This is a genomic window from Enhygromyxa salina (assembly GCF_000737335.2).
GTDB classification, from domain to species: Bacteria; Myxococcota_A; Polyangia; order Nannocystales; family Nannocystaceae; genus Plesiocystis; species Plesiocystis salina_C.
Genome location: NZ_JMCC02000010.1, coordinates 115,344 through 171,922 on the forward strand (window position 1 = coordinate 115,344; position 56,579 = coordinate 171,922).

The window sequence follows — 56,579 nt, forward strand, 5'->3', positions numbered from 1 at the left end:
GAACGAGCGCGGTGATCTCGGCTTGCGTGAGCATGCGAGGGGCCGCGTCAGCCTATCGAACTTCACGGCGGCGTACAGCCGTGGTGCTGGCGATCACCGCGGTGGCGGCAACGAATAGGTGACGGTCGCGTGAGCGTAGAGCAGCTCCGGGTCGGCCCCGTGCAGTCCCACCTGCGCGACCGCGATGCGCTTGCCGAGCTTGAGCAAGGTCGCGCTCGCCCGCAGCATCCCCGGCTGCGGCTTGCGCATGAAGTGGATGTTCAGGTTGGTGGTGACCGCGAGCGCGACCGGGCCGAGGTGGGCGAGCACCAACAGGTAGGTCGCCGTGTCGGCCAGGGTCATCATCGTTGGCCCCGAGACCGTGCCGCCGGGTCGCAGGTGGGCGTCATCGGTCGAGAGCTGCAGGGTCAAGCGACCCTCGTCGAGCGCGGTGATCGTGAACCCGGCCGTGGCGGCCTGGGGAAACGACGCCGCGAGGAAGCGCGCGAGCGCCTCGGTGTCCATGCGTAGCATTGGCGCTGCGATCGACCGGGTCTAGAATCCGACTTTGAGCGCTTCGGAGCAAGCCGAGGCCTTGATCAGCGCCCCGCTCTGCTTGTCCCACTCGGCCTTGCTGGCCTCGATCAGCTTCTTCGTCGCGCCGTCCGCGCGGCGAGCAAGGCGCCCGAGGTCACGCAGCTCGGAAGGAATTAGCCGGGGACCGGCATGTCCCAGATGGTCCGGGCATACTCGCGAATCGTACGATCCGAAGAGAACCCGCCCATGCCGGCAATGTTGAGGATCGCGTGGCGGGCCCACTCGTCGGGCTGTTGGTACAGCGCGTCAACCCGCTCTTGCGCGGCCAGGTAGTCCGCGAAGTCGGCCAGCAACATGTACGCGTCCCGGTTGAGCAATGTGTTGACCAACCCACGGTAGCGATCGGTCTCGTTGGGCGAGAAGGCGCCCTCGGTGATCGCGTCGAGCACCGCCTTGAGCTTGGGCTCGGTCTCGTAGTGGGTGCGCGGCTCGTAGCCCTGGGTCCGCAGCGCGCTGACTTGCTCGGCGTCGAGCCCAAAGATGAAGAAGTGCTCGCGGCCAACCGCCTGGGCCATCTCGATCGTGGCGCCGTCCCAGGTCCCGATCGTCAGCGCGCCGTTGAGCGCGAACTTCATGTTGCCCGTGCCCGACGCCTCGGTCCCGGCGGTCGAGATCTGCTGCGAGAGATCGGCGGCCGGGAACAGCACCTCGCCAAGCGACACGCCATAGTTGGGCAAGAACACCACGCGCAGGCGGCCGTCGACCCGTGGATCGCTGTTGACGACCCGCGCGACGTCGTGGATCAGACGAATGATGGTCTTGGCGATCGCGTAGGCCGACGCGGCCTTGCCCGCGAACACGACCGTGCGGGGGACCCAGTCGGCCTCGGGCGCGGCACAGATCGCCTGAAACCGGGCGATCACGTGGAGCACGTTGAGCAGCTGCCGCTTGTACTCGTGGATCCGCTTGATGTGGACGTCGAACAAGCTGTTGGGGTCGATCGGCAGGCCCAGCTCGCGGCGGACCAGCTCGGCCAGGCGCTTCTTGTTGTGGAGCTTGGCGTCGAGCACCTCGGCCCGCATGCGTTCGTCGTCGGCGAGCGGGGCCAGCTCGGACAGGCGCTCGAGGTGCGTGCGCCAGTCGGGGGTGGTGCCCAAGCGTTGATCCAGCAGCCCGGCCAGCGAAGGGTTGGCCTGGGCCAGCCAGCGGCGCGGGGTGACGCCATTGGTGACGTTGCAGAACCGCCGGGGGAGGATCGTCGCGAAGTCGGCGAAGATCGTCTCGACCATGAGCTCCGAGTGCAGCTGCGAGACCCCGTTGACCCGGTGCGAGGCGATGATCGACAGCGGCGCCATGCGGACCCGACGCTCGCCGCGTTCGTCGATCACCGAGACCCGAGCGACGAACGCGTCGTCCTTGGGGTGGCTGCGGCGCACGGTGTTCAAGAACCACGCGTTGAGCTGAAAGATGAGCTCGAGGTGACGCGGCAGCAGCTCTTCGAGCATGCTCAGCGGCCAGGTCTCGAGCGCCTCGGGCATCAGCGTGTGGTTGGTGTAGCTGAGCGCCTGCCGGCACTGGGCGAGGGCCGCGTCCCAGCTCATGCCGTGCTCGTCGATCAGCAGGCGCAGCAGCTCGGGCACGGCCAGCGCGGGGTGGGTGTCGTTGAGGTGGATCGCTGCTTTGTCACCGAGCGAAGTGAGCCGGCCGTGATCGGCGAGGTGCCGGGCGATCAGATCCTGCAGCGACGCGCTGACCAATACGTACTCCTGCCGCAGTCGCAGCTGGCGACCGGCGGTCGTGGAGTCGTCGGGGTACAGCACCCAATTGATGCGCTCGGCCGCCTGCTTGGCGGCACCCGCTGCGGCATGGTCCCCACGCGAGAACGCGGCGTAGTCAATCGGCTCGCTCGGCGCCGCCTGCCACTGCCGCAACACCGCGACGCGGCGGGTTCCGTGGCCCGGCACGATGAAGTCGTAGGCGGTCGCGTGCAGCTGCTCGCTTGGCACCCACCGCCGGCCGGGGCCATCGCTGACCACCCGCCCACCAAACCCAACGCGATAGCGCAGCTCGGGCCGGTGCAGCTCCCAGGGGTTGCCGTCGCGCAGCCAGTCGTCGGGCTCTTCGGTCTGGCACCCATCGTGGATGCGCTGGGCGAACATCCCGTATTCGTAGCGCAGGCCGTAGCCAAACGCGGGCAGGCCCAGGGTCGCCATCGAGTCGAGGAAACAGGCAGCGAGCCGGCCGAGGCCACCGTTGCCGAGCGCCGCGTCGGGCTCGCGCTCGAGCACCGCGCCGGGATCTCGGCCAGCGGCACAGGCCGCCTCGCTAAACGCCGTCTCGAGTCCAAGGGCCGCGAGCGCGTTGCTCAGCGCGCGACCCATCAAGAACTCCATCGAGAGGTAGTGCACGCGCTTGGCCTTGGCCTGGCGATCCGAGCGCAGGCACTGGTTCATGCGCTCGGCGAGCTCGGCCCGACACGCGTGGGCTGCCGTTCGCATCCACGTATCGAGCGAGCTGAGATTGGGCGTGCGTCCACTCTCGCGCTCGATTCGAGCGAGCAGGGCGGCGCTGGCAGCACGCTTGTCCGCTTCGGTGAGCCCCAGAATGCCTGGGTCGGTCAGTGATTCGTTCAACGCGGCGTCCCCTTCATCGGGGCGAAGCTACACGAAACTTGGCAGGCGCGGAGTGACAGGGGTCGTTGGGAAACGACAGTGGGCGCAATTGCCACGAGGTCACAATGTGCATTCGCGTGTTTGACGCGATTCGCTGTGCGCAGCGAGCGACGCCACCCGAGGATCGCCCAGCAATTCGTACTAGTCCGTGGTTCTGGTCTAGATCGGGTGACCCATGTACAGTGCCCGCTTGACTAGATCACATGCGACGCAACCAACTACATTTTCTCACTGGCCTTCTTTGCTTGCCCCTCGTCGTCTCGACTGGGTGCCCCTCTGACGACGTGACCGACGTGGGTGTCGAGGGCGACACCTCGACCGGCGACGGCGATGGTGATCCGAGCGGCGATGGCGACGGCGATCCAACCGGCGACGGCGACGGTGATCCTGGCGACGGTGACGGTGACGGTGACGGCGATGGCGACGGCGACGGCGACGGCGACGGCGACGGCGACGGCGACGGCGACGGCGACGGCGATGTCTGCGGCGACGCGATCATCGGCGCGAGCGAAGACTGCGAAGGCGACGATCTCAACGGGACGACCTGCGTCGACCTTGGCTACGTTGGCGGCGAGTTGGTCTGCGGCGGCGACTGCAGCTTCGACGAGAGCGGCTGCTACGACGCGGTCTGCGGCGACGGCATGAAGGCCGGCGGCGAAGCTTGCGACATGGCCGACTTTGGCGACGACACCTGCGCGTCGCTTGGCTACGACGGCGGCGAGCTCGCTTGTGGCGACGACTGCGTCACCGACGAGAGCGGCTGCTACTACGCCGAGTGCGGCAACGACATGGTCGAGGGCCCGGAACAGTGCGACGGCGCGGACCTTGGCGGGCTGACCTGTGCCGACGTTGGCTTCGCCGGCGGCGAGCTTGGCTGCGACGTCGACGCTTGCACGTTCAACGTCGACAGCTGCACCAGCTGCGGCAACGACATGATCGACGATCCCGAGGTCTGCGACGGCGCGGATCTTGGCGGCGAGACCTGCGAGACCCAAGGCTTCGATGGCGGCGAGCTTGGCTGCGCCGACGGCTGTGGGGAGTACGACACCTCGAACTGCCAGATGGATCAAGACGCTTGGGGCGACGACTTCGAGGGTGGCGGGCAGATGAAGCCCGAGTGGGTCCTGACTGGCAACGTGAACTGGTTCGCGAGCATGACGATGCCGCACGCTGGGGCCTACACCGGCGAGAACGGCGACATCGGCAACAGCCAGCAGTCGCACATGGCGGTCACGCTGAACTTCCAAAACGCCGGCAGCGTGACCTTCTGGCGCCGCGTGAGCACCGAGACCAACTGGGACTACTTGCGCTTCTTCATCGACGATGTGGAGCAAGGTGAGTGGTCGGGCGTGATCCCTTGGACCGAGCAGACCTACCCGGTCGCGGCCGGTCAGCACACGCTGCGCTGGAGCTACATCAAGGATGGCAGCGTGAGCTCGAACGACGACACCGTGTGGATTGACGACATCACCACCGTCGGTGGCGTGCTCCCGTAGCCCGCAGCTGAGCCCCGGTTTCACACTGGTGGCATTTGGCTCGGCCCCGCCTCACGAAGGTCGTGACGCGGGGCCGAGCTGTTTTCAGCTCGGGCCTGCGTAGACTCATTGGCTTTGGATCGCGGACAGCAGGGCGCGCGCGCGGGTCTCGACGCTGGCCGGGGGGACCCGGATCACGTCATAGCCAGCGCTGCGATACAGACGCTCGAGCCGGTGGTTGATCGCAATGGCTTCGGTGGTTCGCTGCGCAGCGCTCTTGGCCCAGCGTGGCCGCTGCAGCTGCGGCATGACCTCGAACAGAAACACCGCGGCGTAGCGGGTGATCGGCGTCCACGCGGGGCGGGGCGCGTCGTCGGCCGCGTGGGTGGTTCGCAGCAGCATCTCGATCGGATCGAGGTAGCCCCGCTCGAGCAGGTGGCCCGGCCCGGCGGCGCGCTCGATGTCTCGCTGGTGGTCGAGGACCCGCTCGGCAAACTGCCACGGGCGGCACATGGGACACAGGTGGGCGGGATCCTCGATCGCCGTGAAGCCTGCGTTGGGTGGGTGCCCGGCCGTGCGCGACCCCAGCGAAGCGAGCGCGCGCAGGTGGGCCTCGGCGTGAATACTGATTCGATGGTTCGTGCGCAGCCACTCGAGGGTCGTCGTCTTGCCGCAATCGTACGCGCCGGTCGCAATGTAGACCGCGGGGAGCTCGGCCTCACTCATGGCTGCATCCACCACAGGCTCCCGGGGCCGCGTTGAATCGGGCGGTCGAGCGTCGCGGCCGCGTGCTCGACGGCCGCGACCACGCCCGGGTGATCGTCGCTGAAGTCGTGGCCCGCCAGGATCCCGCCGCTGCGGATCCGCGGCAGCCAAGCTGTGATGTCGGCGGCGACGGCCGGCTGATCGTGGGAGCCGTCGAGGAACACGAGATCGACCGACTCACGCGCAAACGTGTTCGCGGCCGCGACCGAGGGCAGTCGCAGGCACGTGGCGTCCAGCCCGAGCGCAGCGAGGTGGCTGCGGAACTCGGCCTCGATGTCGCGCGCGGCGAGCCGCTCGCGGTAGGCGAGATCAAAGCGGTCGCTGGACCCCGCCCAGGTGTCGACGCAGGTCAGGGTTGGGCGGGCTCCGGGCTGTGGGTCTGAGCCGTCGCGGAGCTCGGCCCCGCGCGCCCGGCAGGCCCCCGCGATGTACGAGGTGCTGCGGCCCAGCCAGCAGCCGACCTCTACGATCTGCCCCCGGCTCGGAGCCATCAACGCGCGCTCGACCAACCCGCGATAGGCGATGCCCTCGTCCGGCCGAAACCACCCGTCGGGCAGCGCGAGCTTGGTGATTGGGATCACCGCGAGCAGGGCCGCGAGCTTGGCGTCTGACTGGCGAAACCGAAACTCCGTGGGTCGCAGCTGCTCGAACGCGTGGGCGGCGTAGATCAGCAGCAGCGGCTCATCGATGATCGTGAACTTCTTCAGCGAGCTCGAGCGGCCAGGGTCCGCCTCCGCGGCTTCGTTCTGCGCTGGGGTCGTTGCGAGGATCACGTCCACATGGGCGAGGCGAGGGTCGTGACGCCAGCGGCGATCCCCCGGGTACCCGCCGCGATCGGTCCCATGCGCCAGGATCCGCGCGAGCTTGTTCGCTTCGCTGGCCCGCAGCAGCAGCGGACCGGTGAAGCCCAAGCTGTGGCGGCCAAGCTCGCTGCGCAGATCCGCGAGCATCAGCAGGTTGTCACCAAGATAGGGCAGGGGCGGCCTGACCACGCTGACCAGGCTCACGCGGGTACCCGCGCCGGGGGCCCGAGCACGCCATCCCAGGGCTGCCAGGTCGAGGCGAGCTTGGCGTTGGGATGAAAGATCAGCTCGTGGATCACCCCTGGCATGGTCTGCTTGGTGCGCTCGAGCTGGGCCAGATCCGCCTCTTCAAACACCACGTCGACGCCCCGATACCGCCAGACCTCCACGTAATAGTAGTAGCCCACGATCTGCCGGCGAAACTCGAACTCGGGGTCCTCGCTGATCTGATCGAGCAGCGGCTCGAGCTGGGTGCGCATGCGATCGCTGAACGCGACCACGAAGTTCTGCGCGACCGACTCGCGGTCGACATGCATGAGCTGGCGAAAGATCACGTTGTCGACCCCAAGCGCGGCCGCGAAGTCCAGGTAGTCGCGGATCCCCGCGAGCGAGTCGATCGCCCGCTCGACCAACACACACGACAGCCGCGTGCGGCACCCACCGGCGCTGGCGATGGCCACGACCTCGCGCAGCTGCGCGAGCTGCAAGCCCTCGCGGAACACCATGAGCCGGGCGTTGTGGTCGTGATCGGGGTGCGCGCGGCTGATGTTGAGGTGTTCGACGCCCGCGTTGACGATGTGCTGGATCAGCGGCGCGCCGTCGTGGGGATCGAGCAGGCCCGAGCCGTTGGTTGTCAGCGAGCGCCGCTTGGACGGGTAGCGGCTGCACAGCGCCAGGATCTTGGGCAGGCGGGGATCCTTGCTGGGCTCGCCACCGGTGATCGAGATCGTGGGCGCGAGCGGACGCAGGGCCTTTAGCGTGGCCTCGAGCGCGGCGAAGTAGGCTGCGTCGTCGGCCTCGACCGTGCGCTGCAACGCGAGCTCCCGCCCGCGCGAGGCCGGCCGCAGCTCCTCTACGCAGAACCGACAGCGAGCGTTGCAGACCTGCGCGCTGTAGACCGAAAAATTGGCGTTGGCGTAGACCGACAACGGCTGGCCCCACAGCTCGAGCGGGATCGCAGCGCCCGCGCTGCTGTTGGCGTGCAGATCAAACGCGGCGCTCTTGCGCCGCCGCCACTGCGAGACGAAGGGTCGCGGCGCTCGCTCGTTCATGGCAGCACCCGCATGGCTTCGGACCTACCGACGAGGTCGGGCCCATGGGTGCGGCCGTCGGGGTTGACCAGGGTGAAGTTGGTCCCGACCACGAACGGCGTGTCCCAGCCTGCTCGCTCGCTGGCGAAGCCATAGGCCTGCAGGTGAAACACGTTGGCGAGCTCGAGCAGGCCCGCCTTGGCCACGGCCTCGCGGACCCACGCGTCTTGGCCGGGGGCGTCGGGGCGCAGGCGGACGTTGAGGACCAGCTCGCGGTCGCGGCCAAGCGCGGCGAGCTCGTCGCGCAGCAGGGCCGCGAGCGCGAGCAGGCCGGGATCCTGGGCGAGCAGGTGGTGGTTGATCGAGAGCTTGATCGTTAGCGGCGCGCCAAGCTCGAGCAACCACGCGCGCAGAGTTTTCGGCTCGCGCGGCAGCACCACGCCGTTGGTGACGAGCACCAACCGCACGCAGCGGGGGTGGGTCTGCGCGAGCCGGACCAGCTCGGGAAACTGGGGGTGGATCGTTGGCTCTCCGCCCTCGAGCTGGACCTCGAACGGGCCCTGGGCAGGAAAGCTGGCGGCGTAGTCCTGGGTCGAGAGCCAGGTCTGGCCGCGGGGCGACGAGCAGGTGCTGCACCACGGACACGCGCGGTTGCAGTGGTTGGTGGTCGCAACGTAGAGCCGGTGCGGTCGCGCTGTCGTGGGCCGATCGCGTGGCAGCGCGCCCGTCAGCGTTAGATTTTGTGACCGCAGATCAATCATGCCCACGAAGATCCTAAGGTGACTCGGCCCTGGAAGTCACGCGTGGATCAGGCACCATTCCAGGGTGAGTGGGTTTCGAACAGGACGCGCGGGGCGGATCGCACGACTGGGTGGTCTGGTCGCGCGCCTTGGTGGTGGTGCAGCGAGCGCTCTGGGCACGCGAATCTCGAGCGGCCGAGACGCGGCGCTCGAGGCCTTGCATCGGCGCACGGCGGCGCAGCTGTTCGAGACGATGGCCGAGATGAAGGGCCTGCCCATGAAGGTGGGGCAGATCCTGTCCTTCATGGATGGGGTGGTGCCGCCGGAGTACCAGGGCATCTACGCCGAGCTGCTCTCGCGCCTGCAAGTCAACGCCAAGCCAATGGCCTGGGAGCCCATGCGCGAGCTGCTCGAGGCCGAGCTTGGCCGGCCGGTCACCGAGCTGTTCGCCAGCATTGAGACCGAGCCGATCGCGGCCGCCTCGATCGGGCAGGTCTACAGCGCGACCTTGGCCGATGGCCGGGCGGTCGCGGTCAAGATCCAATACCCCGACATTGGCAAAGCGGTGATCAGCGATCTTCGCAACGCCGGATCAATCGCCAAGACCATGCAGGCGGTTATGCCCAACGTCCAGATCGGCGTGATGATCGAGGATTTCCTCGGGCGGATCGGCGAAGAGTGTGACTATCGGCGCGAGGCCAACAACATGACGGCCTTCGCGGCGCGCTGGGCAAGCGACCCGCGCGTGCTGATCCCCGCTGTGCACCCGCAGCTGAGCGCCGAGCGGGTGTTGGTGACCGAGCTGATGACGGGCCAGCGCCTGGATCAGGTCGCAACCACAGCTGACGCGGCCCGGCGATCCGCGATCGGTGAGGTGTTGTTTTCTTTCGTGTTTCGCTCATTGTTGCGCCACGGCATGTTCAACGCCGATCCCCACCCGGGCAATTTTCTGTTCCCCGGTGACGATCGCGTGGTGTTCCTCGATTTTGGCTGTGTGCAGTATTTTGACGAGGACTCGCGTCGGGCGTTTCGCAGGGTCATTGACGCGATCCTCGCTGGCAGCGAAGGGCCGCAGCTGTGGGCGGTGCTCGCCGAGGCGCTCGAGTTCCCCGACGACACCTCGGCGCCGCTGCGCGAGATCATCGAGACCTATGTCCGCTACTGCTTCGAGCCCGTGCTCGCGCCGCAGCCCTACCGCTACACCCGCGAGTACACGACGCGGCTGTCCCAGATCACGCTAGAAGCCAAGCTGACCGTGGCCAAGAACCTGCTGCGGATCGGCTGGCGCGAGCCCAAGCGGCATGGCCTGGTCTTGCTCAGCCGGATCCTGTTTGGCATGAACTCGCTGCTTGCCAGCCTCGAGGCCGAGGCCGACTGGCGCACGCTGCTGCAACAGGCTTGATCGATCACGCGTCGGTGTCGCTGCTGGCGTCGGGCTTGGGCTCGCCGTCTTCAAAGCTCAACGCCGCGCGCAGGGCTTCGAGCTTGGCGATCGCGGCCTTGTGCGCCGTCTTGCTCTCGAAGCCCCAGCGCTTGTTGCCGTGGACGATCGTGTACGGATAGCCCCCGATCGCGCAAAACAGCAGCTCGTAGATGTTCTTGATGTGCTGATCTTGGATGAACAGCCCGCCCGGTGTGCTGGGCGAGACCCGGGTCCCCACGATGCCGCGCTCGACCATGGTCTTGTTGACGACCCAGTCCTCGCCGATCTTGCCCTTGGTCCCCACGTCGGGGAAGTCCTGCCACAAGAAGTCCACGGCCATGAGCTCGCCGTTGAGCGGGGCCGGGCAGTAGGACTTGGGCGTGCCATCTTCATCACGCTGGACCAGGTACGCGAGCCCAGCCTTGCCAAACCGAGCGGTGACCTCGACCTTCCAGGCTTCGACGCGGCTGTCTGGGTTGACGCCCGTGCGCTTGCTGCTGAGCCCAAGCACCACGCCGTTCCAGACCGCGGCCTCCATGTCTGTGTCGGCGCAGATGTTCTGGCCCGAGCGCAGCGCGACCTCGAGCAGCGACTGGAACATCGCCGGATCGTCGAACTTGGTCTCGCGCGAGAGCGTGCAGCCAAGCGGCTTGGCGAGCGGGAACGTAACGGTTTTTTCTGGCTGCGCAACGGCGACCCAGCCCTGGTCTTGCTTCTCGTAGCGGTCGAGCTCAGCCACGAATTGGTGGTGCTCGCGGTCGAGGTACACCCGGTACAGCTCGCGGGCCGCCGGATCCTGCACGTGGGTGCCCATGAAATAGCGAGCTTGCGTGGGGTTGGGCCCAAGATCGATCGTGGTCGTGTCGCGCTTGCGGACCGGGTAGCCCGTGCTTGGGTCGATGCTGTCGATCTCGAGCTCGACCTCGAGGGTGGCCCCGCTCACGTCAATCAGGTTGTAGTCGCCCTCGATGACCTTCAAGAAGCGCGGGTTGTCCTCGAGCTCGAGCTTGGCGATGTTGGGGATCTGCTTGAAGAACACGGTGTCGAGGTCGACGGGCTGACCGTCGATCGTCATGCCGATCACCGTGAAGCCGTCTTGCCGGCCGCTCAACGGCCAGCGAACATGCCGGCCCTGTCCAAGCCCGGTCAGCTGGAGGCGATCGGGGCGGCTGTCGTTGCGGGCCCCGCCAAACCGGGTGATCCCGCGCTTGATCACACCCGAGCCGTCGAAGCGCTGATAGAGCGAGCCAAGCTCGAGCACGCTGGCGATCGCTTCAACGAGCAGCTTCTTGGTCCACGTGGTCGTGGCCTGGGTGTCGCTGCGGTACTCGGTGACCGTGTTGGCGTCGTCGAGGGTGACGCCAAGCTGCTCCATGATCGCCTTGATGTCGCAGTGCCCGGCCCAGCTGACCCACTCGATCTTGCCGTTGGACACGAAGCCGTTGCGGTCCCAGTCGAGCCGCGCGTGCTTGCGCAGTCGCGGGTCATGATTTGCGCGGGTGAAGGTGATGTCTTGGGTGGCGAGCGGGACCCTGCGCAGCTGGTCGTCGCCGACCTCGATCCGGGTGCCGTCTTCGAGGTGGATGCCCAATTCGGATCGGTAGACCCAGGCGCCGGCGTGGGGGTGAGCTGCGTCGTCGCCCGCTCCGAGGCCCGGATCGACGCGCAGCAGCTCGTAGGCGGGGACCAGGCTCTGCGCGGTCGCGGGTGTCTCGGACACGATCTTGCGCGTGTCTCGATCGATCATCAGGCCGCCCAGCGTGCGCTCGATGTCGGTCTCGGCGATGCCCGAAAACGCATACTTGTGACGCATTAAATGATCGAGGTGATTTTGGGCCTGATCACGCTGGAGCATGATCGCGTTGGCCTGGCCTGGGGGGAGCACGGCCAGGGCCTCGCTGCCTTCGGGCGGCAGGCTGGCGAGGATCGCCTCGAGGTAGTGCACAAACGGCGCGTCGTGCTGGTAGCTGTGATAGGTGCCGGTGTCGACGTCGTCGAATTGTAGCTTGGTCGCGTAGGCCAGATCCTCGAGCTCTTTGATCGCGTAGTCGCCGGCGGGGCCGAGCCCGGCCGACGCTGCGAAGCTGCGGACCTCTGCAAAGAAGCCCGCGATTCGCTGGGTACGCACGCTGTTGCGGGCGTATTTGCGGCTGTTGGGGTGGGCCAGGGTCAGATCGAGATCCGCGGCGGCCAGCAGCTCTGCGTGGGCGTTGAGGGCGGCCGTGATCGCGGCGCGCAGGGCTTGCGCGTGGGTGGGCGCGGGGTCTGGATTGAACAGCTGCGTGGGCGGGGCGGGGTCGTCCCACGCCGGCATCTCGAACTGCATGCGCGGGTGCGGGCGCCCGCCGTCTTCGCTGGCGAATAGCGACACCTGCGTGCGGCCACCGGGTTTGAGCGGCGCCGCTCGGACATGCTTGATCCGCACGCCGCCAAAGTCGTCGGCGTCTGCAGCCGCATTGAAGCTCATCCAGGCATCGTCTCGTCGAATCTTCACGCGGGCTCCTCCCGATATGTGGGAAGGCATCATACATCGCCAAGGCTGGCCGAGCGACATTCTGTCCGCTCGTCCTAGCAATGGGCCCTTGGCGCCGGCGCCCGAATGGAGCAACTGGAGCGGTGATCTCGTTCATCCACGCAGCAGCGCAGGCGACGACGTCGACGTCGACGTCTCGCCAAGCTCCGCGCTCAGTTTTGATTGACCTTCTTGGCCTTGAGCGTGATCGAGTCTTTGCCCTTCACGCTGATCTTGGTGCCCGCGAGCACGATCTCGCCGTTCTTGCTGAGCGTGATCGAGGCTTTGCCGACCTTGATCGTCAGATCGGACTCGAGCTCGATCAGCCCCTTCTTCTTGCCGGCGATCGTGAGCTCGCCCTTGGCCGTGACCGCGAGATCTTTGCCGGCCGAGATGCTGAGGTTGGCGCCTGCGCTGGCACCGAGATCCTTGCGGGCGCTGTGTTGGATCGAGGCCGCGTCGACAGACTTGGACCCGACAACGCTCTCGCCGCTGCTTGCACCCACGGCGACGGTCTTGATGCCGCCGACCTCCTCGAGCATCGCGGCGCCGACCGAGGTGTTCATGGCCCCGCCCACGACCGTAGCCAACATGCCGCCCACGGTCACGGTCTTGGCCACCAGCACGCTCTGGCTCGCGCTCGCGCCGATCGTCTCGCTGTGGCTGCCGCCGATCGTCACGCTCTGGTCCGCGCCAATGCCCACGACTTGGTTCTCACCCACGGTGAGCGTCATGTTGGCGCCGATGACCTCGAGCTGATCCTCGCCAACGGTGACGTTCTTGTTGGCCCCGATCGACTCGGTCTCGTTGGCCTGCACGGACTTGCGGCGGTTGTTGCCGACCCGCAGCGACTCGTTGTGGCCGACGGTCTGGGCCTTGTCGTGCTTGATCTCCGTGTTCCAGTCTTTTTGCCCGTGGAGGTAGATTTCTTCGGAGCCGGCGGCGTCCTCGAAGCGCAGCTCGTTGCTGCCGCCGCCGCCCGGCGAGCTGTTGGTTCGCCAGCCGCTCTGGGTGGACTTGCCGGGCAGCGCAAACGGGGGCTCGTTGGCGCCGTTGTAGACGCAGCCGGTGACCAGCGGTTGGTCGGGGTTGCCCTCGAGGAACTCGACGACGACCTCCATGCCCACGCGTGGGATGAACTGCGCGCCCCAGCCTGGGCCGGCCCAGCTCTGCGCGCAGCGGAGCCGGCACGAGGTCCCGCCTGATCCGCCGCCCTGATCGGGGTTCTTGGTCCAGTGAAACTGGACTTGGATCCGGCCGCTGGCGTCCACGTCGATCTCGCCGCCACCGACGACGGTCGCCGTCTGTGGCCCGCGAACCTCGGGCTTGGGCGTGAGCTCGAGCGGGCGAATCACGACGGTCGCGGGGACACACGTCAAGTTGTTGCGATAGACCTGCGCGCCGCCCCGGTCGCCGCCGTACTGATGAACGATGCTGGTCACCAGCCACTCGCTTGGCGCGCCTTCGTGGCCAACGCCGTCGAGCATGAACCGGTGGCCGACCCGCGCGAGCGAGGCGTTGCTCTCACACGTTGCCAGCGAGCCCGACATGCGCAGGCTCTGCTGAAGATCTTGGGTGCGCTGGCTGAGCTCGCCGCTGCCGAACCGACGCTGGCCGTGATCGACGATCTGCCGGATCCGACCCCGGGCGTCGGCCTGGCCGTGGGCCTCGGCCAAGCCGGCGGAGGGGCTGCCCGCGTCGAATTCACTGAGCGAGACCGAGGTCACCGTCAGCTGCTGGGCCCACTCGAAGGCCTGCAGCGACTCGAGGTCGGCCTCGTCGGGGTTGTGGGCGATGAGCGGGAGCGTGGCCGTGCCGTCGACGTTGGCGTGCTTGGGGTAGTCCTCGTTGTCGTCGCACAGCGTGAGGACCTCGTGGCCGCGCTCGCCGTCGTGGGCGAAGAACCATGTGATGCCCTCTTCTTCGAGCAGCCGACACACGAAGTCGTGGTCGCTCTCGCGGTACTGTACGCAATAGCCCCGCGGCGAGAGCCCGCGCTGCAGGTGGCCAAATTCCACGCTGCGGTCGTACTCGTCGAGGGTGTTGGCGAGCACTTCGCGGACGATGTCTTGGACCGACATGTCTTGCCAGATCCGCGAGTTGATCCGCGACTTGGCCAGCGCGAACGCGGGGACCACGGTGACCCGCGCGTGGACGTGGTGCTCGTGGTGGCCAAGGTAGTCGACGCGCGCGACGACGCCATGAACGAAGCGTGGCGGGTGCTCGCCACGATGCATCGAGAGCTCGCAGGTGGTCCCAAGCAGATCACTGGTGTCCGCGTGGGTGTCCTGTGTCTCGACGTCGAGGGTCGCGGTGTAGTGATCGTTGAGCGACTCGGTGAGCGAGAAGCTGGCGACCTCCCAGCTCTGGTCGGGGTCGTTGTCGAAGCTGACGCTGATCTGCAGGTTGGCGAGTCTGGACATGGGCTCGCGTCGAGCCTACAGCATCTCGAGCGATCTGCGAGAGAACATCGCCGATCTTCGCGGCTCGAGCCGCTGTTTAGCGTTGAGGCCGTCGGGCGACTCGGCTCATGGCGTGGACGATGCCGCTCTGTAGCGTGCTGAAGCTGACGAAGCTGTCGACGTCGGTGCCGATCTCGATGAGCGAGCGGACCACGTCCGGCCGGATCCCTGTCAGCAGCACCTCCGCCCCGACCAGGCCGGCCGCCCGCGTCGCGCGGGTGATGCCGACGACCGCCTCGAGGTCGATCGATCGGACGCCAGTGATGTCGAGGATCGCCACCTTCGCGTGCCTGGCGACGATGCCCTGCAGCAGCACCTCGGTCATTTGAGTAGCGCGGTGCGCATCCACGGGCCCGACGAGCGGCATCACGAGGATCTGATCCGTGATTGGGATGAGCGGCGTGGACAGCTCCTCGACCAGAATCGCCTGGCGCTGGACAGCCTCACGCAGGCGCCAGCGCTCCTCGTCGAGTCGTCGGCTCTCGGTCGTGTCGCGGACGACACACACGAGCCCCACGAGCTTGCCGCGATGACGCATCACCGACGCCGAGAGCGACGCCGTGACGACCTCGTTTGTGTCGCCCGACTTGCCCGACTTGTCCGGTCGCGACAGCACCAGCTCGAGCTCGCGCCCGCCGCTGGCGTCGAGGAGTGACTCCACTGCGACGCCGGGGAGCGCCTCGGTGAGCGGCTGGCCCAGCAGGTCCTCGCTTGGGCGGCCAACGAGCGTGCTGGTGGCTCCGTTCGCTGTCGCAATGATCCCTTCCGGATCCGCGACGATCACCGCGTCCGTCATTGACTCGATGATATTGGTGACATAGTCGCGGGAGACGGTGGATGACGACAGCTCTTCGCCCAACATGTTGAGGCCAGCAGCCATCCCGTCAAACACATCATTCGAGTCACTGATCGTAGCTTTGCGGGCGTAGTCGAATGACACGAGGGCGACGACCACCTCGAGCAATTCCTCGAGTCGCTGCTCCGCTGCGACGCGCAAGGCACGCTCTGCGCGGGCTGTGTCACGGATTTGCTGGGACACCGCGAGCAGCTCCGCGATCGGGTCGCCCTGGGTCGGGTCAGGCGGCGTGGCGACGCCGTGCCCGCTCTCCAACAGGGCTTCGAGCAGATTGTCCCGGATCGTCTCGATCCTTGGATCTTCACCCTCGAGCACAGTCATTCTAGGAGTCCGTGGTGCGATGCATCGGCGGAGAGGCCAAGCGAGGGGGCGTGAGGCATTGCACCATGGGCCTAGCCGCCGAAACTCTCGAGCCACGCGATTGCCTCGGTGTCCGAGCGAAAGAACCGGGTTGGCGTGTCACGGCTGCCGTACACCGCGAGGAAGATGTTTCCAATGATCCGTGCAATCGGGGGCCCGCCGATCAGCGCGAGCGCTAGAAAAGCCTTGGACTCCGCATAGTGCTGCCTTGCTGCGTGATCGACTGACTTGGCTCCGGCGATGTCGACGAGGATCCCGATCTGCTTACCCTGCGCCAGGGCGAGCTGGGCCACGACGTTCTCCTTCGCTTCCTCGAGTCCACACTCGGCCCCAGCAGCGTAGACGAAGCGCAAGATGCCGTGCTCCTCGTCCAGCCAGGTCACGCCCGTCTTGGTTTTGACTTGCTGCGCTGCCATGTCGACTCCGTCTCGCTTTGACCTGTTCACGGCGCATCGGCCCGACGCACGCCGCGGGTGGAACACACGTGGCGATCCTACGGCCTGGTCATCCACGCGGGCAAGCCCCTGCCGCCCGAGAGTATGTGTGTCGCGTATCGTGGCTTACCTTCCTTCGTTGGGGGTCACGGACCCTACTCGACCGGGATGCAGGCCTCGACTTCGACGGTGTCGGAGTTGTTGTTCGAGAAGCACTCCAGCGTGGTCTGGCCGCCCATCCCGTCGTCGTTGGTGACCATCGTGATCTCGCCGTCGATCTCATTGTCGATCGCGCAAGACACCTCGCGACACTCGTCGACGGGCACGGGCTCTTGGGTGTAGGCCACGCACAAGATCACGCCCTGCATCGGATCGCCAAGGTAGAAGGTTGCAGGCAGCGTCGAGCCAACGGCCTTCTTGCCGCGGTTGCAGACCGTGCCAGTCAGCAGGGTCTGGCCGTCTTCGATCGAGCAGGTCGCGTCATCGAGGGCGCCCGTGATGTCGGGCAGGGCCTCGGGGGGCGTGTCGCCCTGGCGGTTCTGGCGATAGTTGTTGAGCTCGGGATCCAGGTAATTCTGCGACAGGCCCCAGCTCGCAGCGTCGGGGACGCTCAGATCGTCGTTGACGTTGGTGATCGAGTAGGCGTGCTGGTTCCACAGGTTGCGCGACGAGGCCCAGCGATCCAGGCGATCGCGGAGCACCCGAACACCGGTCAGCGCGATGCCCATGGGGTGGGTCGCCCGGCAGGTGTTGGCGCCCGCGCCAGGGGTGTTGGGCAGCGGCGGGGTGCAGGCGTGGCCGGCAAGGCACTCGCTGTCGTCAACGCAGCGACAAAAGCCCGCGTCGCAGCTGCCCGAGGTGCAGTCGTCGTTGTCTTCGCAGCGCACGCCCACGTGGATCGGGTCGATCGTTGGACACGCGACGTTGCAGTTGGAGTTGCTGCCGATCAGGATCTCGGTGTTGTCGTCGTTGTCGGGGTCGGCGACGATCGGGTTCTCGTACCAGGTGCAGGAGGTCCGCGCGGCCGAGTACAGGACCTCGCCGGTGCTGCCCTCGTAGACCCGCACGAAGCACTCGTCGCCGTAGATCGCCTCGGCCTCGCCGTCGCCCTCGAAGTCGAAGATCGACGAGCCGGTGGTGGCCGAGCTCAGATCCTGGCTGGGCTTGGACCACCGCACCCACGGCCCGGCGCAGCTGGGATCGTTGCCGTCACAGTCCAGGTCGAACACGCGATAAAAATTGCCGCCGGCCGAGGCGATCTCGGGGCGGCCGTCGTTGTCGAAGTCGCCGATCGTGGGGGGGCCGCCGCCGACGATCGTGCCGCCGTCCGTGGTGGACAGCAGCTGCGTGCCGTCGAGGGCGTGAAGCGAGACCACCCCGCCACCCACCGTCACGATCTCGGCGTAGCCATCGAGCACCAGTGGGTTCCACTCGCCCGGCTGCAGGCCGGGGCTGCCAAAGTCCGCGAACGCATAGTGGCGCCCGCCGGGCCCGCCCGGGGCCTTGTACTCCCACGTGCTGGTGCCCATGTTCCACGCGTACACGTCGTCGGCGATCAGATCGGGGATGAAGTCGTGATCGAGATCGCCAACGACCGAGATCGTCCCCGCACCCGCGCTGGGCATGACCTGGCCGGGGTTGAGCCGGGTGCCGGTGACGCCGTCGTAGACCTCGCTGCCGCTGATGACCTCGGGCTCGCCGTCGCCGTCGAGATCGTGGATCGACGGGCCATCCCAGCGGCTGACGACTGACAGGTCCGACTGCCCGTCGCTGGTCCACATGGTCACGTAGCGCTGCTGCTGTTGATCCCACGTGAACGCCACGAGCCCAGTGACGGCGCGCTGGGTGACGATCTCGGGGCGGCCATCGCCATCGAGATCCGCGATCGCGGGGGGCGAGGCCGCGACGACCGGGTTCATCGGATCATGGATGCTGTCGACGAGGCTGCAGTTGTCGCCGTTGAGCACGCGGATGACCCCGTGGTAGGCCGGGTTCGATCCCCAGCCAGCCTCGGCGCCGCCGTCGGTGTAGTTGTAGGTCACGATCACGATCTCGCCCGCGAACCCGCTGTCGTAGGGCAGCTCGGCGACGAGCGGGGTCGTGAGCACGCTGGCGTGATCTGGAAACGGATCGTTGGGTCCCGGCGTCGTCCACTCGCACTGCACGTCGGGCTCGAACAGGCCGATCACGATCGGCTCTTCGCACTCGGGATTGGACGGCCCAAACGGCCCGGTGCCGAACGGAATGCACACGCCGGGCTCTTCGCCCTCGGGCAGACAATCGGGCGCGTCGCAGCAGTAGGTGTCGCCGCTGCAGTCGTCGTGGGTCTCGCACGGGCCCTCGCCTGGGGCGCAGGCTCCATCGACGCAGTGCAGCTCGTCGGGGCAGTCGCTGCTGGCTTCGCACGGCGCCCCGCCTGGGTCACCGTCGCCGTCCCCCGTGTCGCCGTCGCCGTCGCCGGTGATCATGGTGTCGCCGGACTCTTCGTCGTTGGACTCGGTCCCCGCGGTGGTCAGGCCGGTCTCTTCGCCGCCGAGGGTGGCACGTGCACTGTCGTCCCCACATCCGCCGACGCCGAGCGTCAGCAGTGAAACGGGGATCGAGGCGCGAAGCAATTGGCGCGAGCGAGTCATGACGGCCCAGGGTACTCCCTTCCGAGCCGGCCCGAGGCCCCAGAACCGCGGGGCGCTCAGGCACAGGCGGCATAGGCCGAGGTCGGGTTCATTCGTGAGCGGCCCACGATCCCGGCGCGGGCGGCCAGGCGCAGGCTGAGGTCGTAGAGGTCCCGGCGTTCGTCGCAGCGGGTCTTGAACAAGATTCGGTGCATGTGCTTGTGGACGGCGGTCTCGCGGATCCCCAGCCGCCAAGCGATCGCGCCGCAGCTGCGACCAAACAGCACGTGGTGAACGACCTGCTCCTCGTACTCGCTCAGCGAGAACGTGGCCACGAGCGCGTCGACCAAGCGGCTGATCAGCTGGCTGGTACGGACCGCGTGCTGGTCTTCCTCGCCAACGGGTGGGGGGCAGGCGAGGGTGCGGGCGAGGGGCAGGGGAGCGTCACAGCGGACCGTGGGGTGGAGGCGAGTGGGGGCGTGCATCGTGCGAACACCATGCGTTGGGGACGGGCGAACCGTCAGGGACGGCAGTGCCACCGATCGGTGTGGCCCCCGACCCCGCGGGCGGGGCGGGGCCAGGTCCGCCAAACGGGTCTGCGGGCCGGGGGGCGGCTGTCTGGGCCGAGCGCGCGGCCAGGCCCGGCGATCGGTCACGCGCGCGAACCGGGCGTCACCGATCGTCACCGCGCGAGCAGCTGTCAGCTGCGCCGACGCGTGAACCCAAGCAGGCCGAGCAGGCCGAGCAGCCCGAGCCCAAGCGGACCACCGCCGCCGCGCCCGCTGTTGCAGGCGCAGCTCGCCGCGCCGCTGTCCGCTGCGCCAGCCCCGGACTCGCCAGACCCACCCGACCCCGACCCCGACTCGTCGCCCCCCATCGGCTCGCCCGTGCTGCACGGCGTCTCGAGGTTGTGCCACTGCACGGCCTCGAGGATCTCCGCTTCGTTGTCGACCAGGAGCTGCGTTGGGCCGCTCGCCGGCACCGCTTCGATGCGCAGCGCCCGGGGCATGTCGGCGATCGTTGGCGAGTCGAACGGCCAGTTCCCGTCGTCCTCGACGCACAGCTGCGCGCTCGACTCGCCGGCACCCTGCGACGGCGAGATCGTGAGTGGGACCGTGTAGGTCGTCCACGCCAGCCCGGGAAGGACCAGCGCCTCCGTCACGCGTTGCTCGAACACCTCTGGCAGCTCGGGTGCTGGGTGGAAGGTGGGATCCAGGGTCATCTCATGGGCCGACATCGTCGTGTGCAGGCGCGTCAGCATTGGCCACCGCTCGAGCAGCTCGCCCGCGTGGGCGCCCGGCATGATGACCCGCTCCTCGAACGCCGCGGCAAACCCCGCGAGGTCCCAGGTGAGCTCGCCGAGCGCCTCGAAGCCCGAATCGATCCCGCCGCCGACCAGCAGGTCTGGGTTGTAGAGGTACGCGTACCAAAACTGGATCTCGCTGAGCAGCCAGTTTTCGGGTGGCGGCAGGAACTCGCGCATCACCGCCACCAATTGTGGGCTCGGTACGTCCGGCGACGGCGGCAGCATGCCGAAGTCGTCGAGGGTCTCGAGCAGCTGGTGCTCCTCCATGGACTCCATGCCTTCGGAGGTCCAGTCCGGTTGGGTGAAGGTCGAGGTTTCGATCCGCTCGCTCGGTCCCGCGTACTCGGTCACGAACGCCTGGCCGCCCGCTTCGTCGACGGCCGTCGACACCAACTCGATGTAGGTCGTGAAGTCGAGGTTGGACCAGTCAAACGCCATGGGGTTGAGGACCACGTGCTTGTAGTTGGCCGGGCCCCACCGCTCGTCCCCCAAGAAGTAGGCGCGGATCCCCATGTCGTCCTTGGCGGCGACGGCGGTCAGGCGGATCGGCACGCAGGGCTCACTCGCAACGAAGCGAAACACGAGCGGTTGGATCGCCTCGACGTCGGCGCCCGCCGTCAGCTTGACCCCGGTGATCAAGAAGCCCTCGTCGATGTACTCCTGGATCAGTGGCTCGGCGTTGTCCTCGAACGCGTAGTCGTTGGCGATGAAGAACTCGATCACCTCGGACGCGGCGCCACCTTGAAGGACCACGACCTCGAACTGGCCAACCACCTCTTCGTACACGACCGAGGGTTCCTCTGGCTCGTCTGGGTCGTCGGCTGGGACGAAGCTGAGGTTGCCGCTGCCGTTGTTGCTTGGTCGATCGTCCGGGTCCAAGAAGGTGCGGTTCGTGTCCCACAGGGGGATCGTGGTCGCCGACATCACCCGAAACATCTCTTCGGATCCCAGCGACACCTGGGGCACGGCGGCGACCGGCACCATCCACGCGAAGCGCTCGGCCGCGCCCGTGTATTGGATGCGGACATGGACCTCCATCTCGTTGCCGTCGCGGATGAACAGGATGTCCTCACCGGTCTGCTCGACCGGCATCGGGTTCGGTCCGCCGTCGCAGAAGGTCCCGCCGCAGGCCTTGGCCGCGGCCGGGGTCAGGGCGATCGGGAGAGCGAGCGCGACCGCTGGAAGCAGCGAGATCGCTGCGCTACGGAGGGTTTTCGTCGTGTTGGTCATGCCAGGCTCACTTCATACCAAAGTTACTTTTGGCGGTAAAGGTAGTTTGTGTGAGCTGCGCGATTTTGACCAGGGCGACCCGCGTGGGCCGGGGCGAGTTCGGGTCGACTACCATGCCCGTGAATGGCCCTCTCGGCGACGATTCGACGGTTCTCGATCACCCTGTCCGACAGCGATCGGGGGGTCTACGAGTCCCTGGATCTGCGGGTCGCCCAGCACCCCTCGGAGAGCGAGCGCTACCTGGTCGCGCGGGTGCTCGCGCGGCTGCTGCAGCACGACGAAGGGCTCGAGTTTGGCAAGGGCGTGTCAGCCGGCGACGAACCGGCGCTGCTGCAGCACGACCTTCAGGGCGTGGTCACCAGCTGGATCGAGGTTGGCTCGCCCTCGACCGCGCGCCTGCACAAGGCCAGCAAGACCGGCGCGCGCGTGGTCGTATACACCTGGAAGGGCGGCGAGGCGCTCGCGGCCGAGGCGGCGGGCACCGTCCACCGGGCCGAGGCGCTCGAGCTCTATGCCTTGGATCAAGCATTCTTGGACGCGGTCGCGGACGGGCTCGATCGCAACAACACTTGGTCGCTGGCGGTGGCCGGGGGCTCGCTGTATCTGGAGGTCGCCGGGAACGTGCATCAGGGCACGGTCGAGCGAATTGTGCCGGCCTGATCTTCAGCCGTCACACATGTTGATCGACCCGAGCGCGGCAGGCTCGCCGGTCGAGTCGTGCCCAATCTCGATCACCGCTCGATCGCCGCAAGCCGTGAGGGCCAACCCCATCGAGATTGCTCGACCCAGCTTGGGTATTTCAGATTGCACGATCGGGTCCCCCCGTGATCAGTCGACGAATTGCCCCACCCAGCGCCACTGCAGCGCCGCGCCGCCCTGGGATCCAGGCGCGCCCGTCACCGCAATGCGAAACGCGGCCCCCGTAGCGAACCTACCCACGCTGAACCCCAGCAGCGCGCTCGCGGCCGCGGGCATGTAGGGCATGTGGCCGACCACGAGCACGTCGGCGTTGGCCGGCAAGCTTGCCAGCGCCCCAAACAGCGCGTGCGGCCGGCTGTCTGGGTAGACGTCGTCGCGCGCCTCGACCACGCCGGCGAACCCGAGCGCGCCGACGATCAGCTCTGAAGTTTGGATCGCTCGCACGAGCGGGCTGGACCACGCGTGGGTCGGTGCCACGCCGCGCTCTGCCAGCGCACGGCCCGTCGCGCGGGCCTCGTTGCGCCCAGTGGCCGACAGGCAGCGGCCGTCGTCACCAAGGTTGTTGTTGGGCGCGAGCGCATCACCGTGGCGGACGAGGGTCAGGAACATGAGCGGCGCCGATCATACACGCGAGGCGCCCCGGAGAGGGGGAGCGTGAGTGGCGCTCCCTGTTGCGCCAGGCTGAATCTGCGCTGGCCCTGGTCGATCGCCGATCGCCTGGATATGGTTGGCCACGGTGGCGCTGCTCCGACAACGAACGCCAAAGCCGACGGCCGCTCGCGCCCACGTGGTCGCGAGCTTTTATCTGGCGCTCGCGATCGCGGGGTTCATGTGGCACGCGATCAGCCAAGAGAACAACGACTTCTGGCGTGATGCTGGGGTCGGCTACATCGAGCTGCTGTGGACACCGCTGCTGGGGGTCGCGTTTGGGTTGCTGGCCGTCGTCGGGTTTCGAGTGTTCGAGCGCCGCTGGTCGTGGCTGCCGGCCTTGCACCGCGAGTTTCGGGCGATCTTGGGCCGGCCCTCGGGGACCGAGCTGTTGTTGTTGGCCTCGGCCAGCGCGATCGGTGAAGAGATCTTCTTTCGTGGTGCCATGCTCGACGCGTGGGGCCCATGGCTGAGCAGCCTGGTGTTCGCGCTGATCCACGTGCCGGCGCGCCGCGAGCTGTGGCCGTGGACCCTCTCGGCCGGTTTGTTGGGGCTGTGTCTGGCCGGGCTGACCCTGTGGACGGGCAACCTTGGGGCTGCGGTCGCGGCTCACTTCGTGATCAACCTGATCAACCTCGCCTACATCACGCGCCGGGCCCCAGCGATCGCGGTACGTCGGCCGATCCGGCCAGCGGTCGCAGGTGGGCGCGCGCGCGGTTGAGGCCGCCCGAAGGCTCAACCGCGCGAGTTCGCGGCTTTTTTGGTGTCTGCGCGCGGTGATGTCACACCGAGCCCATGTCTGGGACGACGCGCCGACGCTTCATGCAGTCGCTGTGCGGTGCCCTCGTGGTGACGGGCACCTCGAGCCTGGTGCCCCGGCTCGCCCGCGGTGCCGACATCAGCCTCGCTGACCGGCTCGATCTGCTCTACAGCAACCAATTCAATTTCGACGATCTTGGCCGCCCGCGGATCAGCGTTGGCGTGATGGCTGCCCAGCGGGAGGTCCAGCTCTCGGCCCCAGGTGGACTGCAGGCGCTGCCCTCGGGCGACGGCGGCACGGCGATCCTCGGCGGTGGACGCTGGCGCATTCGTGTCGCCGACGCCAAGCCTTCGAAGCAGTCATTTCGGGTCGTGCTCGACGCGGTCCCGGCGACCGAGCTGCGCCAAGTCGACAAGCGCGCCAAGGTCTGGCGCGGCAAAGGCTTCGACGTGTCCGAGCGCGAGGTCGGCACCCTGTTCGGTGTGTCGGGCAAGGTCCTGGACACGCGGCGGGTGCTGCTGACCACGGATCTGTTCTCGTCCGAGCGCGAGGCCGAGGCCCGCGCGCGCGAGCTGGCCGAGCGCCATGGCTTGATCCCCCGCCTGCACCCCGAGGTCGAGCGCCGCGCGAGCGGGCGGATCCTCGCTGAAGATCTCGAGACCGGCGTCAGCGTCGAAGCCGAGGGCGTGCTGTGGTTCTCGCCCACGCGGGCCGACAAGATGACCGTTCACGACGTCGCCCACGAGGGCGGCGGCGGCTCTGAAGATCGTCGCTATCGCGGGCAGATCTATGTTGCGATCGATCGCAAGGGCGAGCTCGCGGTCGTGAATTTAATCGGCGAGGCCGAGCTGCTTGCAGGCTTGGTGCCGGCCGAGATCTACGCTTCGGCGCCGAGCGAGGCGCTCAAGGCCCAGGCCGTCGCGGCCCGGGGCCAGCTGCTCGCCAAGGTTGGCAGCCGGCACCTCGACGATCCCTACTTGCTGTGTTCGCACCAGCACTGCCAGGTCTACGCCGGGGCCGACAGTGAGCACCCGCGGACCAACACCGCCGTCGATCGGACGATCGGTCGCGTGCTCATGCGGCCGAATGAATCGCAGCTGGTTGACACGGTGTATTCGGCAAATTGTGGCGGTCACACCGAGCACAACGAGCAGGTCTGGGCCAGCCCGGCAGATCCGCAGCTGCGCGCGACCCCGGATCCCAAGCTTGGCGAGGACTTCGCCAAGGGCATCGACGCCGCCAACATTCAGGCGTGGCTGAGCGCAAGCCCGGCCGCCTACAGCAAGCCGAGCTCGAGCCACGTGGCCTCGGCGTATCGATGGACGACCGCGCTGGATCCGGCCGCGGTCGCCGGCAACCCCGAGGTCCCGCGCAGCTTGGGTGACCTGCAGCGAATCGAGATCCACGCGCGCGGCCGCAGCGGTCGGGCGACCCACGCCACGCTTCATGGGGCCCGCGAGCAGGTCGAGATCCACGGCGAGCTGCGGATCCGCCGGGCGCTGGGCGGGCTCAAGTCATCGATGTTCGTGGTCGACGAGCGGCGCGACGAGTTTGGCCGGTTCGTGCTGCGTGGCGGCGGGCATGGGCACGGGGTTGGCCTGTGTCAGCACGGCGCGATGGGCATGGCCGCCGACGGCAAGACTTATGGGCCGATCTTGAACCACTACTATCGCGACTCGAAGCTGGTCCGGCTCTGGTAGCGCGGCTGCGTCGACGGACGCGCAACGTCGAAGAAGCTGCCAAGTGGCGGCTGATCGCAGAGGAGGTCGCCGACGGCGGCGGTGGCATCTTCGGCCAGGAGCGGCGCCTGCTCGAGCTGGGCGAGGACGGCCGCTTCCACGTCGAGAACGACCTCGAGGCGCTGCCTTCCCCTCGAGCGGTCCCGCTCTAGCCACGGGCTCCTATTCCCAAATCAAGCGCTGAATTGGAAAAGGTGAATGATTTGGGGCTAGTACGAGCCGACAGGCGAGCGTTTGGGGTGAGCGAAGGGGGCTCCGCCGCCGAAGCGAGGGGCTTTCGAAAGCCCCCTTGAAGACATAGTAGGCCCGAGTCGAGCGCGCAGCGCTTGATTCGGGCCTAGGGCCGGGCGAACTTGACCTGCTGGGTCATCTTGCGCAGCTCGTCGACGTGCGCCTGCTCCTCCGCGATCTGCTGCTCAACCCAGAACAGCGTGCCCTTGTTGGACACTCCGGCGACCTCGTGGACGCGCTCCCAGGCCGCGAGCATGTCCATCTCCAGCGCCAGGGCGGCTGTGAGCATGGCGGCTGGCTCGGTCTCCTGCCGGATCTTTTGTGGTGTCATGCCCGGGACTCGACCGAATGCTGCGATCTTGTCGCCCGTGTGCTCGGCGTGATCACGCGCTAGCTCGCTCGATTCATGGAAAAAGTGCCTCAGGTAATCGCGGTGGATGCCCGTGACCAGCACGGCGTGTTGCATGTATTGCAGCGCGCCCGCCAGCTCCCAGGCCATTGCGTTGTCGAGTCGATCGAGGAATTCTTCCATGTCTGCGGTCATTGCTCTACCTCTGCGATCTCCAAATGCGTCGAGACCTCGATCGAGGATAGGCAGCGACCTGACGTGAACAAGTGTCGTGTTTTGCGTTCGATGACTCGGGACGGCGCAATCACCCGATCATTGGCCCGGAGCTTTGGATGTCGTGGGGTTGTGGACACAGGGAAATGTGCTGCGAGGGTGCTCCTCGCCCACTCACGTACCTGCGCACAGGCAACGCTGGGGAGCGAAATGATGGATCGCGCAAACGCCGCCTTGGTGACAGTCGCAGGGGCAACTGTCCGTGGGCGCGGCCGTGTGGAGATCTGCTGTTCCCAGCACCGGCCGCGCAGACGAGCGCCGGACAACCGGGTATGGTCGGGGGACACATGAACGTTCTCTTGCCGGTCGTCCTGCTCTTCGCTCCGCCACAACAAGATCGTGAGCAAGCCAGGGCTGAGCTGCAGGCGGCCGTGGACAACTCCACAGATCCAGACCGACAAGCCGCCGTCGCTGCGCTGGCGGCCGCCATCGAGCTCCACACTCGGTTTCCTGGCGACACAGAGGCTATCCCAGAGTCCGTGCTCGAGGCTCGCGTGGTCCTGGTCCGGTTGTACCTCGCGATCGAAGACGCCAGCGCGGCGCAGGAGGCGATGGATGACTTGATCCGAACCGCGCGGGGCCAGACGCCGCCCGTGCGGACCTACGGCCTCGAGGTCACGGAGCTGTATGAGGCCCGGAAGCGCGCCCTGGAAGCCGCTGGCACGGCGACGCTCGAGATCGTCTGTGAAGGGGCGTGTGCGATCAGCATTAATGAGCGCCAGTCTGCCCCCGGCGCGAACCTGCTGCTGGGCACCTACAGAGTCTGGGTCAAGGGCGCCAAACCGGACGCTGGCTGGACGTTTCATGAGGTCGAGCTCGTTGAACCAGACGGAGTGGTGACGATCACCTACGAGGACCCCAACCCTCCCGCCGCGGTGGCCGTGCCAGCTCCACCCGTCGAGGCGGCGGCCAAGCGCATGCTTCCTCGGGCTGTCGAGATCGCGGGCGCGGCGACGGGTGTTGGCCTGCTCGTCGTTGGGGCGGTGTTGCTGAGCTTGGACGGCAAGTGCAGCAAGACCAAGACAGCCCCTACCGCGGAGACGACGGTTGAAGCGTGTGGCGACACCTACGAGAGCACCGTTGGCGGTGTCTCGCTGCTTGGCGTTGGCGGAGGACTTCTGGTTGTTTCGGGCGTGATGCTCACAATCGATGAAGTCCAAGTCGGGCGCGCGAAGGGGCGGCAGGTCACGGTCGCCGCATCGTTCAGGTTCTGAGCCAACGTGAGGGTGTGATGATGGGAACAACGCTGCGATCTCTCCTCCGCTCCGGTTCGTGTCTCGCGTTCCTATCGGTCGTGGGCTGTCAACTCGTGCCGCTGTGCGAAGTCCCGGGCCACGAGCACAAATGTGCGGGTGAGACCGACTCTTCTGAGGATGAGACGGGGACGGGCGACGGAGACGGCGACGGCGACGGCGACGGAGACGGTGACGGTGACGGAGACGGCGACGGCGATCAGTGTGATGGAGTTGGCTGCCCCTGCGAGTCGTCCCGCGACTGTCTCCCAGAGCACAAGTGTATTGACGATTCATGCGCCGATGCTTGGTGCGGAGACGCGATCACCAACAACGACGAGTCGTGTGACGACGGCAATGCCATGGAAGGTGACGGGTGCGACAACGACTGCTCGTACACCGAGATCCTGTCGATCGGCGCCGGAGGGGCGCACACATGCGCGCTGGTTGAAGGTGGGCGGGTTCGCTGCTGGGGGCTCAACAACGCTGGGCAGCTCGGGCTCGGCAATGTAGAGACGATCGGCGACGATGAGCTTCCATCGTCCGTCGACGACGTTCCGCTGCCGGGCCCGGCGACTCAGCTCGCGGTTGGCGATCAGCACACCTGCGCGCTGCTGGCCGACGAAGATGTCCGCTGCTGGGGCGTGAACGAGGACGGTCGGCTCGGGTATGCCAACACGATAGATATCGGGGATGACGAATTTCCGACTGAGGCCGTGAACGTTGGGGCACCCGTCACACAGATCGAGGCTGGCGCGTTCCATAGCTGCGCGCGCATCGGCACCGGTACCGTGCGCTGTTGGGGGCTGGGGACGTTTGGTCGCTTGGGCTACGTGAACACATCGATGGTCGGTGACGACGAGACTCCGGCTAGCGTGGGCGACGTCGACGTGGGCGGTGGAACGGTCAAGCTGTCCGTCGGAGGCGCGCACACTTGCGCCATTTCAATCATCGGTACCGTGCGCTGCTGGGGGCGCAACACCCAGGGCCAGCTAGGCTACGGGCACGTCAATCACGTCGGCGACAACGAAACCCCCGCGAGCGCTGGCAATGTCGCCGCGATCCCGATGGGGCTCCCGTTCAACACGAAGATCGAGCAGGTCAGCCATGGCGTGACCCACACCTGCGCGCTGTTCGAGACCGGCGACGTGCTGTGTTGGGGCAGCGCGCTGTTTGGTGAGATTGGCACCGGCGACAGCAACTTCATCGGCGACGACGAGCTGCCGGGGACTTCGTCGCCGATCGCGTTCCCGGGTCCAGCCATCGCCGTCACAGCAGGCGGCGGCCACAGCTGCGCGCTGCTCGAGACCGGCGAAGTCTACTGCTGGGGTGCGAACACCTTTGGGGAGCTGGGCTACGGGAACACGAGCACGATCGGTGACGACGAGCCACCCGCCCAGGCCGGGCCCGTGCCGGTCGGCGGCTCCGCGATCCAGATCGACGCCGGCTTCTTCCACACCTGCGCGGTCACCAGCAACCACCAGGTGCGCTGCTGGGGGAACAACGACGCGGGTCAGCTTGGGCTCGGCAACACCAGCAAGCTCGGCGACAACGAAGCTCCCAGCACAGCGGACCCAGTCGAGCTGCTATAGGCTATGGTCCGGCCTCCGATGACCGACCCGTCCAAGCGGCCGACCTACGTCGGGGTGTTTCTCCTCGCGCTTGCGACCTTGGTCGTCGAGATCCTGCTGACGAGGATCAGCAGCGTGATCGGCCTGTATCACCTCGCGTTCTTCGTCATTTCGCTGACGATGCTGGGGATGACGGCGGGCGCGGTGGCGGTGTTCTTGCTACCCAGCGCGTTCGAGCAGGCCAAGGTTCCCGACCGGATGGCCCAGGCCGCGCTCGGGTTTGCGCTGAGCACTCCGATCGCGGTTGGCGTCGCGATGTCGATGCCGCTGGTGCGCGTTGACAGTCTGATGGGCTTCTTGGCGCTCTCGCTGTATGCGGGGGCGCTGGCGATCCCCAACGTGTTCGCGGGTGTCGCTCTGACCCTGGCGTTGACGCGGGCCCAGTTGCTGACATCGATCGCGTATGGCGTGGATCTGTTGGGCGCGGCGGCTGGATGCGGGCTGGTCATCGTGCTGCTCGATCTCGTCGATGCCCCAAGCGCGGTGTTGGTCGCTGCCGGGCTCGCGGGGCTTGGCGCGGCCAGCTTTGCGGTCGGTGCTGCGAATCGCGGCCTCGCCGTGGGTGCTGGTGTGTGCGCGGTGTGTCTGTTTGGGCTTGGCTACGCGAACGCGTCTGCCGAGCAGCCCGCGCTGCGTCCGGCGTGGGTCAAGGGGGCCCCCGAGGATCTCGCGCAGTACGACTTCGTCGGTTGGAACACCTACTCGCGCATCACCGTGAACCAGCGCGTGCACGAGCGCCCGCATCTGTGGGCCGGCAGCAGGCTGTTGCCGCCCGCGCTCGCGGATCCTGTCGACCAACGATCGATCAAGGTCGACGGCGCGGCGGCGACACGGATGTTCGCGCATGCCAACGATCTCGACGCGCACGCCTACCTCGATTGGGACATCACCTCGTTCGTCCACCAGCTGCGTCCCTCCGGTCCCGCAGCGATCATCGGGGTCGGTGGAGGGCGCGATGTGATCGTCGCAGCCCGCCATGGCCACGCGCCGATCGTTGGGATCGAGCTCAATGATCTGATTGTTCACCTCCACACCCACGGCATGGCCGCGTACTCCGGGCTGATCGAGATACCGGGGGTCGAGCTGCACGCCGCCGAGGCTCGCAGCTTCTTGCAGACCGAGACGCGTCGATTCTCGGTCATCACGATGTCGCTCATCGACACGTGGGCGGCGACTGGCGCCGGCAGCTACAGCCTGTCTGAGAATGGCCTGTACACGGTCGAGGCCTGGGACCTGTTCCTCAATCGCCTCGACGATCACGGCGTGTTCACGGTCTCGCGCTGGTACAACCCCAAGTCTCCCGGCGAGACCGCCCGCATGCTCGCGCTGGCAATGGATGTGTTGTGGCGGCGCGGGGTCGAGGATCCACGCGCGCACTTGATCGTGCTGCAGAACTTGCACGTGGCGACCCTGCTGGTCTCGCCAGCGCCGTTCTCGACGGCCGACATCGACACGATGCAGCAGGCCGCGGTGCGGATGGGGTTCACGATGCTGGCCACGCCGCGCCGGGGTCCGCTCCACGAAGGTACGCTCGCCCAGCTGTGGGCGGTCCCCGATCATGCGTCGCTCGGGACCTGGGCGGACAAGCAAGCCCTGGACCTGTCCCCGCCAACCGACGATCGGCCGTTCTTCTTCAACATGCTGACCCCGCAGCGGTGGCTGCAGTCTCCGGGTAGCGCGGCGGAGCTCGACGTCGCGTTCCTCGGCAACCTCGAGGCGACGCAGACGCTGGTCTATGCCACGTTGGTCTCGCTGTTGCTGGCGCTGACGACGATCGTCGCGCCCTTGCTCGTGCGCTGGCGGGCGCTGGCGGGCGTCCCCCGCCTCGAGCTCGCCGCTTCAACGGCCTACTTCACGCTGATCGGCCTTGGCTTCATGTTCGTCGAGATCGGGCTGCTGTCGCGCCTGAACGTGTTTCTTGGCCACCCGACCTTGGCCCTCGCGGTGCTGCTTGGCGCGATCATCTCGTTCACGGGCCTCGGGAGCTTGGCCTCAGCCAAACTCCCGATCGAGTCCAGCGCAAGGCTTGCCCGTGTCTACCCCTTGATCCCGTTCGCGCTGGTGCTCGTCGCGCTGGTGAGCACGGGGCCGCTGACGCACGCGTTCGTTGGGGGCAGTCTGGCGGTGCGGATCCTCGTTGGCGTGGGGATCGTCGCCGTGCCTGCGCTCGGCATGGGCCTTGGGTTTCCGCTGGGCCTGCGCCTCGTGCAGCGGCGACGCACGCTCGAGGGGGGTCCCGAGCTCGGGCCGTGGCTGTGGGGCATGAACGGCGCGGCGGGAGTGTGCGCGAGCGGGCTGGCGTTGATAGCTTCGATGGCCTGGGGCGTGCCGGTAACCCTTGGCGTGGGGGCGGCCTGCTATCTGGTGCTGCTCCCGTGCACGTGGGTCTTGAGCCGCTGAATCGCCGCTGGGGGGATGAGGTGGGGTGCCGGCTCGGCGACGCTTGCAGTAGTCTCGGGTCTCGGTGTCGCCCAAGCTCATGCGCCTTCGTCAGTGGCTGGCGAGCCCGCGGCTGATCTGGTGGGTCATCGCGCTGGTGATCCTGCTTGGGCTCCCCACCCTCGGCATCGAGCTGGTCGGTGACGACCTCGCGCAGCACGAGTTCCTCCGGGCCCAGCAGCAAGGTCGGTCCAGTCAGCCCTGGTGGAACATGTTCGCCCTGGTCGAGGGGCCGCGCGCGCGGACGGAGGGTCTGCGGACCTCGGGGCGCTATCCGTGGTGGGTTGCCCCAGATCTGCGGGTCGTGTTCTTTCGCCCGGTCACGGTCGCGACTCACTATCTCGATCACACGCTGTGGCCGCGAACGTACTGGCTGATGCACCTGCACAGCGTGGTGTGGCACGCGTTGGCGTGCGCGCTGGGCTGGGGGCTCGCCCGACGGCTGTGCTCGAGCCCCGCAGCAGCCGGGGCGGCGGCGTTGGTCTATGCGGTCTCGTTCTCCCACGTGATCCCAGTCGCGTGGCTCGCCCACCGCAACGGCTTGGTGTCGACCTCGCTCGCCCTCGCGTGCGTGCTCGCCCACGATGTTTGGCGTCGAGACGGCCGGACGTGGGCGGGGCTGCTCGCCCCGCTGCTGCTCGGGCTCGGGCTGCTCGCGGCCGAGGCGGCGATCGTGACGCTCCCGCTGTTGGTCAGCCATGCGCTGTTCGTCGACGAGGCCAAGATCCGCGCGCGCGTGCTCGCGCTGGTGCCAGCGCTGGCTGTGGTCATTGGGTGGCGGCTTGGCTACAACGCGATGGATTTTGGTTCGACCGGATCGGGTGCCTACTGGGATCCGATCGGTGATCCGCGTGGCTTCGTCCTGAACTCGCCCGCCCGCTACCTGAGCCTGCTGAGCGTGAGCGTGTCGCCTCCTTTCATGTTGGGCTTCCCGTGGCGGCTGTGGCAGCTCCTCACGATCTGCGTTGGCTTCGTCGTGTTGGCGTTCGTGTTCACGACCAAGCTGCCGGCGGCCCGGTTTGGCGTGGCGGCGGTGCTGCTCGGGTGCGTCCCGCTGACCGCGAGCCTGCCCGGCGATCGGCTGTTGATCTTGACCAGCTTCGGGACCGCGCTGGTGTTCGGCGAGCTCATCGTCGCGTGGTTGCTCTCGAACAGCGGGCGGCTTCGGAGGGCCTGCGCCGCGCTGGTGGTGGTCGTGCACCTGTTGATCCCCGCGGTCGCGGGCCCCTTGCAGTCGCTGAGGATCGACGAGCTCGCGCCAGAGGACGGGGCGATCCCCGTGTTCGCGCCGCAGCTCGACAACGCGGGGCTCGACAAGCGCGGCCTCGTGATTGTCCACGCGCCCAACCACCCCAGCGCCGCCCAGTTGCCGCTCACTCGCCGGGCGCGGGGGTTGCTGGCGCCCAACTTCGTGTGGTTGCTGCACGATGGGCCGGAGCCGCCGATCATGCGCCGCCTCGACGCGCGGACGATCGAGCTGCGGGCGCCGCTGGGCTGGCCGTCAAACCACTTCTCCGGGTTCTGGCGTAGCCACACGCAGGTGCCGTTCGCGATCGGCGACACGGTAAAGACCATCGACTATGTGGCGACCGTGACCGCGGTCGAGTCGGGCAAAGCGACCGTCGTGGAATTTCAGTTCCGCGCGCCGCTCGAGCACCCTTCGTTTGCGTGGGTGAGTTGGGCAGGGGCGGAGTTCGAGCCCGTGGATCCGCGTGAGTGGCCGGTTCAGGTTGACGACGCTCGGTAGCCACCGCGACCGCGACTCGAACGGGTCCGGCTGTGTTAGGGTTGGCTGTGCCAAGGCGCAGACAAGCTGCTGCTCTCCAACTGCCCACGGTTGGGCCAAGCGCCCGATGGCTCTGCGCTGGGTCGGGCGTGGATGGCATGGAGGGCACAGACGCGACGTGGCTCGATCCTGACCGCGCGCTGTCGGTCCTGCGTCGCGCCACCTCGACGTTGACCTTTGATCTGCGTCGCGTCTCGCTGTTCATGGCCTCGCAGGGGCTTGGTGATCCTGGCTCGCGCACCGCGAGCCAGGCCTGGAGGCAGATCGCGCAGCTGCTGCGGCTTGGGCAGCTGCGCGTGGTCGAGCGCTCGCGCGAGCTGTCCCGCTACTCGCATGACCACATCGCACCAGGGCCCGCGCCCACACCTAGCGACCCAGGCGTGATCGAAGACGCGTCCGCGTGGTTCGAGTTGGTGCTCGAAGATGACTACGGCCGTGCGCTCGCCGAGGTCGAGCACCGCCTCACGCTCCCGGATCTCTCGGTCGTCAAAGGACGCTCGGACACGAGCGGCCGCGTGTTCATCGAACAGATCGCCCCCGGACACTGCAAGCTGGAGCTCACCCTCTCCAGCTGGCCCAACGCGGACTCGGGCCAAGCGCCTGCGGCCACGCCCTCGTCGCGGCTGCTCGAGCGGCGCGCCCCCTTCGACGGGCGTCTTCCCAGCTTCACGCTGCCGACCTTGGTGCACAACCGGGTTCGCCTGCGGCCCTCGCCGATCAAGGCTCACGCCGCGGCGGGCTTTCGCGCAGACTCTTCGTTTGTCAGCCCAGGCTTGGCCGCCGCGCTCAGGCCCATGCGCCAGCCGCTCGAGCACGCGTCGGCGCAGCTGGCGTTGTTTGGCCACACCGATCCCGCGGGTTCGGGCGCCAACAACAAGGCGCTGTCCGAGCGCCGCGCGGCGGCGATGCGCGCGTTGGCGAGCTCTGACGCCGACGCCTTGTACGAGATCGCCAAGCACGAGCGCTGGGGCCTCGACGCGTACCAAGCCATGCTGCGCGGGCTGGGGTTCATTCCGGGCGCGATCGATGACACGAGCGGCCCGATGACCGACGCCGCCATCGAAGCGTTCGTCGAGGCCAACACCCAGCGCTGGCTCAGCGGCTCGGCGCCCAGCCAGGGACCGGCGCTCGACGAGCAGACCCAGCGGGCGATCATCAGCGCCTACGTCGAAGAGTATGGGCTCGGCCTCCAGCCGAAGCGGCTGCTCTCGAGCGTCGCTAGCGGCTGCCGCGAGTTCAACTCGGCCGGCATCCGGCCCGAGCGCGCCCGACGGGTCACGCTGGCGGTGTTCACCGACGCGTCTACGTCGCCTCGCGCGAGCGATCTTCCCTGCGTGGAAGGGAACAGCGGCGCGTGCACGCTGGACCTGGAAGACGGCCTGCGCTGCCGGTTCTATCGCCACGCCGTCGCGCCCCAAGATCTCGATCGGGCAGTCGTGGAGTGGTTTGACTTCGCGTGGTTGCGCACGCCAACCGGCAAGATCCACCTCAGCGCGCTGACCACCGCGCCCGACACCGATCACGTCGAGTTCGAGATCGGCATCGCAGATGGTGGCTTGCCCTCGCCCCTGCCGTGCTCGGCGGCGGGTGGGAGCGGCGAGATCGTGCTTCGCAAGCTTGGTCGCGCCGCGGGCTTGGTCCGGCACGGGGTCTGCTACGCGCTGTGGGACCCCGAGGGGTTCGATCCCTTTGACCCGCGCCAATGGTTCGAGACAGATCCCAACGCGCCCGAGATCGAGGGGCTGCCGGTCCCGACCTTCAAGATCACGCTTGGCAAGGATTGGGCCTACTCGACGCCGCCAGGGCGGCGGCTCGACCGGATCGTGCTGGAGGGGGATACCCAGCGCGAGGTCATGGCGTTGCTCTCGGACGGGTCCTACGCGCGCTTTGCTGGGCGCGAAGGGTTGCAGCAAGTGGCGGCCGAAGCCGGGGGGCTGCATGTGCTGGCGCTGTATCCGTGGAATGGGTTGGTCTCGCCCGCGGGCAGGGGGGCCGAGGACGGATGAGCGGCTCGCTTCAAGCGGTGGGGGTGGGCTTCCTCGTGTTTGGGCTGCTGCTCCATCTGTACGGGCTCTATCACGTCTATCGCAAGCTCCGCCGAAGGGTCCCCGGGTGGTTCGCGCGGGGTACACAGACGGCGCCTCGCACCTGCGTCACTGGCCGGCTGCTGCCGGGCCCCGTCGAAGTGCGCGCCCCGTTTAGCGGTCGGCCCTGCGCTGCGTGGCGGCTGTCCGTCGCATGTCTGCACCCAGTGTTCGGGACCATGTCGCGGGTCGCCGATCGCTACAGCGAGGGCTCGTTCTCAATCATGTGCGAGGACGGCCCGCTCCCTGTTGTCCTCCACTCGACGACGGACAGGCGCACGAGCGCCAGCCATGTGTTCGACCTCGTACCCGCGTGGCTGCTCCCCTTGGTCAACCCGGACCACGAACGAGCCTACACAGCCTCGGTGCTTGGAAATTGGGTGACGCTGCCCACGCATCCACGCATGTCAGCGGAGCAGGCCGACGCAATACGGACGCTCGCGCTGGCGGAGGTCGAGGCGTCCAAGCTCGTCGTCAATGGCTCCAACGATCGTGTCGTCGTGACAGAGACAATCATGGACTTCGAGCAACTGTGGGTATGCGAGGGGCCTCGCCGCGAGGTAAGCGGAGCGCGGATGATCGTCGCGCCGAAGTCGGGTGGGATCGGGCTCGCGGCTAACCACGTCAAGTTTGCGCCTGCGGCCGAGCTGCACGCGATCACGCGCAGGGTCGCGCTGCGAGAGCTTGGCGTCGTGTTGGTCCTGGATGCCGTGGCGCTGCTGGTCGCGATTCTCGTTGGATTGAAAACCATCCTCTAAGGGTACCATGGCGATAATCAAGGGTATTTCCATGACCTCTCTTGGGCCCAAGGTGGACCTCGCCCAAGTCTTCGGCCAGGACGTCACGTACTCGGTGTTGGCGACGGCCTTTCATGTCAACCCCTACGAGATCCTCTCCGAGCTCGCCAAGGCCAATGGAACCAACGAAAAGGCGTTCGATGACATCCACCGGGCTTTCCTCGCCGAGCGGCCTTGGCTGACCAGCTTTAGCGATCGCCGCCGCCGGGTCGAGCAGTACTGGGCCGAGGCCCACGGTGGCGGGGGCCTCGCCAAGCAAAAGCTCCCGTTTCTCAATTGGAAGATTCCAAAGAACGTGGTCATCCGGCTGCCGCTCAGCGCCAAGACCGCGCCGCTCGTGACGGCAGACACTGCCGAAGTTTCGCGCTTCATCAAGCTGGCGATCGGCTGTCCTGAATTCGCCAAGCTCGAACTCATCATTGAAGAGCTCGAGGGAGCCGCCGAGCGGCTGGAGAGCACCTTGACGGCGCTCGCTTCCAACGTCGAGGCGAGCGGAGCGGAGTGCCTTCCATACCTCCTGTCGGCACAGCGGCTATTGCTCATGATGTATCAGGCGATCCCGAATACGCCCGAGGCCGTCGTGCATCACCACCTTCATGAGCACGACGACTTGCTCGACGAGCTTCAGCGGGTCGTCGAGCGGGCCGGGAGTCTCATTTATGACGACGCGCACCTGTTTGATTGGTACAACCATGCGCGGGTCAACGACGAGATTGGCCTGCTGTTTGCGATCCTTACCAACGGCGACAACATCAAGTGTCTGACCGCGCTCCGGTCGTCCTACGATATCGCGGAGCAGCGCGACGTCTGGGCTCGCTTCGAAGCAGCCCTGCTGCATGCGGGCTCGTTGCTGCTCCGCACCGACCGCGCCGATGAGCTCGTCAGCAACCACCTGATCCCGTTCTTGGGCGCGATGGCCGAGAGCGCCAATGTACAGAGGATGGCGCAAAAGGTCGCGGGCACCCCGTTCGAGGCGGTGTTGCGCGACGGTTGGCGCAGCGTGATTCCCAACAAACCGGCGACCCTACTGAGCACCATAGGCACGGTCGGCTCTCTCGGCGCTGGCGCAGTGGGGAACTCCCGCGGCCCAGCTTCACTCGCTGTGTCGCTGACCACGATGGCCGGGCCGCGCTTGGCGAAGTTCCTCGCGCTGCGGTCGCTCTCGCTCAACAACTCGGGAACGCTTGGCACCGCGCTGTGTCTGCGACTGTTGCTGCAGGTCGCCGATTTCTCGGCGGATGTTGACATTGACCATCTGCTCGACGCAATCCTGCCCGACCAAGGCGCACGGGTGGCGCTCGCGTCTCTCGAGAACATATCGTGGGAGACCAAGCTCATGTCCGGGAGCATGTGGACCGGCGTCTACGCGTTGGCCAATCTCGCGGCGCTCTTGTCAATTGTCAGCTCCGACGGTGATGTCACGCTCAAACGCGTGGGGCAGGCGCTTCAGACCGGGGCTCAGGCGGCGGTGCCCCTCGCCGAGATCAGCGCGGCGCTATTGGGGAAATACGCGAGGATCTCATCTGTGCTGCTGAACTCTGCATCCCAGGCCGCGCATTTCGCTGGGGTATTGGCGATCGCCATCTCGGTCTGGACCATCGGGGAGGAGGCGATGGCACACATGAAAGGGGCGCAGGTCGACTTTTCTGTTGTCGTCAATATTGTGGGGTCAGCCGCGACCGCGGTTTCGTCTGGTGTCTGGCTATACTTGGCTGTGTCGGGCATGCGGACAACCGCGCTGGCGACCGCGCTGATGGGCATCGGCAGTGTCCTCTCGATCGCGCTCCTGATCGCCTCGATCGGCTACGAGACCGCAACGCGCGGCCCCGGCACCGCCGCGTACGTGCTCGCGTGCCTCAACGAGTTCAAGGCCACCGACGCCGGCAAGACCCTGCTCAGCGACAAGACCTTCCGCAAAGAGTTCACGGCGTTCGAGAGCCAACTCGACAGCGTCAAGCCCAAGCTCGTCAGCTTCAAGGGCAAGCAGAGCGAGCTCTACACCCTCATGAAGCACTTCAGCGTCGACGGCTGCGCGACGATCGTCGAGATGGACCCGGCCGTCGTCCGTGAGATCGTTGGCCTGAAGTAGCCGCTCACCACTCGTAGAAGCCCTGCCCCGACTTCTTGCCGAGCTTGCCCTGCGCGACCATGTCACGCAGCAGCTGCGGCGGCTCGAAGTGGGCCCCCTGCTCGAGCTTGCTGGCCAGGTACTCGGCGATGCTCAGGCGCACGTCCAAGCCCACGAGGTCGGTCAGCTTCAGCGGCCCCATGGGAAACCCGTAGCCAAGCGTCATCGCCTTGTCGATGTCCTGCGCCGACGCGACGCCCTGCTCGACCATGCGGATCGCCTCGAGCCCGATCACCAGACCCAGGCGGCTGGTAGCGAAGCCGGGCGCGTCCTTGACGACGATCGGCTGCTTGCCGATCCGCTCGGCGAACGCCCGCATGCTGGCGGTGACCTCGTCTCGGGTCTGCTCGGCGACGACGATCTCGAGCAACTTCATGATGTGGACGGGGTTGAAGAAGTGCAGGCCGATCACCCGGCTCGGGTTGGGGATCGGCGCGGCGATGTCTGCGATCGACAGCGAGCTGGTGTTGGTGCCGAGCACCGCGCGCTCGCTGACGACGGCCGCGACGCGCGTGAAGATGTCGCGCTTGATCGCGAGCTGCTCGGGCGCGGCCTCGATCACGAGATCGGCCCCGCGCACGGCGTCCTCGAGCGAGGTCGTGCCAGACAGCCGCGCGATCGTTGCCTGTTGGTCGGCGTCGGTGACCTTGCCGCGCGCGACTCCCTTGGCGAGATTGCTGGCGATCGTCGTGAGCCCGGCGTCGACCTGGGCCTGACCCAGATCGGTGAGCCGGGTCGTGCAGCCTGCCATGGCGCAGACCTGCGCGATGCCATGACCCATGGTGCCAGCACCGATAACGGCGACGATCGAGATGTTGTCAGCGGTTGGCTCGGACATCCGAGCGATCTACCGCATGTCCGGCGCGATGACTGCGCTGCGGCGCCGAAACTGTGGCGTTTTGTCCGAGAACGAGCCGTGTGTTTCCATTGCTTCGCGACGTATAATCGCAATCGAATCTGCCGGGTCCCTCCCCATGGAAGCACGAAAGGTCGTTGTCACGTTGGTCTGCGCCGCCGACGACGAGGACGCGCTCGAGGCCATCGCCGACGGGCTGCGGGCGGTTGGACGCGAGGTCCGGCTGGTGCCCGGGGTCGACGTGCAGCCGCGGCGGCTCGGCGAAGCGATCGAGCGCGGCGGCGACCTGGGGTTGATCGTGGTGTGCACGAGTGGGCGGCTCGAGGGCGCACAGCTGCGCACGGTCGAGGGCTTGTTCAGCGCCCGCCGAGGCCCGAACCACGCGATGGTCCGGGTCGAGCTCTCGGCCACCGCCAACGAGAACATCGCTGCGATCTCGCGGGCGACGGAGGCGTTCGTCGCCAACCAAGGCCGTGTCGTTCGGCGGACCACGGGCGAGGGCCCCAAGCTGCGCGAGGTCATCCCCGTCGAGAGCATCTCGAGCGTCGCGCTGCCGGTGGTCCGCCTGCCCCCTGGCGAAGAGCTCGACGGCGACACCCAGCGCATCCAGCTGCCCGACAACCCCAAGTCCGCCGAGCTCTCGCGCCGCCGCCGGGCCGCCCGCGAGCGCGAGCGCGAGCGTGAGCGGATCACTCGCTCGCACCGCACGCTCAACGCCAACGACGACATCAACACGGTCGGGGACGAGCCCGTCAGCGCCCAGATGCAGCGGGACGAGGATCGCCTCGATCGCCTGATGATCGGGATGATCATTGGCGCCGGGGTGCTCGCGGTGCTCGCCGCGCTCACCTTTGCCGGCATATTTTAGGCGCTACTCGATCGCCAGCCGGACCGGCAGCAGCGTCGCGCCCTCGCCCCCGAGCTCCATGCCGCTGACCTCGACGCTGCTCTCGCTCTTGTACACGGCGATCCGGTAGCTGCCGGGCGGCGGCTCGCTGATGATGAACACGCCTTGCTCGTCGGTCAGCGCCAGAATCCGAACCGGCTCGTCTTCGCCAGCTTCGAGCTCACGCTCGAGAAACACGGCAGCCTCTGCGACCGGGGCGGCCGTTCCAGCGGCGGTCACGTGGCCAAGCACGCACGAGCTGACCCCGGCGCAGCGCGGTGACAGGATCGAGATGGTGTCGTGCAGCGGCTCGGCCTCCGGCCTGCCCGCCACGCACCCAAGCGCGAGCCCAAACGCCGCCGCTGCCGCCCAGATCCTCATGCTCCCGACAGGATCGCCCCAGTTCGGCCTTCGCGCCAGCTCCGTGTTGGATTGCGGCTGGGCATCCAGAGGCGTACGCTGGGTCGGCCCATGATTGGAACTCGCCGAGCCATCGCCCTGCTGATCCTGTCGTTCTTCACCCTGTATTTTGGGATGACCGCGTGGCTCGGCCCTGATGAAATCTACGCGCTCGGTCTCGGGCTCGCGCTGTGCTACGGCCTGGCCTTCTTCGGCGTCGCGGCCGAGTGGTTCTGGGCGCGGTGGTTTGCGATGGGCGTTGGCAACTTTGGCTGCCTGTTCCTGTTCTTGCTGCTCAAGATCGGCCCCGAGCCGATCTTCGTGTTCTTTGGCGTGAGCCACTTGCTGGTCGTCCTGTGCCTGATGGGCGAGGGCATGGCCGCCAAGTACGAGTACTCGGAGCGCGCCAGCGAGCGCTGGAACCTGCAGGAAGACTCGATGGCGCTGATGCGGCGGGCGGTGAAGTCGGCCGGTAGCACGCTGCCCTTGCTGATCATCTACGGGCTCGCGCCCCGCGGTGAGGCGCTGCAGCTGGGCCTGCTCGCGGCCGGCGTGATCGGGTTCGTCGCCCTGGTCCGCGGCAAGACTTGGGGTCCGATGCTGCTGGGTGCCACCGGCTTCTTGTGCCTGCTGGATGGCCTGGGCGTGTTTGGCCCGCCCACCATCGGGTTTTTCATGCTCGGTCCGGACACGCTTCCTGCGCTGTACGGCAAGGCTGGTGTGTTCGCAGGTGCGACCATGCTGGTGACCCTGCCGTTCATCGCGCCCATGTTCCGCTACATGCGGGCGCCCCAGTTGCCAACGCGCAACAGCTAGCGCACGCGCGGAATCGATACCGGCTGGCAAGAGCGGCGCAGATGCGTCGCTCTTTGCTTTTAAATGCCCGAAGTCCGGCCGAGCTCTGAACTGTTGTGATTCCGCGACAGCGCGGGTGAATGGGACTGCGCAATCCCAGCGCCGTGTGTGGGCCGCTGCGCAGCGATCCACCGCACATCTTTGGAGATTCGCTTCGATCTAGCTTCAATGGGCATGGTGAGCGCGACCAACCGCCTGCGACGAATGCTGCAGCCCAGCTTGCTGCGGACGCCCGTGCGTCCGGGCGCGCTGCTGATGCAGAGCGCGGCGACGATGCTGGAGCTGGCCGGATCGTTCAACGTGGTCCGGCTTGGCGAGCGTGGGCTCAACCACAAGCTCGAGCGCAAAGGCATCCGCTCGCAGAGCGTCCAGCTTGGCGACGCGAACGTGCGCTACTTCGAAGGCGGCGAGGGTCCGCCGGTCGTGTTGCTGCATGGGTTTGGGGCCTCGGCGGTGTGGCAGTGGCACGAGCAGATCGCTCCGCTGGCTCGCAACCACCGGGTGATCGTTCCCGACCTGCTGTGGTTCGGCGGCTCGTGGTCCAAGCGCCGCGACTTCAGCGTCGACTACCAGCTCGAGGTCGTGACCGCGCTGCTCGATCACCTGGGGATCGCGGAGGCTAGCTTCGTCGGGATCTCTTACGGGGGGATCATCGCTCACGAGTTCGCGGCGATGCACCCCGAGCGCGTGCGGAAGCTGGCGATCCTCGACAGCCCGGGGCGCTCGTACACCGCCAACGACCACGCGCAGATGCTCGAGCGCTTTGCGGTGGAGGACGTGGGCGCGCTGCTGGTCCCGCGCACGCCTGAAGACGTTCAGACCTTGCTGGAGGTCGGGTACCACAAGCCGCCCAAGACGCCGCGGTGGGTGCATGGGCAGGTGCTGCGGGCGATGTATGGGGAGTTCCGCGAGGAGAAGGTGCAGCTGCTCTCGAGCTTGCTGGGCGAGCTTGGGGGGCTGCGTGCGCGGCCGGGGAAGGTGCGGCATGAGACCTTGCTGATCTGGGGGGAGCATGACTTGGTGTTTCCGCTGGAGATTGGGCGGCGGTTGCAGGCGGACATGGGGGGGCGGGCTCGGTTGCGGGTTGTGGCTGGGGCTGGGCATGCTCCGAATTTGGAGCATGGGGGGCTGGTGGCTCGTTGGTTGGTTGACTTCTTGCGGTGATTTTGGGGGTTGGTTTGGTTGTTTGCGGGGAGTGGGGTGCCGATGAGGGACCGCGCACGGGCTGCAGACGGCCCGAACCCGGCTAGGTCTACTCCAGTCTTGGGACCCCGCTTCCTGTCGGGTCGTCTCATTGGCCCGACCTCGCTTCTCTTCGTTAATCTCCACGTGCGTAGATACGCCGGGTTCGGGCCGTCTGCGGCCTTGGTGCGCTCTTCGCTTTTCGGGGGTGGGTGCTCCGATCTGGACATGCGGGGGTGTGACGTGCTCGCTGGTTGGAAGGGGAGTGGTTTGCGGAGGGTGGTGGGATCGGCGGACGTTGGGGAGTGTGGTTTTGCGGAGGGTGGTGAGAGCGGTGGAGGTTGGGGGGGGTGGTGCGGAGGGGGGTGGTGCGGAGGGTGGTGATGGGAGCGGCGGACGTCGGAACCAATAAAAAAGAGGCGAGCCAGTGGCTCGCCTCTTTTTTGGTGGGTTGGCGATGATCAGCGATCAGCCGCCGACTGCACCGGAGACGCTGGCAACCGCGGAGACGCTGCCGGAGATGGCACCGGTGGCCTCGCCGAGGGCGGTGCTGACGTTCTTGAGCTCGGCGATGGCGCAGACAGCCCCGATCTTGAGCTTGAGGTTGCCGTTCACCGAGAGGTCACCGGCGACGTCGGCGACGGCTCCGCCTGAGGCGGAGATCAGGCCCTGGGCGGCGACGCCCACGCGCTCGAGCTTGGCCGAGGCGGCAAGCATGGCGGAGAAGCGGCCCTTGAAGCCCTCGAGCCAGATGCGGAATGCGGCTTCCTCGTTGGCGTCGAGGTCGCCCTTGAACTGGAACTCGACCGAGAGGCTTGGCGGGGTGCACTCGACGTTGGCTTCGGCCTTGGCTTCCACGCTGGCTTGGCACTCGGCGCTGACGCTGGGCGGCTCGACGCTGCCTTCGCACTTGCCCTGGCACTCGACGTCGGCCATGGCCGAGACGTCGCACTTGGCGGTGGCGTTGGCTTCACAGCCGCCCATGGCGGGCATGTAGGTGCACTCGCCTTCGCAGCGACCCGAGCACTCACCGCCGGCCGAGAGCTCGCAGGTGCCTTGGCACATCGACGAGCAGCTGCCGTTGCAGTTGGTGATGTTGCCGTTGCCGTCGGTGTTGCAGGTGCCGCCGGTGCACGAGGAGCACTCGCCCTCGCAGGTGCCTTGGCAGGTGCCGCCACACTCGGCGGCGACCTCGAGCTGGCACGAGCCGGAGCACGAGCCTGAGCACTCGAAGCTGGGCGCTTGGCCGGTGCACTCGAGGGTGCCGCTGGCTTCACACTCGGCGGCCACTTCGGCCGAGACTTCGCACGAGCCCATGCACTTGGCTTCGATCGAGCCGGGGTCGGCTTCGATGTCGCACTCGGCAGCGGCCGAGACGGCGAGCTCGACGTTGGCTTCGCACTTGGGCGGCTCGAAGGTGATCGAGATGCCACCTTCGAGGGTTGTGGTGAACTTCGCTTCGAGGCCGGCCGTGACGGCAGCGGTGAGATCATCGAGGCTGAGATCCGCGTAGCCCTCGATCTCGAGCGAGGCAGCGATGCCCTCGAGCTGGGCGCGGATCGTTCCGCTGACGTCGAGGGCCGCGGTGCGAACGTCGACGACGGCGCCGAAGAAGGCGTCGATGCTGACGCTGCCAGAGATGCTGGCGTTGCCTTCGAGGATGCCGGTGTCGGGGCACACGAGGCCGCACTGTTCGGCAAGGTCACCGACGGCGTCACAGCCGGGCGACGCGATGGCGATGCCCGAGATCAGGCCGCAAGCGAGGAAGGGGAGGTAGGGCTTTTTTTGGATGTCGACCATGGTCGGAAAGGCTCCGGTAGGGACCGATCTACTCGATCGATCGGAAAAATTCAGCTCGGGGGGATCGGTGAGCTTTCCGGGAGAGTCGCATTGTCTGTGGGCGTTCGACAATGGGGGATGACACGTCCAAGCGCGAAGAATTTGGATGGCTCCAGCACCGTGTGTGTGTCGCCTCGCGCGAGGAGTGATCTGTATGGGTCAAACCGCCTCGATGACTGGTCGATCGGCCACTCGCTCCGCTGTTGGGCGGCGAAACTAGAGCTCGCTGGCCCCGCCCACGAGTGCCGGAGCTGAAAGAGAGAGCGAAGCGTTCCCCCAGGAGGGCCCGACCAAGGGGCCCGAGCGGAGCGAGGGTGTCGACGCGCGCGGAGGCGAAGCCGAGCACGGGTCGAGTCGGGGCGTCTGGGGGTATAGATAGACAGAAGGCCGCCCCAGCTGGGGGACGGCCTTCTCGCAGTGGCGCAGGCGCGCCGGGACTTGCTCAGAGGCTGATGCCGGCGGCGGAGAACACTTCGAGCGAGGCGCTGGCTTGGGCCTGAAGTCCGGCCGCGGCGTCGTTCGCGATGCTGACTGCGTCGGGGACCTGCGGGATGCCGCACGACGTCAGCTTGAAGGTGCCGACGATGTCCGCGGAGCCGACGATGTCCGTCGCGGCGACCACCGCGTCTGCACCCGCGCCACCGAGCAAACCGAGCGACTCGATCAGGATGTCGGCCTTGGTCTTGCCCGCCAGCATCACGGCGGTGTGGGTCTTGAAGCCTTGAATCCACGCCTTGAATTCGGCCTGGGCCACGAAGTCGACCTCGAGCGCGGGCGACCACTGCCAGGTGACCTCGAGCGCGGGCGGCTTGCACTCGACGCTGGCGTTGGCCTTGGCGTCGACGGTGGCCTGACACTCGGCGCTGACCGAGGGCGGGGTGACCTCGCCCTCGCAGCGGGCGTCGCACTCGATGCTGGCGCCGGCCATGGCTTCGCACTTGGCGGAAGCGTTGGCCTCGCAGGTGCCGGACGCCGGCTTGTACGTGCACGAGCCGGTGCACATGCCCTCGCACTGGCCGCCTGCCGAGAGCTCGCAGGTGCCCTGACACGTGCCCTCGCACTCGCCGGCGCAGTCGCCTTGGGCGTTGGTCACCGAGCAGGTGCCGTTGCAGGTGCCGCGGCAGGTGCCTTCGCAGGACGCCGCGATCTCGAGCTCGCATGAGCCCTCGCACGATCCTTGGCAGTCGAACTCGGGCGCGGTGCCGGTGCACGAGAGCTCGGCGTTGGCATCACACGAAGCCATGACGCCGCCCTCGACCTCGCACGAACCCTCGCACGAGACGGTCGCGCTGCCGGGGTCGACCTCGACGTCACACTCGGCGGCGGCCGAGACCGCGACGTCGACGGATGCCTCGCACTTGGGCGGGGTGAACGAGATGCTCAGGCCGCCGGGTCCAACGGCGTCATCGAGCTTGGTTTGGATCGCTGCGGCGATGTCGGCCCCCGTGGCGCCGGGCTGGAGATCGACCGAGAGCGCGATCGCGTCGAGCTCACCTCGAAGGCTGCCGCTGATCCCCTTGGCCGCCGCGCTGACATCGACGACGGCGCCGAAGAAGGCGTCGACCTGGGCGATGCCCGTGATGCTGGCGTTGCCCTCGAGCACGCCCTCTGCCGGACAGGAGATGTCGCAGCCGGGGATGCCGCTGCCGCCATCGGGATCACAACCTTGAAGGGCAGACATGCTGGCGCCGACGAGGAGACCAAAGCTCGAGAGGATCAGGATTCGATTCGTGGTTGGTGTCATGGTGACTGCGCTCCGGAGAATGCGCGACATTCCCACGCCTGCGCGGGACCACGCAACACCGATCGGCGAGCTGGATGCAAAGCAAGAGTAAACGACGAGCACTTTGCTCTCGGACATCCTCATTCAGTCGTCGTCGGCCCGGCGGAGATCCAGCACGACTGGGCAGTGATCGCTGACGAACTCGTAGTCGCGCACGGGGTAGGCGTCGGTCGATCGAAAGTCCTGGCAGCGGGAGGCCGCGCAATGTGTGCCGGCATGGACCTCACTGTTCGCGTCGAGTGACTCCTCGAGCCCGCGGACCCACACGAGATCGATCTCCGAGGGCTCCTTCCAGGCGTCACGCCGCTGGCCGTCGTAGTAGGCCGAGCAGCCGGTCGCGCTGCTCAGTCGGCGCACGTCGATCGGCGCGAGCTGCTGCGCGAGCTCACCTTGCTCGAGCGCTGGACCACGCGCGCCTTGGCCCGGTGTCCCCGTGCTGTTGAAGTCACCCAACACGATCAGATCGCGATCGCCCGCGCCGGGTGAGCGCTGCAGGCAGCCGTCTGCGATCTCGGCGAGCACGGGCCACTGCTCGCGGCGCAAGGGCTGGCTGTCGGGCATGGCCTTGAGGTGCACGACCACGATCCAAAAATCGGGGCCGCCATCGCGCGCGCGCAGGTAGGCCGACAAGCCTGGGCGCACGCGGCCGCCGATGCTCAGCTCGGGGTGCTCGGCGCTGTCGAGCAGCTCGACGCGATCGGGTCGCCAAGCCAGACCCAGCAGCTGGTGTCCGCGGCCGCCCTTGCTCGACAGGCGCAGCTCCCAACCCGGCAGCAGCGCGGCGAGGGCCTTGGGATCCTTGATCTCTTGAACTGCGATCACGTCTGCGTCGAGCTCTTCGATGACCTCGCGCATGCGCTCGAGATCGTGGCCGCTGCTCGAGCCGCTGAAGTTCGCGAGGTTCCAGCTGACCACCCGCACGGCGTCGCCACGCCGCGGCGGGCCATTGCCCGAGATCCCGCTGAGCTCGCGCAGGTCGGGGCCGAGCCACGCCCACACCGTGGCGGCGAGCAGGGTGAGCAGCACGGCGACGAGGCGCTGACGGTTTCGACGATCACGCTTGCTCCGGCGTCGCTTGGACTTGCGCTTGGCCACGGGCTGTCAGTCGCGATCGTCGGACTCGGCTTCGAATTCGTAGCAGCGAAGATCGAGCTGCACTTGCAGGCGCGAGCTCTGCACCGTGGCCGCGCCGCCGCCGTGGGGATCGGCGTCGCGCAGCATGAAGCTGAAGCTGCCGCCCAGCGATCGCGCCGCGTCGACGCTGGTGACCGGCGTGCTCGCGAGCACCAGCGATCGACCGCCGCCGCTGCGTGGTGTGCCGCGCTCGGGGCCGAGCAGGGTTGGACGTGGATCGCCCGTGGTCCACGGCGTCTCGATCCACAGCTCGGCGGCGGCGAGGGCCTCGCTCGACTGCACGAGCTCGAGCTCGAGGCGCAGGCCCCAGCGTCGCCCGGTCGCGCGTGATCGCAGCAGCTCGAGCTGCGCGCCCGCGTCGAACTCGTAGACGCCGTCCGGGTCGAGGCCGCCCACGCTGAACACTGGCATCGAGATTGTGTACACGGGGTGGAAGTCGACGGCGGTGGGCTCGAGCTCGGGCGCCGACCCAACCCCAAACACCAGGCGCACGCTGCCGAGCGCGGGTGGATCCACGGTCCACAGCTGGTCGCTCGCCGGCGGGACCGTGCCCTCGGAGAGCCGCTGGATCACGAGCCGGTGCAGGTCCATCGGCGCGAGCGTAACTGGTTTCAGCTCGGGCGCGGCTCGTCGCTCGCTTGCCCATGTGAGACCGAACCAAATTGACCGAACCAAATTGACTGAACCAATTGAAAGAGCCGCAGCGTGGGGCTGCGGCTCGAGCTTGGATCCCAAGATCTACATGCGCTCGCTGCGGGGCGGACCCTTACGCTGGCGGCGCTTCCGGCGGCGCTCGGCCTCACGGAGCTTGCGCTTGCCCTTGACGCTGGGCTTCTCGTGGTGGCGGCGACGCTTGATCTCGCGGAGCACGCCTTCACTGGCCATGAGCCGACGGAGCTTGCGAATCGCACGCTCGACGCCGCGCTCGTCGACGCGAACCTCGAGGGGCCGTCCGAGCACCGGGAGGTGTTGCTCGGAGGTGTCGATCGTCGGGGTGGGGGGCGTCGCTTCAGACTCGGACATGAGGGAGCGGAGGTATAGGCGGGCGTCAAGAAGCCGTCAACCTCGACGGCTCCCGCAGCAGCGCCCAAACGCGCACGTGGGCGCGGAAACTACGGAAGTTCGTGTGTGGCCGCACGTGGGAAGGATCGCGCATCGGAGCTGCGGCCAAGCTCCATTTCGTCCCGTAGACTGCTCCCGTGGCCGACTCGAGCAATGTAACCACGCCATCGCCCGCCCAGAGCCCCCGCGAGCAGGCCCTGGCGGCTGCAGTTCAAGCGTTGTTGCGGGCGTGCGATCTCGATCTCGAGCACAGCGATCTCGTTGGCACACCCAAGCGAGTGGCGCGGCTGTGGAGCAGCTTGGTGCTGTCGGGCTACGACGCCGATCCGGCTCAGATCCTTGGCGATCCGGTGCTCGGCGAAGGCGACACGGAGCTGGTGGTCGTGCGCGACCTTCCTTGCCACGGCATGTGCCCGCACCACCTGATGCCGTGGGTTGGCCAGGCAACGGTCGCGTACCTGCCCGCTGCCAAGCTCGTTGGGTTTGGCCGGCTCAACGATCTGGTCCACTGCTTTACCCGACGGCTGACCCTGCAAGAGCGGGTCTGCAACGACATCGCCGACGCCTTGATGCAGCACCTGTCGGCCCGCGGAGCGGCGTGCGTGATCACGGGGCAGCACAACTGCCTCAATGTCCCCGACGACAAGCACGGAACACGGGTGGTCACAGCGTCCTATCGGGGCGAGATCAAGACCCGGCCGGATCTGCAGGCCCAGCTCATCTCGCGCGGGTGAGCTTCGAGCGCCGCGCGGCGCGGCTCGCGAAGCGCGGGCTTGGCGAGCCCCCAAGCGACGGATTCTGCTCGCCAAGGCATGCTGATAGGTCTAGGCTGCCTCCGCAATGCTGGACCTGGATCGACTGCCAGCGCCCGACGTCCTCGCGGCGCTGCCGATCTTTCCGCTGCCAAACGTCGTGTTCCTGCCCAACATGGTGCTGCCGCTCAATGTGTTCGAGCCGCGCTACCTCGACCTCGTCGATCATGTCCTCGATGGCGGCATGCACCTTGGGGTGCCACTGCTGCGGCCCGACCCCAGCTTGCTCGAGCCGTCGGATCTGTCGCTCCCCGTCCACGATCCGGGCGATGAGCGTCCCGCGATCGAGGCGGTGTTGGGCATCGGCCGGCTGATCGCGCACCAGCGCCTCCCCGACGGCCGGCGCTTCATTCGTCTCGAGGGCCTGGGTCGGGTGCGCGTCAAAGAAGAGCTCGCCCAAGCCGAGGGCGGATTCCGCCGGGTCGCCGTCGAGGCGCTGCCCGAGCAGCTGCCCGGCGACACCCACGCGCTCGAGGTGCTCAAGGCGCAGGTCGAGCGCATGGCCGAGACCTTCGACGAAGACGACCGCCAGATGATCCTCACCGTGCTCGAGATGGAGGACCCGCGGGTCACGATCTACGCGATCGCCTCGTTGGTCCCCAGCGTGGAGATCATGCGCGCTGCACGGCGGCGTCGCTCGCTCGGCGGCGCGATGCCACACCTGCGGCTGCAGCAGCGCTGCCTGTCCGCCGCCGACGCGGACCTGCGGGTCGGGCTGCTGAGCGAGCGGGCGCAGTCGCTGATCGACGTGCTGGGCGAGTCCGGCTCGTTCCCGTTGCTGAACTAGCTTTTACCCCCACAGGCGGTTTGGCACTTCGCGGTCACTCGCTTCGCTCGCTCCCAATGGGGTGTTTGTTTGCGGGGGTATGATTGGCCCCCTGGTAGGGGGCAGCTTAATTAGACCCCCACAGGCGGTTTGGCACTTCGCGGTCACTCGCTTCGCTCGCTCCCAATGGGGTGTTTGTTTGCGGGGGTATGATTGGCCCCCTGGTAGGGGGCAGCTTAATTAGACCCCCACAGGCGGTTTGGCACTTCGCGGTCACTCGCTTCGCTCGCTCCCAATGGGGTGTTTGTTTGCGGGGGTATGATTGGCCCCCTGGGAGGGGGCTCTTGTCTGAGCATCTACGGTAAGCACAGGGCGCTCCATTCGTTTTTTGGCCCCTACAGTCGCTTTGGGCCCCTGGGAGGGGGCTCTTGTCTGAGCATCTACGGTAAACACAGGGCGCTCCATTCGCTTTTTGGCCCCTACAGTCGCTTTGGGCGCTCCATTCGCTTTGGCCCCTACATTCGCTTGGGCCCCTGGGAGCCCTGGGAGGGGGCGGGGGCGCTCCATTCGTTTTTTGGCCCCCTACAGTCGCTTTGGCACTTTGCCTTTTTTGGACCCCCCCACAGGCGGTTGGGGCTTTAGGGTCACCGCTTCGCGCGCTCCCAATGGGATGTTTGCTCTGGGCCCCTGATGCTCGCCCGTTAGCGCGGCTTCGGGCGACCGGTGTAGATCATGATTCCGCTCATCACGCTCGCCCCTCCGTCGTAGCCAAGCGCATGGCCAGGGGACTGTCCGCCAACCTCGAACTGCACGGATGCTCGGTCGGTGAGCTTGAACTCGACTCCCAGGTGGCCGCCACCACCCATGGCGTAGCGCTGATCCATGTTGCTCGGATCGAGGCGCATGGGGGTTGGCGGGTCGAGGCGGATGCCCACCCAGGCGCCGCCGCCTCCGTAGACGCGGAGCACTCCCAGCATGACGGGGCTGCGACCAAACAGCTCGAGGCCGTGGTTGAACACCGGATCAAACACGCTGTCGGGGCCGGGGCCGCTGTCCGCGTAGACCATGGTCCCGCGCACGCGCGCGCCGAGGAACTGGCCAATTCGCCACCCGAACGGGATGTCGACCTTCAGGGTCTGTGCGAAGTGGGCGCGGCCCCAAAAACCGACGTCGTATCCGATCCCGACGCCGCGCCAGATTCGGTTGGCGCGATCGATCTCGGCTGGCGTTGGCATGGGCCCAAGCGCGGGAGCTCGAGGTTGCGCGGCCAAGCTCTCGATCGTTGGCTCGGGCACCGGGTCTGGCGAGGGCTCGGTCGCCGAGGCGAGCGAAGGTAGGGCCAGGGCGGCCGCGAACGAGAGCAGGAAGATCGCGCGTTGCATCTCCGAACCTGTAGGTCGGAGCGCGCGCGCTCGCGGGGGCAATATCTACGCCTGCGCGGGGCATTGGCAGCGCGGACTTGCGGCCCTCGACGAGCGCTGTTCGGCTCGGTTCATCGGCCAATTCGCGAGCGCGCGCGGGAGCCAAGCTGAACACGCAGGCCTGGGCGCGGCTGGGGTTCTGACCATGTTCGCGAACGAAACCTAGGCTGGAAGCTCCCAACGTGCAGCGGGCGCCAACCGAAGTCGACGCCCGCTTTCTAGAACCCCGCAGGGGGCACTAGGTGCGCCCGGCTACTCGCTGCGACGGCGGCGGACGAGGCCCATCAGACCCAGCGCCGCGAACCCGAGCAACGCACCGCCGACCGGCTCGTCGTCGTTCGCCGAGCAACCGCAGCCGCTGGCGAGGCCGCCGTCGTCGATCCCCGCGTCGCCATCGTCGGCGCCGCCGTCCTCGTTGCCCATGCCCTTGCCCTGGTTGTAGGCGTCGAGCAGCTCGTTGATCTTCTCGGTGTTGTCGACCAAGTTGATGAGCGGGGCGTTGTCGGCCATGCCGTCTTGGTCGATGTCCTCGTCCCAGGGCATCTCGTCCTGGAAGTCCGGCCACACCAGCGGGTCACCAGCGGGGAAGTAGACCTGACGCCCGTCGGGCAGCTCGAAGGTGGTGCTGCCGTCGCAGTGCAGGGTCTGGGTGCCAAGCCGCTGCGGCGCGACGTCGGGCAAGGTGGAGTTCGAGCGGAACATCGGGTCCGCGTTCATCTCGCTGGGCGAGATCGTGGTGTACATGCGGGTCAGGTACGGGTTGTCCTGGACCAGGTTGAACGCGCGCAGACCGGGCTTGAAGATCCGCTCGTCGAGCATCGCCGCGAACGCGGCGGCGTCCCAGGCGGCCAGGTCGATCTGGTCGACGAAGCACTCGAGGCAGTCGTAGAACTCGACCGGCTCGACGCCATCGGGGACCGGGATGAACTGGTCGAGCGCGCTCTGGACCAGCGGGTGCTGGGGGATGCAGACGAAGTCCCAGTCGAGGTCGCAGAAGATCAGGTTTTGCTGCGTCAGCAGGTCGATCGCGCCGATCGGGCTGTCGACCAACGCGGCGTAGGGCGCGGGGTCCCAGCTTTGGTCGTAGACCCCAAACGTCGAGATCACGTCGCTGGTGCCGGCGTACTCGGTCACGAACGCGTTGCCATCGGCCTCTTGCGCGTCGACGGCCATCGAGATGACCTCTTTGTAGTTGGCCGCGTTGTTGAACCAGTCGAGCTTCAACGAGTTGATGAGCACGTGCCGGTAGTTGACCGGGACCACGCGGGCGTCACCCAAGAAGAAGGTGCGGATGTCCATGTCGTCGGCCGCGGCGATCGCCGTGAGCCGGAGCGGCACGCAGGGCTCGACGCCGTCGTAGCGGATCACGATCGGGTGGATGTCGGCGAGATCGGTCTCGACGCCAAGCTTGAGCGCGACGAACAGGAACTCCTCTTCGAGGTAGGTGGCGAGGATCGGCTCGGCGTTGGGATCTTGCTGGTAGCCGTTGTCGCCGAGCCAGGTCATCACGCTCTCGACCGTACCGCCCTCGAGCACCGCGTAGTCGAACGCGCCGACGCTGCCCTTGGCCACGATGTTGGGGCCACCACCATCATCGCCGTCGCCGTCGCCGGGGTCTCCGCCGTCGTCGCCCGTGCTGTTGGCACCGCCCTCGCCACCGAAGTCGTCGCCACCGTCGCCGCAAAAATCGTTCTGGCTCTGCACGCCGTAGTTCGGGACCGAGCCGGCGAGCATGTTGTCGAACAGGAACTGCGAGCCAACCGCGAACTCGGGCACCGAAGAGACCGGGATCACCCACGCGAATTTCTCGGCGTTGGTGTCGGGGTCGATCTGGATCTGGATGTGCGCTTCGACGTAGTCCTCGCCGATCTTGAACAGGATGTTCTCGCCGGTTTGATCGACGGGCATCGTGGTCGGACCGCTGTCGCAGAAGTTGCCACCGCAGGCTTCGGCCTCGGACGGGAGCAGGAGAGGAGCAGCGACGGCCAGCGCCGAGCAGGCCGCGAGAGATGCAAATCGAAGGGTCTTGGACATGTTGTTGTCTCTGGGTAGAGAGGTAAGTGCCTCTCTTGTGCCATGGGTGGTTGGATCCGATCGCGGCGATCTTCACGAAAGTTCGGCGATCCTCGTGAAACACTGATTTGGGACAGTACGTCGCAAACGACAGCGTCCTCGGCCTGAGCGGTGGCTCCAGGTCGAGGACGCGTTCGCGCGTTAGGCGCTGGGCTGTGCTTCTCGGGGGTGCGCGTCGGGGCACTTTCGCACTGGGCCCAGGGGGGCCCTCGCCGAACACCAGACGCGCGCCGTGGCCTGGTTCGACGCGAGCGCCACGGGCCGCTCCGGCACTAGGTCGTTTCGTATCGTGGGATCGTGCTCGAGCAGCTGTATCGCCTGGCCTACGACCATCTCTCGCACCCCACTGCCTACTTTCCGCCGCGGCTGTCGGCCCCGCGCATGCACGACGCCGCCCTCGCCCTCGGTGGTCTCGAGCTCCTTGGGGGAGAGACGCTGATCGCCGTGGTCGAGAGCAGCGACCCGCCCGCGGCCAGCTTTTCGGGGCTGTGGATCACCGACCGCCGGATCATGGCGACCGAGCCGCTCTCCTCGATCCCGTTGACCATGCTGGAGGACGCGCGAGGCGGCGTTCGAGCGCCTCGCTCCCTCGAGATCGCCACGCCGCAGGGCGCGGTGCACATCGAGCTCGACGCTGCACAGGCAGTGGCCGCGTTTGTCCGTGCCGTGATCGGCGAGATTCCTCTGGAGGCCCGCAAGCCGATCGAGCGCCCGCTGTGTGTACCGCAGCAGGGAGACCCGCTCGGGGTCGTGCCCTACTGCGCGGGGCACCTCGACCCCAGGGTGGTGACGCTGTTCGGGTTGGGCTCGATCCTCGCGCTTCGTGATCAGCAGGGACGGGAGCAGGGGCAGGAGTTGGCGTGGCGTGGCGCGGTGCTCCAGCGCACGCTCGACTGGGGTCGCGCGATCATTCAGGGAGTCGGAGGCTGGGCGTGGCTCGGGCTGGTCCCACGCCAGGACTTCGCGAGCATGCTCATCGCGATTCTGGGGACCCCGCAGCAGCAATGGACCGACCCCAATGGCAGCTGGGGCTACGACTTCCTCATCCCCGCCGAGCGGGCGCGGTGGCTCGAGGCGACCGCTGGCGTCCGGGACTGGGTGCTCGACGCAGCGCTCAGCTTGCGCGTCGTGTGCTGGGACCACGCGTGGATGACGACCTTCACCCTCGAGCCCAGCGTCGAGCTGCCTCCGTCACGGGCGCGGGCGGTCCGGGCTTGGGCGCACGCCGTGCTCGTCGCCTACGAGGCCCGGGCGATCTTGCTTCGGGCCCTCGATGGGGGGTGGCAGACATCGATGGATCGTCTGCTGCTCCGGGACCCGAGCCAGGTGCTGGCGCACCTCGAGGCCGACCTGGGGAGCGTGGATATCTCGGCTTTCTATCCCGCGCAGGATCCCGCGACCATGGTTGCGATCGACGATCGCACCGCCGCGATCTTGGCCGAGGTCGAGGCGACTCCGCTCGACGAGATGACACGGCGGGCGCGGGCGGCCTGGGAGGACGCCCGCTGCGGAGGACAGGCCGAGGCGATGCTCGAGGCGGCCTTGGGCCTGCAACATGTCAACGCCTGGTCCGAGTCGATCGCGGCCTACGGGGCGGTGCTCGAGCTCCACCCCGAGCAACGTACCGAGGCCTTGCAGGGGATCGGAGACAACCACCTGTTCCTGTTCGAGCTGGGCCCGGCGCTGGGCCTGCGCATCGACGCGCGCGCCGAGCTCGAGGCGGCGCTCGCGGCCTACGAGGCGGCGCTGGCCGATCCTGACCCCTACGTTCCCGGGCTCGTGGAGCACAACTACTGGGAGGCTACGTGCGGTCTCGCCGAGCGACTCGATGCCGACGCGAGGGGCGAGGTTCTGCGTCGCTACATCGAGCGCTTTCCCACTGGCGAGCACCGGCCCGATGCCAACCGCTTGCTCGCGTCTTTGTAGGAGCCTGCAGTATGCGTTGGGGCTCGTTGTAGTCGGGAACGCGGCCAGTCACCCACTGCGCCCGCGCATGCGGTATGACGCTGCACACCATGACTGCGCGAGAGCTTGTGGGTACGTGGACGCCGCTGCCTCTGCTTGGGCCGGCGGGCGATCAGCTGAGGGGCAGCGTAATTACCATCGGCGCCGCCGGAACGTTCTTGAGCGTCTGCGAGAAGGGGCTGCCGCCTTGGGTTCGCCTTGGGCGCTGGGAGCATGGGGCCTGGGAGTGGAGCGCGGCGTGGACCGTGCCGCCGCCACCCAACGACGACGGCGCCCCCGCGCGGTGGAGCTCTCACATCGACTCGGTCGACTCGGTGTGGCTCGACATCGACCGCCTCGACCCGCTGCGAATTGCGATCAACCGGACCGAGTATCAAGGCGGCAGCCATGGTGTGGTGGTTGGCCGCTGGGGCGGTGACTTCGAGGAGATCCGGTCCCCGACCGACTCGGACATTCGCTTCGGTCAGCCGATCGTGCTGCGCGGCGACGAGCTGTGGTCGCACGACACGAGCGAGCTGTGGCACTTCCGACGCAGCGGGGGGGCCTGGCATGGCACGTCGACGGATTGCACGCCGCAGTTTTGTGAGGGCCGCGACGAGCTTGGGTGGGTCGCCGATGTTGCGCCCGATGGGCGTTGGTTGGTGCTGGATGTGTGGGGTTGCGTGGCGGTGTTCGAGCGCAGGGCGGCGGCGGGCGGCGGGGGTGAACGGTTTGCTTGGACCCGAACGCTGGCGTCTGGGGGGTCGGTGGAAGCGCTGGGGCAGACGCCGAATGGTTTGGTTGTTGTGTATCGCGACGGGGAAGGTGTGGGGGTGGAGATCGTGTTGTATGACGAAGACTTGCGGGTGATTCGGCGGTGGGCAGTCGATGGGGGGGGGCGGGCTGGCTCTGCTTTCATTGAGGGGCGTCGGGTTGTTTTGCATGGCGAGGGGGTGTTGCTGGTGTTTGATCTGTTTGCGGGGGTGGTGACTCACCGGCTGGTGCTTCCGCCTGAGCTGGCGGTGCGGCGGCATGCGTTGAGCGCGTGTGTTCGGGTGTTTGGTGGATTGGTGTGTGTGGTGTCGCGTGGAGCGATCGGGGTTTATGAGCTGGCGTAGCAGCCCGTGGTGCTGCGCGAGGAGGGACTGACCGGGACCGGAGAGCCGGACTGGGAGTCTCTGTCGTCGACCAGTTCGGGCAAGGCTCGATCGGGCTTCCAGCCACGTTCGAGTCACAACTTCGCACCCAATTTCGAGTACAGAAGGCCAACAATCCAGGCGATCCACCGCCCGACTCGCAGCTCAACCCCGCCGAACCAATACACGACGACGGGATGGCTCGCGCGACCCCGCCGT

The 56,579-nt window shown here is 67.3% G+C and carries 46 protein-coding genes (1 of these 46 only partly in view); 19 read left to right on the forward strand and 27 right to left on the reverse strand.

Translation table 11 applies throughout. The annotated features are described in order from the left end of the window. The 3 genes from glgB to DB30_RS05540 all read right to left on the reverse strand — a co-directional run. Positions 1-34, reverse strand: partial view of a 1,4-alpha-glucan branching protein GlgB gene (glgB, locus tag DB30_RS05530; protein WP_052546920.1) — the 5' end (the start) only. Its footprint begins 2,180 nt before the window's first position; 34 of the gene's 2,214 nt are visible here — the first part of the coding sequence; it begins with the start codon at positions 32-34; its stop codon lies off the left edge, out of view. Positions 35-93: 59 nt separating this feature from the next. Then, positions 94-504: a PaaI family thioesterase gene (locus DB30_RS05535; RefSeq protein ID WP_240480171.1), complete on the reverse strand. Its 411-nt coding sequence runs from the start codon at positions 502-504 to the stop codon at positions 94-96. Positions 505-689: 185 nt separating this feature from the next. Further along, positions 690-3,149: a glycogen/starch/alpha-glucan phosphorylase gene (locus DB30_RS05540; protein ID WP_240480172.1), complete on the reverse strand. Its 2,460-nt coding sequence runs from the start codon at positions 3,147-3,149 to the stop codon at positions 690-692. Between the two features lie 323 nt (positions 3,150-3,472). Between DB30_RS05540 and DB30_RS41230 the strand changes: the two genes are divergently transcribed. Beyond that, a complete protein-coding gene (locus tag DB30_RS41230) occupies positions 3,473-4,684 on the forward strand; it encodes a hypothetical protein (protein ID WP_052546922.1) in 1,212 nt (403 codons plus the stop codon). A gap of 105 nt (positions 4,685-4,789) precedes the next feature. Here the strand turns inward: DB30_RS41230 and DB30_RS05550 are convergent, their stop codons facing one another. The 4 genes from DB30_RS05550 to DB30_RS05565 are packed head-to-tail and all read right to left on the reverse strand — an operon-like array spanning position 4,790 to position 8,242. Then, positions 4,790-5,389 carry an ATP/GTP-binding protein gene (locus tag DB30_RS05550; protein ID WP_052546923.1) on the reverse strand — a complete coding sequence of 200 codons (600 nt, stop codon included), beginning with the start codon at positions 5,387-5,389 and terminating at the stop codon, positions 4,790-4,792. Further along, positions 5,386-6,420 carry a class I SAM-dependent methyltransferase gene (locus DB30_RS05555; protein ID WP_146658101.1) on the reverse strand — a complete coding sequence of 345 codons (1,035 nt, stop codon included), beginning with the start codon at positions 6,418-6,420 and terminating at the stop codon, positions 5,386-5,388. The genes DB30_RS05550 and DB30_RS05555 overlap by 4 nt, the downstream gene beginning before the upstream one ends. Positions 6,421-6,431: 11 nt before the next feature. Continuing rightward, the gene (locus DB30_RS05560; RefSeq protein ID WP_240480173.1) at positions 6,432-7,502 is read right to left on the reverse strand and encodes a radical SAM protein; all 1,071 of its coding nucleotides are present in this window, start codon (positions 7,500-7,502) and stop codon (positions 6,432-6,434) included. Continuing rightward, positions 7,499-8,242 carry a radical SAM protein gene (locus DB30_RS05565; RefSeq protein WP_052546925.1) on the reverse strand — a complete coding sequence of 248 codons (744 nt, stop codon included), beginning with the start codon at positions 8,240-8,242 and terminating at the stop codon, positions 7,499-7,501. The genes DB30_RS05560 and DB30_RS05565 overlap by 4 nt, the downstream gene beginning before the upstream one ends. A 64-nt stretch (positions 8,243-8,306) precedes the next feature. Between DB30_RS05565 and DB30_RS05570 the strand changes: the two genes are divergently transcribed. Further along, on the forward strand, positions 8,307-9,623 hold the full coding sequence (locus DB30_RS05570) for an ABC1 kinase family protein (RefSeq protein WP_146658102.1): 1,317 nt from the start codon (positions 8,307-8,309) through the stop codon (positions 9,621-9,623). Positions 9,624-9,627: 4 nt separating this feature from the next. On the opposite strand, the gene DB30_RS05575 is transcribed toward DB30_RS05570, so the two are convergent. The 7 genes from DB30_RS05575 to DB30_RS05605 all read right to left on the reverse strand — a co-directional run bounded on the left by DB30_RS05575 (position 9,628) and on the right by DB30_RS05605 (position 21,416). After that, a complete protein-coding gene (locus DB30_RS05575; protein WP_146658103.1) occupies positions 9,628-12,138 on the reverse strand; it encodes a hypothetical protein in 2,511 nt (836 codons plus the stop codon). Between the two features lie 191 nt (positions 12,139-12,329). After that, complete coding sequence (locus DB30_RS05580; RefSeq protein WP_052546928.1) at positions 12,330-14,579, reverse strand: type VI secretion system Vgr family protein; 2,250 nt, start codon at positions 14,577-14,579, stop codon at positions 12,330-12,332. Between the two features lie 76 nt (positions 14,580-14,655). After that, positions 14,656-15,795, reverse strand: a complete 1,140-nt coding sequence (locus DB30_RS05585; RefSeq protein ID WP_052546929.1) for an STAS domain-containing protein — start codon at positions 15,793-15,795, stop codon at positions 14,656-14,658. 71 nt (positions 15,796-15,866) lie between these two features. Beyond that, the gene (locus DB30_RS05590) at positions 15,867-16,250 is read right to left on the reverse strand and encodes a DUF7793 family protein (protein WP_052546930.1); all 384 of its coding nucleotides are present in this window, start codon (positions 16,248-16,250) and stop codon (positions 15,867-15,869) included. Between the two features lie 173 nt (positions 16,251-16,423). After that, the gene (locus DB30_RS05595) at positions 16,424-18,901 is read right to left on the reverse strand and encodes an FG-GAP repeat domain-containing protein (RefSeq protein WP_146658104.1); all 2,478 of its coding nucleotides are present in this window, start codon (positions 18,899-18,901) and stop codon (positions 16,424-16,426) included. A gap of 56 nt (positions 18,902-18,957) precedes the next feature. Then, positions 18,958-19,365, reverse strand: a complete 408-nt coding sequence (locus DB30_RS05600) for a LuxR C-terminal-related transcriptional regulator (protein WP_052546932.1) — start codon at positions 19,363-19,365, stop codon at positions 18,958-18,960. Between the two features lie 215 nt (positions 19,366-19,580). Next, the gene (locus DB30_RS05605; protein WP_052546933.1) at positions 19,581-21,416 is read right to left on the reverse strand and encodes a DUF2330 domain-containing protein; all 1,836 of its coding nucleotides are present in this window, start codon (positions 21,414-21,416) and stop codon (positions 19,581-19,583) included. A gap of 123 nt (positions 21,417-21,539) precedes the next feature. On the opposite strand from DB30_RS05605, the gene DB30_RS05610 reads away from it, so the two are divergent. Then, positions 21,540-22,076: a YaeQ family protein gene (locus DB30_RS05610; protein ID WP_052546934.1), complete on the forward strand. Its 537-nt coding sequence runs from the start codon at positions 21,540-21,542 to the stop codon at positions 22,074-22,076. A gap of 3 nt (positions 22,077-22,079) precedes the next feature. On the opposite strand, the gene DB30_RS05615 is transcribed toward DB30_RS05610, so the two are convergent. Further along, a complete protein-coding gene (locus DB30_RS05615) occupies positions 22,080-22,226 on the reverse strand; it encodes a hypothetical protein (RefSeq protein WP_153258237.1) in 147 nt (48 codons plus the stop codon). 18 nt (positions 22,227-22,244) lie between these two features. Continuing rightward, positions 22,245-22,724, reverse strand: coding sequence for a SixA phosphatase family protein (locus tag DB30_RS05620; protein ID WP_052546935.1), 480 nt, complete (start codon positions 22,722-22,724; stop codon positions 22,245-22,247). A 127-nt stretch (positions 22,725-22,851) separates the two neighbouring features. On the opposite strand from DB30_RS05620, the gene DB30_RS05625 reads away from it, so the two are divergent. Next, a complete protein-coding gene (locus DB30_RS05625) occupies positions 22,852-23,484 on the forward strand; it encodes a CPBP family intramembrane glutamic endopeptidase (RefSeq protein WP_146658105.1) in 633 nt (210 codons plus the stop codon). A gap of 74 nt (positions 23,485-23,558) precedes the next feature. Next, on the forward strand, positions 23,559-25,223 hold the full coding sequence (locus DB30_RS05630) for a SpoIID/LytB domain-containing protein (protein WP_052546937.1): 1,665 nt from the start codon (positions 23,559-23,561) through the stop codon (positions 25,221-25,223). Here DB30_RS05630 and DB30_RS05635 read toward each other — a convergent pair. Both DB30_RS05635 and DB30_RS05640 read right to left on the reverse strand, forming a co-directional pair. Further along, positions 25,190-25,363: a hypothetical protein gene (locus DB30_RS05635; RefSeq protein WP_153258239.1), complete on the reverse strand. Its 174-nt coding sequence runs from the start codon at positions 25,361-25,363 to the stop codon at positions 25,190-25,192. The genes DB30_RS05630 and DB30_RS05635 overlap by 34 nt on opposite strands. Before the next feature lie 236 nt (positions 25,364-25,599). Beyond that, a complete protein-coding gene (locus DB30_RS05640; RefSeq protein WP_052546938.1) occupies positions 25,600-26,037 on the reverse strand; it encodes a ferritin-like domain-containing protein in 438 nt (145 codons plus the stop codon). A gap of 365 nt (positions 26,038-26,402) precedes the next feature. Here DB30_RS05640 and DB30_RS05645 point away from each other — a divergent pair, with 365 nt between their 5' ends. The 7 genes from DB30_RS05645 to DB30_RS05685 all read left to right on the forward strand — a co-directional run bounded on the left by DB30_RS05645 (position 26,403) and on the right by DB30_RS05685 (position 38,173). Continuing rightward, the gene (locus tag DB30_RS05645; protein ID WP_052546939.1) at positions 26,403-27,329 is read left to right on the forward strand and encodes a hypothetical protein; all 927 of its coding nucleotides are present in this window, start codon (positions 26,403-26,405) and stop codon (positions 27,327-27,329) included. 95 nt (positions 27,330-27,424) lie between these two features. Further along, the gene (locus tag DB30_RS41235; RefSeq protein WP_205632916.1) at positions 27,425-28,939 is read left to right on the forward strand and encodes an RCC1 domain-containing protein; all 1,515 of its coding nucleotides are present in this window, start codon (positions 27,425-27,427) and stop codon (positions 28,937-28,939) included. An 18-nt stretch (positions 28,940-28,957) separates the two neighbouring features. Continuing rightward, positions 28,958-31,378 carry a spermidine synthase family protein gene (locus tag DB30_RS05665; RefSeq protein ID WP_052546941.1) on the forward strand — a complete coding sequence of 807 codons (2,421 nt, stop codon included), beginning with the start codon at positions 28,958-28,960 and terminating at the stop codon, positions 31,376-31,378. A 64-nt stretch (positions 31,379-31,442) separates the two neighbouring features. Continuing rightward, complete coding sequence (locus tag DB30_RS05670) at positions 31,443-33,164, forward strand: hypothetical protein (protein ID WP_146658106.1); 1,722 nt, start codon at positions 31,443-31,445, stop codon at positions 33,162-33,164. Between the two features lie 137 nt (positions 33,165-33,301). Continuing rightward, on the forward strand, positions 33,302-35,209 hold the full coding sequence (locus DB30_RS05675; protein ID WP_052546943.1) for a hypothetical protein: 1,908 nt from the start codon (positions 33,302-33,304) through the stop codon (positions 35,207-35,209). Beyond that, the gene (locus DB30_RS05680; RefSeq protein ID WP_052546944.1) at positions 35,206-36,045 is read left to right on the forward strand and encodes a hypothetical protein; all 840 of its coding nucleotides are present in this window, start codon (positions 35,206-35,208) and stop codon (positions 36,043-36,045) included. The genes DB30_RS05675 and DB30_RS05680 overlap by 4 nt, the downstream gene beginning before the upstream one ends. 31 nt (positions 36,046-36,076) lie before the next feature. After that, complete coding sequence (locus DB30_RS05685; RefSeq protein ID WP_052546945.1) at positions 36,077-38,173, forward strand: hypothetical protein; 2,097 nt, start codon at positions 36,077-36,079, stop codon at positions 38,171-38,173. Positions 38,174-38,177: 4 nt separating this feature from the next. Here DB30_RS05685 and DB30_RS05690 read toward each other — a convergent pair whose 3' ends face one another. Next, entirely contained in the window at positions 38,178-39,050 is an 873-nt protein-coding gene (locus DB30_RS05690) for a 3-hydroxyacyl-CoA dehydrogenase family protein (protein WP_052546946.1), read from the reverse strand. A gap of 136 nt (positions 39,051-39,186) precedes the next feature. Between DB30_RS05690 and DB30_RS05695 the strand changes: the two genes are divergently transcribed. Beyond that, the gene (locus DB30_RS05695; RefSeq protein WP_052546947.1) at positions 39,187-39,936 is read left to right on the forward strand and encodes a hypothetical protein; all 750 of its coding nucleotides are present in this window, start codon (positions 39,187-39,189) and stop codon (positions 39,934-39,936) included. A gap of 3 nt (positions 39,937-39,939) precedes the next feature. Here the strand turns inward: DB30_RS05695 and DB30_RS05700 are convergent, their stop codons facing one another. Beyond that, positions 39,940-40,335 carry a carboxypeptidase-like regulatory domain-containing protein gene (locus tag DB30_RS05700; RefSeq protein WP_052546948.1) on the reverse strand — a complete coding sequence of 132 codons (396 nt, stop codon included), beginning with the start codon at positions 40,333-40,335 and terminating at the stop codon, positions 39,940-39,942. A gap of 90 nt (positions 40,336-40,425) precedes the next feature. Between DB30_RS05700 and DB30_RS05705 the strand changes: the two genes are divergently transcribed. Continuing rightward, the gene (locus tag DB30_RS05705; protein WP_052546949.1) at positions 40,426-41,169 is read left to right on the forward strand and encodes a hypothetical protein; all 744 of its coding nucleotides are present in this window, start codon (positions 40,426-40,428) and stop codon (positions 41,167-41,169) included. Positions 41,170-41,382: 213 nt separating this feature from the next. Continuing rightward, on the forward strand, positions 41,383-42,372 hold the full coding sequence (locus DB30_RS05710; protein WP_052546950.1) for an alpha/beta fold hydrolase: 990 nt from the start codon (positions 41,383-41,385) through the stop codon (positions 42,370-42,372). Positions 42,373-42,858: 486 nt separating this feature from the next. On the opposite strand, the gene DB30_RS05715 is transcribed toward DB30_RS05710, so the two are convergent. The 5 genes from DB30_RS05715 to rpsU all read right to left on the reverse strand — a co-directional run bounded on the left by DB30_RS05715 (position 42,859) and on the right by rpsU (position 48,169). Continuing rightward, positions 42,859-44,190 (reverse strand): hypothetical protein, encoded by a 1,332-nt coding sequence (locus DB30_RS05715; protein ID WP_052546951.1) that lies wholly within the window; start codon positions 44,188-44,190, stop codon positions 42,859-42,861. Between the two features lie 481 nt (positions 44,191-44,671). Next, on the reverse strand, positions 44,672-45,973 hold the full coding sequence (locus DB30_RS05720; protein WP_052546952.1) for a hypothetical protein: 1,302 nt from the start codon (positions 45,971-45,973) through the stop codon (positions 44,672-44,674). Positions 45,974-46,096: 123 nt separating this feature from the next. Continuing rightward, positions 46,097-47,107 carry an endonuclease/exonuclease/phosphatase family protein gene (locus tag DB30_RS05725; RefSeq protein WP_052546953.1) on the reverse strand — a complete coding sequence of 337 codons (1,011 nt, stop codon included), beginning with the start codon at positions 47,105-47,107 and terminating at the stop codon, positions 46,097-46,099. A gap of 6 nt (positions 47,108-47,113) precedes the next feature. Continuing rightward, positions 47,114-47,737 carry a hypothetical protein gene (locus DB30_RS05730; RefSeq protein ID WP_052546954.1) on the reverse strand — a complete coding sequence of 208 codons (624 nt, stop codon included), beginning with the start codon at positions 47,735-47,737 and terminating at the stop codon, positions 47,114-47,116. 147 nt (positions 47,738-47,884) lie between these two features. Continuing rightward, complete coding sequence (gene rpsU / locus DB30_RS05735; RefSeq protein ID WP_106094967.1) at positions 47,885-48,169, reverse strand: 30S ribosomal protein S21; 285 nt, start codon at positions 48,167-48,169, stop codon at positions 47,885-47,887. A gap of 176 nt (positions 48,170-48,345) precedes the next feature. On the opposite strand from rpsU, the gene folE reads away from it, so the two are divergent. Both folE and DB30_RS05745 read left to right on the forward strand, forming a co-directional pair. Then, positions 48,346-48,942 (forward strand): GTP cyclohydrolase I, encoded by a 597-nt coding sequence (gene folE / locus DB30_RS05740; protein ID WP_052546955.1) that lies wholly within the window; start codon positions 48,346-48,348, stop codon positions 48,940-48,942. Between the two features lie 106 nt (positions 48,943-49,048). Beyond that, a complete protein-coding gene (locus DB30_RS05745; RefSeq protein ID WP_052546956.1) occupies positions 49,049-49,807 on the forward strand; it encodes an LON peptidase substrate-binding domain-containing protein in 759 nt (252 codons plus the stop codon). 680 nt (positions 49,808-50,487) lie between these two features. Here DB30_RS05745 and DB30_RS05750 read toward each other — a convergent pair. Continuing rightward, a complete protein-coding gene (locus tag DB30_RS05750) occupies positions 50,488-51,168 on the reverse strand; it encodes a hypothetical protein (protein ID WP_052546957.1) in 681 nt (226 codons plus the stop codon). Positions 51,169-51,459: 291 nt separating this feature from the next. Continuing rightward, a complete protein-coding gene (locus DB30_RS05755) occupies positions 51,460-53,241 on the reverse strand; it encodes a DUF2330 domain-containing protein (RefSeq protein ID WP_052546958.1) in 1,782 nt (593 codons plus the stop codon). 336 nt (positions 53,242-53,577) lie between these two features. Here DB30_RS05755 and DB30_RS05760 point away from each other — a divergent pair, with 336 nt between their 5' ends. After that, positions 53,578-55,206 carry a hypothetical protein gene (locus DB30_RS05760; protein ID WP_052546959.1) on the forward strand — a complete coding sequence of 543 codons (1,629 nt, stop codon included), beginning with the start codon at positions 53,578-53,580 and terminating at the stop codon, positions 55,204-55,206. Between the two features lie 89 nt (positions 55,207-55,295). Next, the gene (locus tag DB30_RS05765) at positions 55,296-56,342 is read left to right on the forward strand and encodes a hypothetical protein (protein WP_146658108.1); all 1,047 of its coding nucleotides are present in this window, start codon (positions 55,296-55,298) and stop codon (positions 56,340-56,342) included. The last annotated feature ends 237 nt before the right edge of the window (positions 56,343-56,579 follow it).

Bases quoted from the DNA above. Each gene is read 5' to 3' on its own strand.
- DB30_RS05620 (WP_052546935.1), bottom strand. From the start codon at position 22,724: ATGTTCCTGACCCTCGTCCGCCACGGTGATGCGCTCGCGCCCAACAAC.
- DB30_RS05765 (WP_146658108.1), top strand. From the start codon at position 55,296: ATGACTGCGCGAGAGCTTGTGGGTACGTGGACGCCGCTGCCTCTGCTT.
- DB30_RS05745 (WP_052546956.1), top strand. From the start codon at position 49,049: ATGCTGGACCTGGATCGACTGCCAGCGCCCGACGTCCTCGCGGCGCTG.
- DB30_RS05710 (WP_052546950.1), top strand. From the start codon at position 41,383: ATGGTGAGCGCGACCAACCGCCTGCGACGAATGCTGCAGCCCAGCTTG.
- DB30_RS05550 (WP_052546923.1), bottom strand. From the start codon at position 5,389: ATGAGTGAGGCCGAGCTCCCCGCGGTCTACATTGCGACCGGCGCGTAC.
- DB30_RS05610 (WP_052546934.1), top strand. From the start codon at position 21,540: ATGGCCCTCTCGGCGACGATTCGACGGTTCTCGATCACCCTGTCCGAC.
- DB30_RS05580 (WP_052546928.1), bottom strand. From the start codon at position 14,579: ATGTCCAGACTCGCCAACCTGCAGATCAGCGTCAGCTTCGACAACGAC.
- DB30_RS05640 (WP_052546938.1), bottom strand. From the start codon at position 26,037: ATGACCGCAGACATGGAAGAATTCCTCGATCGACTCGACAACGCAATG.
- DB30_RS05690 (WP_052546946.1), bottom strand. From the start codon at position 39,050: ATGTCCGAGCCAACCGCTGACAACATCTCGATCGTCGCCGTTATCGGT.
- DB30_RS05715 (WP_052546951.1), bottom strand. From the start codon at position 44,190: ATGGTCGACATCCAAAAAAAGCCCTACCTCCCCTTCCTCGCTTGCGGC.
- rpsU (WP_106094967.1), bottom strand. From the start codon at position 48,169: ATGTCCGAGTCTGAAGCGACGCCCCCCACCCCGACGATCGACACCTCC.
- DB30_RS05750 (WP_052546957.1), bottom strand. From the start codon at position 51,168: ATGCAACGCGCGATCTTCCTGCTCTCGTTCGCGGCCGCCCTGGCCCTA.
- DB30_RS05665 (WP_052546941.1), top strand. From the start codon at position 28,958: ATGACCGACCCGTCCAAGCGGCCGACCTACGTCGGGGTGTTTCTCCTC.
- DB30_RS05585 (WP_052546929.1), bottom strand. From the start codon at position 15,795: ATGACTGTGCTCGAGGGTGAAGATCCAAGGATCGAGACGATCCGGGAC.
- DB30_RS05535 (WP_240480171.1), bottom strand. From the start codon at position 504: ATGGACACCGAGGCGCTCGCGCGCTTCCTCGCGGCGTCGTTTCCCCAG.
- DB30_RS05560 (WP_240480173.1), bottom strand. From the start codon at position 7,502: ATGAACGAGCGAGCGCCGCGACCCTTCGTCTCGCAGTGGCGGCGGCGC.
- DB30_RS05595 (WP_146658104.1), bottom strand. From the start codon at position 18,901: ATGACTCGCTCGCGCCAATTGCTTCGCGCCTCGATCCCCGTTTCACTG.
- DB30_RS05685 (WP_052546945.1), top strand. From the start codon at position 36,077: ATGACCTCTCTTGGGCCCAAGGTGGACCTCGCCCAAGTCTTCGGCCAG.
- DB30_RS05565 (WP_052546925.1), bottom strand. From the start codon at position 8,242: ATGATTGATCTGCGGTCACAAAATCTAACGCTGACGGGCGCGCTGCCA.
- DB30_RS05730 (WP_052546954.1), bottom strand. From the start codon at position 47,737: ATGGACCTGCACCGGCTCGTGATCCAGCGGCTCTCCGAGGGCACGGTC.
- DB30_RS05695 (WP_052546947.1), top strand. From the start codon at position 39,187: ATGGAAGCACGAAAGGTCGTTGTCACGTTGGTCTGCGCCGCCGACGAC.
- DB30_RS05605 (WP_052546933.1), bottom strand. From the start codon at position 21,416: ATGACCAACACGACGAAAACCCTCCGTAGCGCAGCGATCTCGCTGCTT.
- DB30_RS05630 (WP_052546937.1), top strand. From the start codon at position 23,559: ATGTCTGGGACGACGCGCCGACGCTTCATGCAGTCGCTGTGCGGTGCC.
- DB30_RS05680 (WP_052546944.1), top strand. From the start codon at position 35,206: ATGAGCGGCTCGCTTCAAGCGGTGGGGGTGGGCTTCCTCGTGTTTGGG.
- DB30_RS05700 (WP_052546948.1), bottom strand. From the start codon at position 40,335: ATGAGGATCTGGGCGGCAGCGGCGGCGTTTGGGCTCGCGCTTGGGTGC.
- DB30_RS05645 (WP_052546939.1), top strand. From the start codon at position 26,403: ATGAACGTTCTCTTGCCGGTCGTCCTGCTCTTCGCTCCGCCACAACAA.
- DB30_RS05720 (WP_052546952.1), bottom strand. From the start codon at position 45,973: ATGACACCAACCACGAATCGAATCCTGATCCTCTCGAGCTTTGGTCTC.
- DB30_RS05705 (WP_052546949.1), top strand. From the start codon at position 40,426: ATGATTGGAACTCGCCGAGCCATCGCCCTGCTGATCCTGTCGTTCTTC.
- DB30_RS05755 (WP_052546958.1), bottom strand. From the start codon at position 53,241: ATGTCCAAGACCCTTCGATTTGCATCTCTCGCGGCCTGCTCGGCGCTG.
- DB30_RS05675 (WP_052546943.1), top strand. From the start codon at position 33,302: ATGGAGGGCACAGACGCGACGTGGCTCGATCCTGACCGCGCGCTGTCG.
- DB30_RS05590 (WP_052546930.1), bottom strand. From the start codon at position 16,250: ATGGCAGCGCAGCAAGTCAAAACCAAGACGGGCGTGACCTGGCTGGAC.
- DB30_RS05600 (WP_052546932.1), bottom strand. From the start codon at position 19,365: ATGCACGCCCCCACTCGCCTCCACCCCACGGTCCGCTGTGACGCTCCC.